The organism is Asanoa hainanensis (genome assembly GCF_900188485.1).
GTDB lineage: Bacteria > Actinomycetota > Actinomycetes > Mycobacteriales > Micromonosporaceae > Asanoa > Asanoa hainanensis.
The window spans coordinates 1-56,391 of the sequence record NZ_FZPH01000027.1; the positions used below are offsets into that span (position 1 = coordinate 1).

General features: G+C 72.0%; 53 protein-coding genes, 1 pseudogene and 1 riboswitch (1 of these 55 only partly in view). Of the genes and pseudogenes, 21 read left to right on the forward strand and 33 right to left on the reverse strand.

The annotated features are described in order from the left end of the window. Window positions 1-31 precede the first annotated feature (31 nt). The 4 genes from CHC05_RS42920 to CHC05_RS37820 all read right to left on the reverse strand — a co-directional run bounded on the left by CHC05_RS42920 (window position 32) and on the right by CHC05_RS37820 (window position 2,920). Window positions 32-211 carry an SDR family NAD(P)-dependent oxidoreductase gene (locus tag CHC05_RS42920; protein ID WP_089255466.1) on the reverse strand — a complete coding sequence of 60 codons (180 nt, stop codon included), beginning with the start codon at window positions 209-211 and terminating at the stop codon, window positions 32-34. An 84-nt stretch (window positions 212-295) separates the two neighbouring features. Further along, the gene (locus CHC05_RS37810; protein WP_089255467.1) at window positions 296-811 is read right to left on the reverse strand and encodes an HAD domain-containing protein; all 516 of its coding nucleotides are present in this window, start codon (window positions 809-811) and stop codon (window positions 296-298) included. After that, a complete protein-coding gene (locus CHC05_RS37815; protein ID WP_218824806.1) occupies window positions 804-1,442 on the reverse strand; it encodes a class I SAM-dependent DNA methyltransferase in 639 nt (212 codons plus the stop codon). Before CHC05_RS37815 ends, CHC05_RS37810 begins: the two co-directional genes overlap by 8 nt. Continuing rightward, window positions 1,439-2,920 carry an FAD-dependent monooxygenase gene (locus tag CHC05_RS37820; protein WP_089255468.1) on the reverse strand — a complete coding sequence of 494 codons (1,482 nt, stop codon included), beginning with the start codon at window positions 2,918-2,920 and terminating at the stop codon, window positions 1,439-1,441. Before CHC05_RS37820 ends, CHC05_RS37815 begins: the two co-directional genes overlap by 4 nt. A gap of 78 nt (window positions 2,921-2,998) precedes the next feature. Here CHC05_RS37820 and CHC05_RS37825 point away from each other — a divergent pair, with 78 nt between their 5' ends. From CHC05_RS37825 to CHC05_RS37835, 3 genes are all read left to right on the forward strand, one after another. After that, window positions 2,999-3,748: a TetR/AcrR family transcriptional regulator gene (locus CHC05_RS37825; RefSeq protein ID WP_089255469.1), complete on the forward strand. Its 750-nt coding sequence runs from the start codon at window positions 2,999-3,001 to the stop codon at window positions 3,746-3,748. 85 nt (window positions 3,749-3,833) lie between these two features. Then, on the forward strand, window positions 3,834-4,430 hold the full coding sequence (locus CHC05_RS37830; RefSeq protein WP_089255470.1) for an RNA polymerase sigma factor: 597 nt from the start codon (window positions 3,834-3,836) through the stop codon (window positions 4,428-4,430). After that, a complete protein-coding gene (locus tag CHC05_RS37835; protein WP_089255471.1) occupies window positions 4,427-5,413 on the forward strand; it encodes a CU044_5270 family protein in 987 nt (328 codons plus the stop codon). Before CHC05_RS37830 ends, CHC05_RS37835 begins: the two co-directional genes overlap by 4 nt. Window positions 5,414-6,233: 820 nt before the next feature. On the opposite strand, the gene CHC05_RS37840 is transcribed toward CHC05_RS37835, so the two are convergent. The 5 genes from CHC05_RS37840 to CHC05_RS37860 form a co-directional block, all read right to left on the reverse strand. Further along, on the reverse strand, window positions 6,234-6,704 hold the full coding sequence (locus CHC05_RS37840) for a PH domain-containing protein (protein ID WP_144022960.1): 471 nt from the start codon (window positions 6,702-6,704) through the stop codon (window positions 6,234-6,236). Between the two features lie 31 nt (window positions 6,705-6,735). Next, window positions 6,736-7,002, reverse strand: a complete 267-nt coding sequence (locus CHC05_RS37845; RefSeq protein WP_089255473.1) for a hypothetical protein — start codon at window positions 7,000-7,002, stop codon at window positions 6,736-6,738. Window positions 7,003-7,011: 9 nt separating this feature from the next. Continuing rightward, on the reverse strand, window positions 7,012-7,572 hold the full coding sequence (locus CHC05_RS37850) for a hypothetical protein (protein ID WP_089255474.1): 561 nt from the start codon (window positions 7,570-7,572) through the stop codon (window positions 7,012-7,014). Between the two features lie 195 nt (window positions 7,573-7,767). Further along, complete coding sequence (locus CHC05_RS37855; RefSeq protein ID WP_089255475.1) at window positions 7,768-8,535, reverse strand: hypothetical protein; 768 nt, start codon at window positions 8,533-8,535, stop codon at window positions 7,768-7,770. A gap of 86 nt (window positions 8,536-8,621) precedes the next feature. Next, window positions 8,622-10,937, reverse strand: a complete 2,316-nt coding sequence (locus CHC05_RS37860; protein ID WP_089255476.1) for a glycosyl hydrolase family 95 catalytic domain-containing protein — start codon at window positions 10,935-10,937, stop codon at window positions 8,622-8,624. A 54-nt stretch (window positions 10,938-10,991) separates the two neighbouring features. Between CHC05_RS37860 and CHC05_RS37865 the strand changes: the two genes are divergently transcribed. Next, on the forward strand, window positions 10,992-12,515 hold the full coding sequence (locus CHC05_RS37865) for a right-handed parallel beta-helix repeat-containing protein (RefSeq protein WP_089255477.1): 1,524 nt from the start codon (window positions 10,992-10,994) through the stop codon (window positions 12,513-12,515). Window positions 12,516-12,560: 45 nt separating this feature from the next. On the opposite strand, the gene CHC05_RS37870 is transcribed toward CHC05_RS37865, so the two are convergent. The 5 genes from CHC05_RS37870 to CHC05_RS37890 all read right to left on the reverse strand — a co-directional run bounded on the left by CHC05_RS37870 (window position 12,561) and on the right by CHC05_RS37890 (window position 19,888). Then, window positions 12,561-13,898 (reverse strand): ABC transporter substrate-binding protein, encoded by a 1,338-nt coding sequence (locus tag CHC05_RS37870; protein WP_089255478.1) that lies wholly within the window; start codon window positions 13,896-13,898, stop codon window positions 12,561-12,563. A gap of 53 nt (window positions 13,899-13,951) precedes the next feature. Continuing rightward, window positions 13,952-14,854, reverse strand: a complete 903-nt coding sequence (locus CHC05_RS37875; RefSeq protein ID WP_089255518.1) for a carbohydrate ABC transporter permease — start codon at window positions 14,852-14,854, stop codon at window positions 13,952-13,954. Window positions 14,855-14,871: 17 nt separating this feature from the next. Next, window positions 14,872-15,789: a carbohydrate ABC transporter permease gene (locus CHC05_RS37880; protein ID WP_089255479.1), complete on the reverse strand. Its 918-nt coding sequence runs from the start codon at window positions 15,787-15,789 to the stop codon at window positions 14,872-14,874. A 36-nt stretch (window positions 15,790-15,825) separates the two neighbouring features. Continuing rightward, window positions 15,826-18,507: a glycoside hydrolase family 38 N-terminal domain-containing protein gene (locus tag CHC05_RS37885; protein ID WP_089255480.1), complete on the reverse strand. Its 2,682-nt coding sequence runs from the start codon at window positions 18,505-18,507 to the stop codon at window positions 15,826-15,828. 139 nt (window positions 18,508-18,646) lie between these two features. After that, a complete protein-coding gene (locus CHC05_RS37890; protein WP_218824807.1) occupies window positions 18,647-19,888 on the reverse strand; it encodes an ROK family transcriptional regulator in 1,242 nt (413 codons plus the stop codon). An 86-nt stretch (window positions 19,889-19,974) separates the two neighbouring features. Here CHC05_RS37890 and CHC05_RS43220 point away from each other — a divergent pair, with 86 nt between their 5' ends. The 3 genes from CHC05_RS43220 (at window position 19,975) to CHC05_RS37905 (ending at window position 23,441) form a co-directional block, all read left to right on the forward strand. Continuing rightward, window positions 19,975-22,101 carry a BREX system ATP-binding domain-containing protein gene (locus CHC05_RS43220; protein ID WP_089255481.1) on the forward strand — a complete coding sequence of 709 codons (2,127 nt, stop codon included), beginning with the start codon at window positions 19,975-19,977 and terminating at the stop codon, window positions 22,099-22,101. A gap of 78 nt (window positions 22,102-22,179) precedes the next feature. Beyond that, window positions 22,180-22,917, forward strand: coding sequence for an alpha/beta fold hydrolase (locus CHC05_RS37900; protein ID WP_245871424.1), 738 nt, complete (start codon window positions 22,180-22,182; stop codon window positions 22,915-22,917). A 134-nt stretch (window positions 22,918-23,051) separates the two neighbouring features. Then, window positions 23,052-23,441: a DUF805 domain-containing protein gene (locus tag CHC05_RS37905; RefSeq protein ID WP_089255483.1), complete on the forward strand. Its 390-nt coding sequence runs from the start codon at window positions 23,052-23,054 to the stop codon at window positions 23,439-23,441. Window positions 23,442-23,492: 51 nt separating this feature from the next. Here the strand turns inward: CHC05_RS37905 and CHC05_RS37910 are convergent, their stop codons facing one another. The 6 genes from CHC05_RS37910 to CHC05_RS37935 form a co-directional block, all read right to left on the reverse strand. Beyond that, window positions 23,493-24,269 carry an SDR family NAD(P)-dependent oxidoreductase gene (locus CHC05_RS37910; protein ID WP_179266562.1) on the reverse strand — a complete coding sequence of 259 codons (777 nt, stop codon included), beginning with the start codon at window positions 24,267-24,269 and terminating at the stop codon, window positions 23,493-23,495. Next, window positions 24,266-24,778: an EXPERA domain-containing protein gene (locus CHC05_RS37915; RefSeq protein WP_089255485.1), complete on the reverse strand. Its 513-nt coding sequence runs from the start codon at window positions 24,776-24,778 to the stop codon at window positions 24,266-24,268. The genes CHC05_RS37910 and CHC05_RS37915 overlap by 4 nt, the downstream gene beginning before the upstream one ends. A gap of 45 nt (window positions 24,779-24,823) precedes the next feature. Then, window positions 24,824-25,828 (reverse strand): hypothetical protein, encoded by a 1,005-nt coding sequence (locus tag CHC05_RS37920; RefSeq protein ID WP_089255486.1) that lies wholly within the window; start codon window positions 25,826-25,828, stop codon window positions 24,824-24,826. A 90-nt stretch (window positions 25,829-25,918) separates the two neighbouring features. Further along, window positions 25,919-26,548: a YoaK family protein gene (locus CHC05_RS37925; RefSeq protein WP_089255487.1), complete on the reverse strand. Its 630-nt coding sequence runs from the start codon at window positions 26,546-26,548 to the stop codon at window positions 25,919-25,921. A gap of 366 nt (window positions 26,549-26,914) precedes the next feature. Beyond that, window positions 26,915-28,075 (reverse strand): DUF1996 domain-containing protein, encoded by a 1,161-nt coding sequence (locus CHC05_RS37930; protein WP_089255488.1) that lies wholly within the window; start codon window positions 28,073-28,075, stop codon window positions 26,915-26,917. 162 nt (window positions 28,076-28,237) lie between these two features. Further along, the gene (locus tag CHC05_RS37935; RefSeq protein WP_245871427.1) at window positions 28,238-29,659 is read right to left on the reverse strand and encodes an MDR family MFS transporter; all 1,422 of its coding nucleotides are present in this window, start codon (window positions 29,657-29,659) and stop codon (window positions 28,238-28,240) included. A gap of 132 nt (window positions 29,660-29,791) precedes the next feature. Here CHC05_RS37935 and CHC05_RS37940 point away from each other — a divergent pair. The 9 genes and pseudogenes from CHC05_RS37940 to thiD all read left to right on the forward strand — a co-directional run. After that, a pseudogene (locus CHC05_RS37940) lies at window positions 29,792-30,745 on the forward strand (glycoside hydrolase family 5 protein); the annotation flags it as partial. An 11-nt stretch (window positions 30,746-30,756) separates the two neighbouring features. Continuing rightward, on the forward strand, window positions 30,757-32,562 hold the full coding sequence (locus tag CHC05_RS37945) for a glycoside hydrolase family 15 protein (protein WP_089255490.1): 1,806 nt from the start codon (window positions 30,757-30,759) through the stop codon (window positions 32,560-32,562). 59 nt (window positions 32,563-32,621) lie between these two features. After that, a riboswitch (TPP riboswitch) is annotated at window positions 32,622-32,734 on the forward strand. Beyond that, window positions 32,727-34,043, forward strand: a complete 1,317-nt coding sequence (locus tag CHC05_RS37950) for a cytosine permease (protein WP_089255491.1) — start codon at window positions 32,727-32,729, stop codon at window positions 34,041-34,043. Its footprint overlaps the riboswitch before it by 8 nt. Beyond that, window positions 34,040-34,657 carry a thiamine phosphate synthase gene (thiE, locus tag CHC05_RS37955; RefSeq protein ID WP_089255492.1) on the forward strand — a complete coding sequence of 206 codons (618 nt, stop codon included), beginning with the start codon at window positions 34,040-34,042 and terminating at the stop codon, window positions 34,655-34,657. The genes CHC05_RS37950 and thiE overlap by 4 nt, the downstream gene beginning before the upstream one ends. 70 nt (window positions 34,658-34,727) lie before the next feature. After that, complete coding sequence (gene thiO, locus CHC05_RS37960) at window positions 34,728-35,822, forward strand: glycine oxidase ThiO (protein WP_089255493.1); 1,095 nt, start codon at window positions 34,728-34,730, stop codon at window positions 35,820-35,822. Next, window positions 35,819-36,016 (forward strand): sulfur carrier protein ThiS, encoded by a 198-nt coding sequence (gene thiS / locus CHC05_RS37965; RefSeq protein WP_089255494.1) that lies wholly within the window; start codon window positions 35,819-35,821, stop codon window positions 36,014-36,016. Before thiO ends, thiS begins: the two co-directional genes overlap by 4 nt. A 5-nt stretch (window positions 36,017-36,021) precedes the next feature. After that, window positions 36,022-36,795 (forward strand): thiazole synthase, encoded by a 774-nt coding sequence (locus CHC05_RS37970; RefSeq protein ID WP_089255521.1) that lies wholly within the window; start codon window positions 36,022-36,024, stop codon window positions 36,793-36,795. Next, on the forward strand, window positions 36,792-37,385 hold the full coding sequence (locus CHC05_RS37975; protein WP_089255495.1) for a thiamine phosphate synthase: 594 nt from the start codon (window positions 36,792-36,794) through the stop codon (window positions 37,383-37,385). The genes CHC05_RS37970 and CHC05_RS37975 overlap by 4 nt, the downstream gene beginning before the upstream one ends. Next, a complete protein-coding gene (gene thiD, locus CHC05_RS37980) occupies window positions 37,382-38,191 on the forward strand; it encodes a bifunctional hydroxymethylpyrimidine kinase/phosphomethylpyrimidine kinase (RefSeq protein WP_089255496.1) in 810 nt (269 codons plus the stop codon). Before CHC05_RS37975 ends, thiD begins: the two co-directional genes overlap by 4 nt. Here thiD and CHC05_RS37985 read toward each other — a convergent pair. After that, window positions 38,188-38,856 carry a COG4315 family predicted lipoprotein gene (locus tag CHC05_RS37985; RefSeq protein WP_089255497.1) on the reverse strand — a complete coding sequence of 223 codons (669 nt, stop codon included), beginning with the start codon at window positions 38,854-38,856 and terminating at the stop codon, window positions 38,188-38,190. The two genes, thiD and CHC05_RS37985, sit on opposite strands and share 4 nt — an antisense overlap. A 153-nt stretch (window positions 38,857-39,009) precedes the next feature. Between CHC05_RS37985 and CHC05_RS37990 the strand changes: the two genes are divergently transcribed. Both CHC05_RS37990 and CHC05_RS37995 read left to right on the forward strand, forming a co-directional pair. After that, the gene (locus CHC05_RS37990) at window positions 39,010-39,390 is read left to right on the forward strand and encodes a PPOX class F420-dependent oxidoreductase (protein ID WP_089255498.1); all 381 of its coding nucleotides are present in this window, start codon (window positions 39,010-39,012) and stop codon (window positions 39,388-39,390) included. Window positions 39,391-39,399: 9 nt separating this feature from the next. Further along, window positions 39,400-40,236 (forward strand): hypothetical protein, encoded by an 837-nt coding sequence (locus CHC05_RS37995; RefSeq protein ID WP_144022961.1) that lies wholly within the window; start codon window positions 39,400-39,402, stop codon window positions 40,234-40,236. Here CHC05_RS37995 and CHC05_RS38000 read toward each other — a convergent pair. Continuing rightward, window positions 40,233-42,449: an ATP-dependent Clp protease ATP-binding subunit gene (locus tag CHC05_RS38000; protein ID WP_089255500.1), complete on the reverse strand. Its 2,217-nt coding sequence runs from the start codon at window positions 42,447-42,449 to the stop codon at window positions 40,233-40,235. The genes CHC05_RS37995 and CHC05_RS38000 overlap by 4 nt on opposite strands. Before the next feature lie 181 nt (window positions 42,450-42,630). Between CHC05_RS38000 and CHC05_RS43560 the strand changes: the two genes are divergently transcribed. Together CHC05_RS43560 and CHC05_RS42215 are read left to right on the forward strand one after the other, a co-directional pair. After that, complete coding sequence (locus CHC05_RS43560; RefSeq protein WP_218824808.1) at window positions 42,631-43,074, forward strand: cupin domain-containing protein; 444 nt, start codon at window positions 42,631-42,633, stop codon at window positions 43,072-43,074. Further along, a complete protein-coding gene (locus CHC05_RS42215) occupies window positions 42,960-43,280 on the forward strand; it encodes a helix-turn-helix transcriptional regulator (protein WP_144022962.1) in 321 nt (106 codons plus the stop codon). The genes CHC05_RS43560 and CHC05_RS42215 overlap by 115 nt, the downstream gene beginning before the upstream one ends. Here the strand turns inward: CHC05_RS42215 and CHC05_RS38015 are convergent. Next, the gene (locus tag CHC05_RS38015; protein WP_218824810.1) at window positions 43,252-43,650 is read right to left on the reverse strand and encodes an SMI1/KNR4 family protein; all 399 of its coding nucleotides are present in this window, start codon (window positions 43,648-43,650) and stop codon (window positions 43,252-43,254) included. The genes CHC05_RS42215 and CHC05_RS38015 overlap by 29 nt on opposite strands. An 8-nt stretch (window positions 43,651-43,658) precedes the next feature. Here CHC05_RS38015 and CHC05_RS38020 point away from each other — a divergent pair, with 8 nt between their 5' ends. Next, the gene (locus tag CHC05_RS38020; RefSeq protein ID WP_089255502.1) at window positions 43,659-44,177 is read left to right on the forward strand and encodes a hypothetical protein; all 519 of its coding nucleotides are present in this window, start codon (window positions 43,659-43,661) and stop codon (window positions 44,175-44,177) included. 44 nt (window positions 44,178-44,221) lie between these two features. Here CHC05_RS38020 and CHC05_RS38025 read toward each other — a convergent pair whose 3' ends face one another. From CHC05_RS38025 to CHC05_RS42930, 10 genes are all read right to left on the reverse strand, one after another. Beyond that, window positions 44,222-45,517 carry an ABC transporter substrate-binding protein gene (locus CHC05_RS38025; protein WP_089255503.1) on the reverse strand — a complete coding sequence of 432 codons (1,296 nt, stop codon included), beginning with the start codon at window positions 45,515-45,517 and terminating at the stop codon, window positions 44,222-44,224. A gap of 39 nt (window positions 45,518-45,556) precedes the next feature. After that, the gene (locus tag CHC05_RS38030) at window positions 45,557-46,654 is read right to left on the reverse strand and encodes a branched-chain amino acid ABC transporter permease (protein WP_089255504.1); all 1,098 of its coding nucleotides are present in this window, start codon (window positions 46,652-46,654) and stop codon (window positions 45,557-45,559) included. Continuing rightward, window positions 46,651-47,529 (reverse strand): branched-chain amino acid ABC transporter permease, encoded by an 879-nt coding sequence (locus CHC05_RS38035; protein ID WP_089255505.1) that lies wholly within the window; start codon window positions 47,527-47,529, stop codon window positions 46,651-46,653. Before CHC05_RS38035 ends, CHC05_RS38030 begins: the two co-directional genes overlap by 4 nt. A 34-nt stretch (window positions 47,530-47,563) precedes the next feature. Then, window positions 47,564-48,280, reverse strand: coding sequence for an ABC transporter ATP-binding protein (locus tag CHC05_RS38040; RefSeq protein WP_089255506.1), 717 nt, complete (start codon window positions 48,278-48,280; stop codon window positions 47,564-47,566). Continuing rightward, the gene (locus CHC05_RS38045) at window positions 48,277-49,062 is read right to left on the reverse strand and encodes an ABC transporter ATP-binding protein (protein WP_089255507.1); all 786 of its coding nucleotides are present in this window, start codon (window positions 49,060-49,062) and stop codon (window positions 48,277-48,279) included. Before CHC05_RS38045 ends, CHC05_RS38040 begins: the two co-directional genes overlap by 4 nt. Window positions 49,063-49,482: 420 nt before the next feature. Beyond that, window positions 49,483-51,993 (reverse strand): ATP-binding protein, encoded by a 2,511-nt coding sequence (locus tag CHC05_RS38050; RefSeq protein WP_179266563.1) that lies wholly within the window; start codon window positions 51,991-51,993, stop codon window positions 49,483-49,485. A 38-nt stretch (window positions 51,994-52,031) separates the two neighbouring features. Further along, complete coding sequence (locus CHC05_RS38055) at window positions 52,032-54,104, reverse strand: xanthine dehydrogenase family protein molybdopterin-binding subunit (RefSeq protein ID WP_089255509.1); 2,073 nt, start codon at window positions 54,102-54,104, stop codon at window positions 52,032-52,034. After that, window positions 54,101-55,084, reverse strand: coding sequence for an FAD binding domain-containing protein (locus CHC05_RS38060; protein ID WP_089255510.1), 984 nt, complete (start codon window positions 55,082-55,084; stop codon window positions 54,101-54,103). Before CHC05_RS38060 ends, CHC05_RS38055 begins: the two co-directional genes overlap by 4 nt. Further along, window positions 55,081-55,599, reverse strand: a complete 519-nt coding sequence (locus CHC05_RS38065; protein WP_245871430.1) for a 2Fe-2S iron-sulfur cluster-binding protein — start codon at window positions 55,597-55,599, stop codon at window positions 55,081-55,083. The genes CHC05_RS38060 and CHC05_RS38065 overlap by 4 nt, the downstream gene beginning before the upstream one ends. A gap of 50 nt (window positions 55,600-55,649) precedes the next feature. Further along, a protein-coding gene (locus CHC05_RS42930) for an ABC transporter permease subunit (protein WP_245871431.1) crosses the window boundary here: on the reverse strand, window positions 55,650-56,391 show its 3' portion. It continues 191 nt past the right edge of the window; the window shows 742 of its 933 coding nt (coding positions 192-933); its start codon lies off the right edge, out of view; it ends in the stop codon at window positions 55,650-55,652.

Sequence of the window (56,391 nt, forward strand, 5' to 3'; positions counted from 1 at the left end):
GATTCCTCTCCCTGGCCTGCGCCTTGATCTGCTACCGCCGAGCCGTCCGCCTCAACCTACTGACCAGAAACAACCCCAAATGAGACGTGGTCTTACGGCGCCCGGTCAGATAGACGTACGCCCCTTCCTCGGCGAAGCGCAACGCACTGGCGAACCCGATGCCGTCGCTGGCACCCGTCACTACGGCGACCTTGCCGTCGAGCTGACCCATTCCCACTACTCCCCTGACTGTCTGCGGCGGCCCGTTGACCGCCTGCCAGGCCAGTGCATCTCGCGGGAACAGCACCAACAATGATCAGTTCGGCAAAGACCGATACCCCGGAGGTATCGACCGAGGCCCGACCCATGCGCCCACGGCGGCGAAATCCGCGTCGGTAAGGCCTTGGAGCGGGTCGACCCGGTGCAGCAGAGCCGGCGCCGGGTGGTGAGCCTCGACCCATCGGCGGTCGACCTCGGTGAGCTCGTCGTCGAGCCAGACGAACGGGCGTGCGCCCGCCCACCGGCTCAGGAACGCCGTCTTCCAATGTAGACCGTGCGGCGCCTCGTCGTCGTCCGGCCATTCGACGACGGGCAACGCCGGAAGCCCGAGCCGCGGCGCGACGACCTCGTTGGCGTCGGCCATCCAGGTCGTCGCCCAGACAAGCTGGCAGCCCAGGGCGAGCAGCCGCTCGCCGTCAGCGGGATCGAGCCGCTCCAGGAGCGGATTGCCAGTGGCCTCGTCTGCCGGGCGGCGGGCGTAGGCGGTCGGACGGGCTCTGAACGGAATCAGCGGCCCGTCCACGTCCAGAAAAACCAAGGGACGCTCATTCATTCCGGCCACGCTTGCGCGCGATGAGGTAGGCGGCCCGCTTCGGCGGCTGGACGTCGGCCGGCTCGTGGACTGTCGTCACGACGACGTGGAAGCCGAGGTCGGTCAGCATCGCCGCGATCGTTTCCGGGCGGCGGCGGTGGAACGTCAGGTCGATCTCGTGGCCCCACACCTCGGCGACGTGGTTTGTGTCGTCGCCGGCCTGGAACGCCAGCAGCAGCGGGGCATCCGGGGCCAGCACCCGGTGGAACTCGGCCAGCACGCCGGGCAGGTTCGCGTCCGGGACGTGGATGGTCGAGAAGAACGCGTTGACGCCCGACAGGCTGCTGTCCGGATGGTCCAGAGCGGTCATCGAGCCGACCTCGAAACGCAGTTCCGGATAGTTGGCCCGGGCCTGCTCGACCATGCCGGGCGACAGGTCGATGCCGAACACGTCCAGGCCGCGACCGTGTAGGAACTTCGTCACGTGGCCCGGACCGCATCCCACGTCGGCGACCCGCCCGGAGGCCAGGTCCGCGAACAGCGTCAGCATGCTCCGCTTGACCGGCTCTCCGGGCAGGTCGTTGGCGAACCGGGCCGAATAGCCCGCGGCGACGACGTCGTACGACGAACGTGTCGTGTCGAGGTAGGTCACGCCCGGAAAGCTAGCGAAGGCGACGCGGCGCCGTGCAGCGCGGTCCAGTACTCGGTGATCCGCTCCGCCGAGGTCGTCACCAGGCCCACGTAGCCGTCGGGGCGGACCAGCACCAGCGTGCCGTCCGTGACGTCGTAGTTGGCCCACGCATCCCCGTCGGTGTCGGCCACCGCGTACGCGTGCACCGTCCCACCGAAGCTCTCGTTGACCGCCGCGACCGTGCCCGCCTGCCCGGCGCCGAAGGCGAGCAGGGTCCAATGTGGTCCCCGGAACAACGGGAACAGCCGGCCCGCCGCGTCGGGTGCCCGGTCTCCGGCCTGGACCGCACCGGGCGTCGGCCGGTCGTCGGCGCTCAGCGGGCCGCCCCGGTAGTTCAGGGCGAAGCCCCGCAGCTCAGGGCCGCGCACGTGGGCGTCCTCGTCACCCCGGCGGTGCTTCTCCAGCAGGTTCTTGGCGATGTCCAGCGCCTTGCGGGCTGCGGCCATCCGCTCCGGCTCGAAGCTGTCGAGCAGCACGTCCCGACCGCCGGCCAGCGCGGCGGCGAGCTTCCACCCGAGGTTGTAGCCGTCCTGGATGCCCGTGTTCATGCCCTGGCCACCGGTCGGCGGGTGCACGTGCCCGGCGTCGCCGACGAGGAACACCCGGCCGTCCCGGAACCGCGTCGCCAGCCGCGTGTTCTCCCGCCACGTCGTGTGCCAGGTCACCTCGCGTACGACGATGTCCGACCGGCCCGACGCCTCCTGCACCGTCCGTTGTAGATAGTCGAGGACGGGCTCGTCCGCGTTCGACGGCGGGCGCGCGACCGCCACGAACAGGTCGGTGCCGGCCAGCGGCGTCAGGCCGACCCCGCCCTCGCCCACGCGCCAGATCCGGCCGTGGTCACGGCCGATGCCCTCGACCCGGACGTCGGCGAACAGCATCGTCGTGGAGTCGTCGGTCTCGCCCGGGAAGTCGATGCCCAGCGTCTTGCGGACCGTGCTGCGGCCACCGTCGGCACCGACCAGGTAGCGCACCCGCTCCTGCGCCGTGCGCCCGTCGGCGGCGGCCAGCACGGCGGTGACCCCGTCGTCGTCCTGGGTGAAGTCGACCAGCGCGGTCGACAGCTCGACGCGGACGCCGAGCTCGGCCAGCCGTTCGCGCAGGATCTCCTCGGTGCGGAACTGCGGCACGAACCAGGCGTTCGGGTATGGCACGTCGGAGGTCGGCTCCTCGGCCTCCGTCATCTTGCCCTCCCAGACGACCGTCTCGCCCTGGTAGGCCCGCATCAGGATGCCCAGGTCGCCGGCGGCCACGATGCGGTCGAGCACGCCCAGGTCCGCGAAGACCTCCATCGTCCGCGGCTGGATGCCGTCGGCGCGCGACCCGCCGAAGAACTCCGCCGCACGGTCGACGATCCGCACCTCGATCCCCCGCACCGCGAGCTCGCAGGCCAGCGTGAGGCCGGTCGGCCCGGCTCCGGCGATCAACACCTCGGTCATGACGCCCTCCCCGATTGTTCGTATCACGTACGAAGGCTTCGTACGTCGTACCAACAACGTTAGCGGTACGGTGTACGAATGGCAAGCGCGGATGACGACGCACTGATCTGGACCCGACCCGAGCCCGGCACCCGCCGGCCGAAGTTCACCCGCGAGCAGATCGCCTCGACCGCGCTGGCCATCGCCGACGCGGAGGGGTTCGCCGCCGTCTCGATGCGCCGCGTCGCCGGCGAGCTGGGCGCCGGCACGATGACGCTCTACTACTACGTGCGCACGAAGGACGAGCTCGTCGCTCTCATGGACAACGCGCTGATGGGCGAGGTGCTGATCCCCGAAGACGAGTTCCCGTCCCACTGGTACGACGCGCTGTCCGCGATCGCCCTGCGCACCTGGGACATCCTGACCCGCCACCCGTGGGCGCTGCACTCGCTGCAGAACGCACCGGTCGGGCCCAACAACCTGCGGCACTTCGAGCAGGCGCTCGCCAGCCTCGCCGGGACCGACCTCGACGCGCCCGACAAGTTCCTGCTGATCAACCTGGTCGACGACTTCGTACACGGCAATGCCCTGCGGTCGGCCGAAGTCCGGGAGGCAGGTGAGCCGGCGGCGGACGGGTCGCCGGTCGACGCGGCCCTCCGGTTCGGTCAGACCCAGATCGCCACCGGGAGGTTCCCGCACACCCAGGCGCTGTTCGGCGACGGCGACCCGCGCGAGGCCTGGGGTCGGGTCGTCGGCCCACTGTCCGAACGCGACCGGTTCCGGGTCGGCCTGTCCGCGCTGCTGCACGGCGCGGCCAGCCGGTGGAAGCTGGCCCTGCCCGACGCCTGATCTCCCTCCCGCGAACATTCCCGGGCGCATCGGCGAAGTAGGTGCGAGCCCCGCGCCGCGCGGGGCCCGGACAGAGGGAGGCCGCATGGGTGTGGGTGTCCACACCGACCTCGGACAGACCGACTCGGAGATCATCGGCCGGATGCACACGGATCCGGAGTCGTTCGGCACGATCTTCGACCGCTACTACCCCGCCATCCACGGGTACGTGAACCGCCGGCTGGGCCAGGACCTAGCCGACGACGTGGCCGCGGAGACCTTCCTGGTCGCGTTCGACCGCTGGCGACGCTTCGACACCGCGTACGAGAGTGCCCGGCCCTGGTTGTTCGGCATCGCGTCGAACCTGGTCGCCGGTCACCAGCGCACCGAGGCGCGGCGGTACCGCGCGCTGGCCCGGGCGGACCAGGTCGACGCGGTCGACGGCCCCGCCGAGCGGGTCGCCGTGCGGCTGGACGCGCAGGCCGTGCGTGGCCGGCTCGCCACGGCCCTGGAACAGATCACTCCGCCGGACCGGGAGGTGCTGCTGCTGATCGCCTGGGGAGACCTGACGAGCGAAGAGGTGGCGCACGCGCTGGAGATCCCCGCCGGCACGGTCCGGTCCCGGCTCCATCGTGCCCGCACAAAGGTAAGAGCGGCGCTGGGCGGCGTCGACCCCACAGCGACGAAAGAGGACCTGCGATGACGAACGAGATCACGGCCCTGCGGGAGAACTGGACCGAGGTCGAGCCGCCGTCGGCGGAGGCGACGGCCAAGGCCCGGGCGGCACTGCTGGCCCGGATCGCCGAGCCGGCGGCTCACGCCGAGCCGGCCAGGGCGCGGCACCGGCGCGGCCTGCCGGGATGGGCGTGGCGGGCCGGCCTGGCCACCTTCACCGCAGCCGCGGCGGTCGCGGTCGGAGCGGTGGTGCTCACCGACAACGCTGTGGTGCATCACGACGACCGGGCCTCCGCCCTGCGGACGGAGCACGCGGCCGACGGCATGGTGGCCCAGACCTTCGAGCTCGCCGCCGCGCACGCGGAGACCGAGCCGTTCACGCCGCCGCGCCCGGACCAGTGGACCTACGTCGAGCTGAAGATGGTGCGGGGCAAGATCGCGGTCGACAAGGGACAGGCGACCGACGAGACCACCAGGTCGTGGCGGCGCGCCGACGGCCTGCAGGCGGCGGAACTGCTCGACGGCAGGCTCCAGATCATGCCGGAAGCCACGGAGCTCCCGCAGATCATGCCGCCGCAGGACTATCCGACGCTGGCCGGGCTGCCCACCCGACCGCAGGCGGTGCTCGACTGGCTGCGGACCAGGCAGCCGGGTGACACCGGAGCCGTCTCGTACTCGCTGATCAGCGCCATGCTCCGCGACAACGTCCTGCCGCCCTCGGTCAAGGCGACCCTGCTGCGGGCGCTGGCCCTGATCCCGGGCGTCACCCAGTCGACGACCCCGGTCGACTTCGACGGCCGCCCGGCGATCGCGGTCGGCATGGTCCAGGACGGCTGGCGCCAGGAGGACATCCTGCTGGACCCGACCACCCACGAGTTCCTCGGCAGCCGCACCGCGGTGGTCAAGGACTACACCACGCCGGAAGGGGTCACCCTGAAGAAGGGTGACGTGGAGGTCGAGCTGGTCCGGCTCGCGGGCAAGATCGTGAACGCCCCGGGCGAGACCGACTAGCCAGCGGCAGCGGCGGTCGAGGTCCGCCCGTGACGGACCTCGACCACCCCAGACGCGTCATCCGCCCGGCGGTGACCTCGCCGCGGAGCCCACATGTTTTCGCACGTGACCACATGCGAAAACATGTGGGCACGTCGCACAACCCCCGACCCGCCGGATCGAACGCGGAGCGACACGCTCGATCGCGCTCGACGCGCCACGTCCCGGCGGACACCGCGTGGCACGCCGCCGAACCGGGCGGTGGTCGAAGGGATCACGCCCTCAGTGCTGTCCTGGCGATCGCGTCTGCCGACCTCGCAGGTGCCGAGATACCAGTGTCGTATTTCGATGATCCCGACCCACCGCCACGCCGATCACATCTGCCGACCTCGCAAGTGCCGGAATACCAGTGTCGTATTTCGATGGTCCCAACCCACCGCCAGGACGGTGGCTCGACGAGTAAGTCCGAGGTCGGGTCGGTGGCCGCGGCGAGCACGCCTGATCGCCTGCTTCGGCAGCGGAACTGCCGCTGGGCGCTTGCCGTAGCTGGACCGGCTCGGCGGGTTCCACGGCTGGCTGTGATCGGGTGTGCGAGGTCTGGGAAGTCGGGGGCGTGGCGGGTGATCGGGTGTGTCTGGTCTGGTCGACACGCCGTGCGTCGACCTGACCAGGCGCACCCGATCATGCGATCGAGGCGTCGAGATCTCGACAAGCCGCACACGATCATGACCCAGGTGGTTCCGGACAGCATCCGTGCCTGCTGCGGCCGTCCCGAGCCCCGCGAGGCAGTCATCGGGACCGTGCGACGCCCCCGTCGCGGACCGCGACGATAAGCAGGGGCCTAGCTCACCCCTCCCTTTTGGAGGGTGGCCAGTGCCGCGGTGAAGCGGTCGGACGGCAGGACGACCATGTCCGGTGTTCGAGGGCCACGGCGTTTGATCGCTGGCGAGAGGCGGCGGATCGAGGTCGGGAGGTCGCGTTGCGGATCCCGGGTGGTCACCCAGATCTGCCAGCCGTCGTGGTCGGTGGCCAAGCCCGCCCAGACTCGGTCAACGCGGCCCCACGGGACCAGGCGGGTCCGGAACAGCGAGCGGATCTTGATGCCGCCAGGCCCGACGAAAACGCCGGATAGCGCCGATCGCCAGACCAGGGCCTGCCAGAGCAGCAGGAGCGGCACCACGAGCGGCGCCGACTCTCGGGCCTTCTCCGCCACCAGGCCGCACAGCGGGAGCAGCCCGCCCGCCGAGAACGCCACGGCAACGGCGTAACGGGCGTTGTCTGAATCTCCTTCGGCCCGTACCCAGCTCGGCATAGCGCGGATCTTAGGCCGCGGCGGCAAGCGGTCAGGACTTTCCGTAGCCTGCCTGCGTCAGGATGCGGCGGAGCTGGACCACCGTCTGGGTATCGAGGTCCTTGGTCACCGGGATCTCGATGACCTCGTTGGCCGAGCCGATCGCAAGACGGATCTTGCCATCGTGCCGTTCGTCGACCGTGCCGATCTCCGCGAGCAGCGAGAGCACGTCGTGCCACTCGATGTTGTGGCTCACCGGGTGGTCGAGAATCTTCTGCAGTGTCCGGCGGTGGTGGCTGCTCAGGTGCGGTTGTCCCATTTGCCCACGCTAGCGCCGCCAGGCTTCGATCGCGGCCACGGCGCGGCGGGCGAAGTCGGCGACCACCTCGGGCTTGCTGCTCGAGCGCTCGTACTCGGCGTCCCACAGGATCGTCACCGTGTCACCGACGCGGATGACGACCGCCCGGTTGGTCTGCGAGCCGCCCACCGGGTTGCCGGGCAGGTCCGTCTGCGGCTGGATCACGTCGATGGTCAACGCCTCGCCACCCACTCCGCTCAGCGCCGCGGTGCGGGTCCGGAACGCGACACCGTCGCGGGTGTAGGACTCGCACGATGCCAGGTCCGAACGCAGTCGCCCCATGAACGCGGCAGCGCCGTCCCCGGAGTAGGTGCGGATCGTCTGGTACAGGACCCCGGCCGGGATGGTCCCCGGCTCGTCCCCAGGCAGCCCGTGCACCGACAGCACCGCGGCGCTGGCCGCGGTCTCGCCGCGGCTGGCGAACTCGCCGCCACACAGCCGCGGCACCGCCTCCTCGACCTCGACCCGCGTGCGGGTCTCGCCGTGGCTCAGGTGCTTGGGAAGTTCCAGAAATGCGCTGATCGGGATCACGGTCGGCGCTTGACCACCAGACGGCGACGGCCCGGGCGCGGAGGAAGCCGGAACCGTTGTCGGGGCGGAGGAGGACGAGCCAGGGCCGGCCCGGTCGCAACCGGTCACCGCCAGGGCGGCGACCAGTCCGACCATGGCCAGTCCAGGACCTCGATGGTTTCGCACGCCGAAACCCATACCCCGAGGCTTACCGCGCTAACGCCGCCAGGCGTGGATGGCGTCGACGGCGCGGCGGGCGAAGTCGGCGACGACCTCGGGCTTGCTGCTCGAGCGCTCGTACTCGGCGTCCCACAGCACCGTCACCGTGTCACCGATACGGATGACGACCGCGCGGTTGGTCTGCGTGCCGCCTACCGGGTTGCCGGGCAGGTCCGTTTGCGGCTGGCTGACGTCGATCGTCAACGCCTCGTCGCCTACGCCGGCCAGCGTCGCCGTGCGGATCCGGTACGGGACGCCCTCGTGGGTGAAGGACTGGCACGAGGCGAGCTCGGTCCGCAGGTGCCGCATGAACGTGGTCGAGCCGTTGCCGCGATAGGTGCGGATCGTCTGGTACAGGACCCCGTGCGGGATGCTTCCCGGCGGGTCACCGGCCAGCCCGTACACCGACATCACGGCGGCGCTGGCCGCTCGCACGCCGCCGCCGGTGAACTCACCGCCGCACAGCCGGGGCAGGGCCCGGTCGGCCTCGACCGGCACCCGGATCCTGCCGAAGCGCATCTCCTCGGGCAGCGCCAGGAAAGCGCTGACCGGGATTACGGTCGGCGCCCGGTCCGGGACCGGCGTGGCCGAGACCCGCGGCGGGGTCGGCCGAGCGGAGGTGGACGGGACCAGTGCCGGCGCCGTCATGGCACCGCCCCCGCCGGCACCGCCGGCGTCACTGCCGGCACCCGGCGCGCAGCCGGTTGCCGTGATGACGGCGACCAGGCCGACCGTGGCCAGTTGAAGACGTCGTTGGTTACGCACGATGAACCCCCGTGATGGTGTCCGCCCGGGCACATCGCCCGGACTTGATACCTGCTGACGGGCGGACCGGACCGTGGGTTGCGGGCTTACCGCGCGGTTGCACCATTCGCACGAACGACCAAAAGGTCGGATGCCAGGTCCACCGAACCACCGGCGTCCAGGTCAAGACGCACCGACGCATCCCGCCAGCGCACGGAGACAGTGGCGGCGCGGGTCGCCGACAGCCGGGCCGATACCAGGCATTGCCGCGCGTCCCATGACACGTCGACGACCACCCCGGGCCGCGCGACGAGACCGCGCAGCCGGCCCGCGGGCCAGTCCGGAGGCACGGCCGGCAGCAGGTCGATCACCCCCGCGTGGCTCTGCAGCGCGAACTCGGCCACGGCCGCGGTGAAGCCGAGGTTCCCGTCGATCTGGAAGGGCGGATGGGCGGAGAACCGGTTCGGGTAGAGGCCACCCTGCTCCCCCGTGGCACGCGCGCCGGCGGGGCGCAGCGCGAGGTCGATCAGGGCCGGCAGCCGTTCGGGCTGGCGGAGCCGGGCGCGCAGGGCCAGCTTCCACGCGAGCGACCAGCCGGTGGAGTCGTCGCCGCGGGCGTCGAGCGAGCGGGCCGCCGCAGCCGCCAGGCGCGGCGAGGTGTCGTCGCCGGGGAAGACCGCGTAGAGATGCGAGACGTGCCGATGGTGCGGTTCGGGAAGAGACCGATCGACGAGCCACTCTTGTACGCGGCCGTCCGCACCGACAGGAAGCGCTGGTAACCGGTCGAGCGCCGCCGCCGCGTCCGCCACGATCGACGAGCCGCCCAGCCCGAGCGACGCGGCCAACTCCACCACCGACGACAACAGCTCACGGGTCAGGGAAAGGTCGACAGTGGACGAGACGTCGACCGCGTGCCACGCGCCGTCGACCGTGAAGTGGTTCTCCGGCGAGGTCGACGGCGCCAGCCCCAAGCTCCCGTCCGGCAACTCGATTAGCCAGTCCAGCAGGAACTCGGCGGCCGAGGTCACGACCGGCCAGGCGACGTCGGCCGCGAACGCCCGGTCGGCGCCGAACCGCACGTGCTCGACAAGGTGTCGGCACAGCCACACGCCGGCCAGTGGCCAGAACGCCCACGACGGATCACCCTTCCGGCGCCCGGCCGGCGACGTATATGCCCACGCATCGGTGTTGTGGTGCGCACACCAGCCGCGGGCGTCGTAGAGGTGGCGCGCGGTCCGCTCCCCACTGAAACGCATCGCCGAAACGAGGTCGAACAGCGGCGATGCGCACTCCGCGAGTTGAACCGTCTCCGCCGCCCAGTAGTTCATCTGCGTGTTGATGTTGACGGTGTAGTTGGCGCTCCATGGTGGACGCATCGACGCGTTCCACAGCCCCTGCAAGGTCGCGGGCAGGCCACCGGGCCGCGACGAGCTGATCAGCAGGTACCGTCCGAAGTGGAACAGATAGGCGACGAGCGCGGTCCGCGACGAGCCCCCGACGAAGCTCAGCGTAGCCCGGTCATAAAGGGAACGATGCGCGCCCAGGTGGCGCGTGAACAACGGACCGGCACCGACCGCGAGCGCCGCGTCCGCGGCGGCGGAGGCCGCCGACAACGCCGTGTGCTCCGAGCCCGCCGGCGGCTGCCCGACCGCGGTGAACGTGGTCGCGGTGGTCACGACCAGCACCAACCGGCGTACCCCGGTGGCCCGCAGGACGCCGTCCCCAGGCACCGAGGTCCCGTCGTGCTCCCAGCGCGCCACCAGCGCACCCCGCACCGACGGAAACGCGTCGTCGTAGACCGGCGACGGCAGGTCCGGCTCGTGCGGCGGGGGCGCGTCGCGCGGCAGCCGCACGGTCGCCCAGCCCGCACCGCGCCCGAGCACGGACAACGGGCTGTCCAGCCGCACCGACAGGTCGACCGTCGCGTCGCCGTCGACCGAAAGCTCCAGCACGAAGGCCTGGTCCGGCGCGGAGACGTAGGACCGCCGGGTCACCCGCGACGATCCGACGGCGTAGGACACGATCACCGAGGCATCGCGCAGCCGCAACGAGCGCCGGCAGTCCGAGAGAGGCGCGGAGTGGGTGACGTCCAGCAGCAGGTCCCCGAACGGCAGGTAGCTCTGCGAGTAGTCGCTCTGCAGCTGCCGCACGAACGCGTCGGCCTCGCCGAACGAGCCGGCCAGCAGCGCCGCCCGGGCACCGGCGAGCGCCGCCCGGGCGTCCTCGGCGGAGATGGCCCGCTGGTCGGCCTCGCTGTCTACCCCGCCCGACCACGCGGTGCCGTCGTTGAGCGACACCCGCTCGTGCGCGGGATCGCCGAACACCATCGCGCCGAGGCGCCCGTTGCCCAGCGGAAAGGCCTCGAGCCAGTCGCCGGCCGGAGTGTCCAGGGTGTGCACGTGCGCGGGGTCGTCGGTGCTCATTCACACGCTCTCGATAGGGTGGGTTTGTAAGGACATACTAGGCAAGGGAGAAGCATGCGCGTCTTCGACGTCGTCGACCACGGCGCCGACCCGACCGGACGCCGGGACTCGGCCGAGGCGTTCGCCGAAACGTTCCGGGCCGCCTGTGCCGGCGAAGGGCCGTCCGAGGTGGTGATCCCACCAGGGTCCTACCACCTCTACCCGGAACGGGCCGAGCGCCGCGACCTCTACGTCTCCAACACGGTCGGCGCCGACGAGCGCTACCGCACGAAGACGATCGCGATGCTGGTCGAGGGCGCCCGCGACCTCACGGTCACCGGTAAAGACGCGCACCTGGTCCTGCACGGCCGCCAGACCGCTCTGGCCGTCATCGACTCGCGGAACGTGCGGTGGACCGGGTTCTCGGTCGACTACCACGCGCCGAGCCTGGTGGAGGCGCGCGTGGTCGCCGCGGGACCCAACTGGCGCCGGATCGCCGTGCCCGCCGACGTGACGTGGCGGATCGACGGCACCCACCTCCGCTGGGAGGGCGAGCGGGGCGCGGCCGGCCCGTACTGGACCGGCCAGGACGGCCTCGACTACACACAGGTCCACGACCCGCGCACCGGCCGCACGCGGCGGTGCGACAACCCGCTGTTCACCGGCATACGCGCGATCCGGGACGACCTGACCATCGAGTACGACCACCCGATCGACGACGACACCGGCCTCGTCTACCAGATGCGCCCGACCGTCCGGGACCACCCGGGGATGTTCGTCTGGGAGAGCGAAGGGGTCGTCCTCGACGACCTGGACATTCACTACCTGCACGGCTTCGGGATCCTGGGCCAGCTCAGCCGCGACCTCACCATCAGCGACGTCCGCTTCCTGGCCGACCCGGCGACCGGCCGGCACACCGCGAGCTACGCCGACTTCGTCAACCTGTCGAACGTCGGCGGCCAGGTGCGGATCGCCGACTGCGTCTTCGCCGTCGCCCACGACGACGCGGTCAACGTGCACGGCACCTACCTCGTGGTCAAGGAGCGGACCGACGACCGCACCGTCGTGCTGGAGTACCGCCACCCGGAGACCGCCGGCTTCCCCGCGTTCCACCCGGGCGACGAGATCGAGTTCGTCGAGCGCGCCAGCCGCGCGGCCGACACGGCGATCCAGGCCCGCGTCGAGCGGGTGGACGGCCCCAACGGCCGGGACGCCAGCCACGACCCGCGCACCATGACGGTCACGGTCGACCGCCCGCTCCCGCCCGATCTCGTCGAAGAGGAATGGGCCGCCGAGAACATCAGCTACTCCCCCGACGTCTCCATCACCGGCAACCTGATCACCGGCATTCCGACCCGCGGCGTCCTGCTCACCGCGCGCGGCCACTGCGTCATCGAGGGCAACACCTTCGACGACACCGGGATGGCGGGGATCCTCGTCTCGGGCGACGCCAACGACTGGTTCGAGTCGGGCCCGGTCCGCGACCTGACGATCCGCGACAACGAGTTCAGGCACCTGACCGCGCCGGCCGTCCTCGTGGAGCCCGCCGACAAGGTGCACAGCGGCATCGCGGTGGAAGACAACCGCTTCGTCGACTGAGGCTGAGACGGGCGGGGCGGCCGAAGCCGCCCCGCCCACAGTGAACTACTTGTAGAGCGCGTTGATCTGGTCGTTGACCCCGACGAAGCTGTCCGCCTGGGTCTGGCCGTTCAGGAACGCCTCCATGGCGGGCTTGAAGATCGCCATGGCGTCGGCCCAGTTCGGCACGACCGGCTCGATGCTGGTCTTCGGCTCCAGGAACGGCTGGATGTCGATCCCGTTGGTCTTGAAGGTCGCCTTCGCCTCCTCGATGGCGCTGGTGATGGCCGGCAGCACCACGCCCTCCTTGGCGACGATCGACTGGCAGTCCTTGCCACCCAGGAACACGAGCAGCTTCTTGGCCTCCGCCGGGTGCTTCGTGGTGGCGGTGACCGCGTCGCCGAGCGCGTTGGTCGTCGACTGGCGGCCGGCGGGACCGGTCGGCAGCGGCGCGATGGTGGTCTTGACGTCCTTCAGCTCGAAGTACGACTTGGCGCTCCACACGCCGTCCGTGGTCATCGCGTACTTGCCGGCGCCGTAGGACGCCTGCATGCCGATGCCGCTCGACGCGACCTTCAGCGACGGCATGAAGCCCTTGTCCGACAGGCCGCGGAACCACTTCATGGTGTCGGTGAACTTCGGGTCGTTGTAGTTGAAGACCGGCTTCGAGGTCGAGCCCGAGTAGTACGTCCAGCCGTTCGACAGCGCGTACTGCGCCCAGATCGACTCGCCCGAGCCGTCACCGGCGCCGTTGAGGCCCAGCCCGTACACCTCGACCTTGGTCTTGTCGAAGCCGGCCTCGTCGCCGCGCTTGCCGGCCTTGTCGACCGTCAGGTGCGCGATGAGCTGCTCGAAAGTCCCACCGTCGGTGGGGTTCCACGTCAGGTTGGCGAGGTCGGCCGCGGTCTTGCCGGCCTTCTCCAGCAGCCCCGCGTTGGCGTAGAGGCCGACCAGGCCGTTGTCCTTCGGCAGCCCGTAGCGCTTGCCGTCGGTGCCGACCCAGAGCTCGGGCAGCCCGGCCCGGTACGCGGACAGGTCGACCTGCTCGTCGTCGATCGGCAAGATCTGGTGCTTGTCGACGAACGTCGGGAAGTACGAGGCGTGGTTGGTGAACACGTCCGGAGCGGTGCCGCTGACCAGGCCGGTCGTGATGCTGCTCCAGTAGTCGTCCCAGCCGTACTGCTTCACCGTGACGCTGATGTTCGGGTTGGCGGCCGTGAACGCGTCCGCGCACTTCTGGTATCCCGGCTGCTGGTTGGCGTCCCAGAGCCAGTAGCTCAGGTCGACCTTGCCGCCGGAGCCGGAACCGGAGCCGGAGCCCGAGTCCGACGAGCCACAACCGGCGAGCACGCCGGCCGCGGTCAGTGCTGCCGCCGCGACGGCGGCACTCTTACGCCACTTCACCGTGGGTTGTTCCTTCCGTTTGTAGGGGGATGCCGGGGTCGACGGGGAACGCGTCACTTGACCCCGGAGAACTGGATCGAGTTGATGACTCGCTTGCCGAGCAGCGTGAAGAGGATGACGACCGGGAGGGCCGCGATGACGGTCGCCGCCATCAGCCCGGACCAGTCGGGTCCGCCGCCGTTCGGGGTCTGTGCCTTGAAGATGCCGAGCGCCACGGTCAGCACCCGGACGTTCTCGTCCTGGCCGACGAGCAGCGGCCAGAAGTAGTCGTTCCACGCGGCGACGTACGTCAGGATCGCCAGGGTGGTGATCGGCGCGGCGCTCATCGGGACGATGACCCGGAAGAACGTCCGCAGGTGCCCGGCGCCGTCGAGTCGCGCCGCCTCCTCGATCTCGGTGCTGATGTTGAGGAAGAACTGCCGCAGGAAGAACACCGCGAACGGCGACATCAGCAGGTTGGGCAGGACGATGCCCAGGAACGTGTTGAGCAGTCCCAGGTCCCGGATGAGGATGAAGTTCGGCAGCGTCGTGAAGATCGGCGGCACCATCAGCGCCGACAGGAAGATGGTGAAGACCACGTTGCGCCCGGGCCAGCGCAGGCGGGCGAAGGCGTACGCGGCCAGCGCGGAGAACAGCGTCTGCACCACCGTGGTCGAGATGGCGACGATGAACGAGTTGCGCAGGTAGCGCCAGAAGTCCACGGAGGCGGTCGAGCCGCCCTTCTCGAGCGCCTCGCTGACGCTCGACAGGCCGAGCACGCGGCGGTACGCGTCCAGCGTGCCCTCGGCCGGCAGCAGGCTGTTGGAGTGGCTCGGCAGCGCGCCGTTGGTGGAGAACGACGTCCGCAGCATCCAGTAGAACGGGAACAGGGTGATCAGGACGAAGACCCCGACGAGGACCCAGGCGAACGCCCGGCCCGGGTGGAATCGGCGGCGGGACACGGCGATGGTGGTCATGCGGTTCTCCGGCCGGCTCACGCGAGATCGGACTTGTTGGCGCGGGTCAGGCGCAGCTGGATCAGCGTGACCCCGAGGAGGATGGCGAACAGCACCAGCGCGATCGCCGAGGCGTAGCCGAAGTCGTACCTGTTGAAGGCCAGGTCGTAGATGTAGTAGTAGATGACCCGGGTCGCGTTGACCGGTCCGCCCTTGGTGGTGACGGCGATGGTGTCGAAGATCTGGAACGAGCCGATCAACGACACGATCAGGACCAGCGCGAGTACGGGCCGCAGCAGCGGAAGGCTGACCCGCCAGAACGCCTTGGCCTCCGAGGCGCCGTCGATCGCCGCGGCCTCGTACACGTCCTTGGGAATGGCCTGGAGCCCGGCGAACAGCAGCAGCGCCGTGTAGCCCATGCTCTTCCACACGTTGATGAACGCGACCGTGAGGATCGCCAGCGCCGGGTCGCCGAAGAACGACTGGCGGGGCAGGCCGACGAAGTCGAGCGCGTTGTTGACGATGCCGATCTGGTAGTCGAGCAGCCACTGCCAGAGCAGGGCCACGACGACACCGGAGACCATGTACGGCACGAGCAGGATGCCCCGGATGACCAGCGACTTGGCCAGCCGCTGCATGAGCACCGCCATCAGCAGCGCCACCGCGGTCTGCAGGCCGATGTTGACGACCACGTACTCGGCGGTCACCAGCAGGGCGTTCCAGAACACCTTGTCGTCGACGATCTGGGCGTAGTTGGCTCCGCCGACGAACTCTCCCGACGAGAACAGGTCGTAGTCGGTGAAGCTGAGCCAGACACCGCGGATCGCCGGGAAGAGGTAGAACACCACGAACCCGATCGCGGCGGGCGCGACGAACGCGATGGCGTACCACGTCTCACGCCGCCGCTCGCGGAACATCGGCCGGCGTAGGCGCCGGGCTGTGCTGGTTAGCGTCATTGCTGCCTCATGCGATGGGTGGACGGGGGCCGGGGTTCAGTGGGTGAGCCGGAGCGTGCGGATCTCCCAGGGCGCCAGCTCGAGCGTCAGCTCGCCGGCCGCCTCGGTGCGGTCCAACGGATCGCCGAGCAGGGTGGTCGTCTCGACCGCGCCGAACGGTCCGCCGAGCACGGCGCGGACCGGCTCGGGGGCCATCGCGACGATCCGGACCTCGGTGCCGCCGGCCACCGGCCGCACGGTCGAGACCGCGACGTCGGTGCCGGTGACCCGGATGCCGGAGTCGGACGACGGGAGCAGCGCGGCCGCGGTGCCGGCACCCCGCCGGACGGACGCGTCGTTGCGGAACAGCTCCGCCGCGCGCACCGCGCCCGCGGCCCGCCAGCCCCGCGCGGACGGCAGGATCGCCAGCCGGGCGACGACCTCGCGGCCGAGGGACTGCGCGCCCGGCGCCGGCAGGTGCAGCGCGGCCGGCTCGTCGCGCAGCGGGTGCAGGTTGACGCTGATCGCGCCGACCGCCCGCAGCAGTGTGACCGCGAGCTCGGTGCCGACGACCTCGTACTCCGCCGTGTGTTCGAGGAGCACCGTGGCCGCGCCGGCGGTGACGAACGACGAGGCGGGGAACGTCGGCAGCGGGAACTCGCCCCAGCCGCCCTCGCTCGTCAGCCCGCGCTCGGTGACGCTGAACTGGCCCTCGGCGGCGGACCCGGTGACCGGCGACGGTAGCGGGACGTGGAACCGCAGGCGGTGGTCGGCCGACGGGTTGACGAAGCTGGTGGTGACCCGGGCGAACGGCTCGCCGGCGTGCAGGTGGACCAGCGTCTCCACGGTGACCGGGCGGGTCGCGGGCGAGCGGTGGTCGACGTCGTCGGCGAGGGCGACCGGCCAGTCGTAGTCGCGCAGGACGCGGACGGCTCCCCGCACCGGACCAGCTTCGAGCACCTCGACGGTGACCCGGCTCGGTTTCTCGACCAGCAGGTCGTGCCGCGGCGGGCCGTAGTTGTAGCTGTCGCCACGGTCGCCGCCGTCGACGAGGCGGCCGACGCCCGCGAGGCGGGTGCCGTCCTCCCCCACCAGCTCCAGCGTGCCCTCGGCCTCGACGGTCACGGTGACGCGACCGTTGGCCAGGGTCTGCCCGTCGACCCGGACGCCGCCGTTCTGGCGCGCGGTCCCTGGCTCGATCCGGATCGCGGCCGACCCGGACGCCGGCGTCGGCACCGCCACGGCGACCGTGACGACCGGAGCGGCCAGCGTGCGCACCCGCCAGGGCCCACCGTGCTCCGGCTCGGCGGCGGCGACCGCCGACCGCAGCTCGAGCAGGTCGAACTCGGGCCGGGTGGGCACGTCGGCCAGGTGGAACTCGAGCAAGCCGGGCGCGAGGACGTAGTGGTCGATCAGCTTGCCGAACAGCTCCCGGCGGTGGATGCGGCGCAGCACCCGGTCGAGCTCGCCGGCCGGCACGGTCTCGTCGCCGAGCACGGTCGGCGCGGTGGCCACCGGCTGGGCGGGCAGCAGCATGCCGTCGCCGGTGCGCGCGGCGTAGCCGTCGGCGGCGAGCTCCGCGGCGACCTCGACCACGGCGGTCCGGTCGTACGGCAGCGGGTTGGCGACCAGGTAGGCGCCCGCGGGGACGGCGGCCGCGCGGCGGTCGAGAGCCGCGTCGCGCACCCCGCGGGCCGCGTGCTCGGCCTCGGCGAGCCGGGCGCCGACCTGGTCCGACGTCTCGTCGGTGCCGGAGCCGACGACCGAGTCGTGCGCCGACGACTCCACGATCTTGCGCCAGGCCAGCTCGAGGAACGGACCCTCACCGTCGCTGCCCCAGGTCGCCGCGAACCGCTCCGCGTGGTCGACCGTGCGCTCGGCGGTGGCCATGGCCCGCTTGAGCTCCGCGCGCACCGACAGCACGCCCGGCAGGATGTTGCCGCGGACGTGGCTGCGCAGCTCACCGCGGACCGTCTCGCGGACCTCGTCGCGGGCGTGCCCGGTGACGTACTCCTCGATGGTGGCGACCCGGATGCCGCGATCGGCCGCCCGCAGCCACTCACCGAGCCGCGGGTCGGGCGCGGCGTGGTCGGTGCCGACCATGGCGAGCACCGGGTCGTCGCCCCACCGGTCCGCGGTCATCCGGGTGTAGTCGTCGAGGGCCCGGCCGACGACCGCCGGCACCAGGATCACGTCGAGGCCGTTGTCGTAGCCGTCGAACAGGAACTCGGTGCGCACAGCCGAACCGTCCGGCGCCTCCCAGCGGAACGCGTGGCCGGCGACGCTGCCCGGTACGCCCCGCCACAGCGCGGCGTCGGTGATGCCGGCCCGGCGCAGGATCTGCGGCATCTGCGCGACGTGCCCGAACATGTCCGGCAGGTAGCCCAGCGGCATCGCCCGGCCCAGCGCCTGGGCGTCCGACCAGCCGAACTGGAGGTTCCGCACGATCGTCTCGCCGGAGCAGAGGAACTCGTCGAGCAGGATGTACCAGGGGCCGAGCGCGAGCCGGCCGCTCTCGGCGAGCGCGCGCACCTCTTCCGCCCGCTCCGGCCGGATCTCCAGGTAGTCGAGGATCGCCGCCGTCTGACCGTCCACGGTGAAGCGGAACTCGGGGTCGTTCTTCGCGGTCTCCAGGACCACGTCGAACGCATCCACGAGGCGGTGGCGGAAGACCTGGAACGGCTCGTACCACTCACGGTCCCAGTGGAAGTGCGGGACGAAGACGGCGTAGTTCTGCATCGAGGCCGATGCCCTTTCCTGGTGCGTCGCGAGGCGACCGGGGCTTGATCGGCAATTAGAACATCATGTTTTCAAAATCAGCGCAATAGGAAGATCACCCGCCGTTCAGGCAGGTCATGGCGGTGCGTTGGGATCTAGTTCAGCCCGCGGCGATCAGCAGCGTGGACGGGCGGGGGGAAAACGTGCTGTCGAACACCAGGCTCGCGGCACCTACCGCGGCGACGTCGACCGGGATCACGGACTCCGTGAAGCGCACCTCGTGCGGCGGCACCAGGGCCGGGTCCTCGCGCACCACGCTCGGCAACACATCGAGGACGATCGGCGCGACGCGCGACCAGAACGGGCCGCCGAAGATGACGCGGTCGATGTCGAGCAGGTTGACGATGACGACGACGGCGCGGGCGAGCTGGCGGGCCGCGTCGGCGATCACCGCGTACGCCCGCGGGTCGCCGGCCCCGGCCAGCGCGGCCAGCCGGGTGAAGGCCTCGTCGATCTGCGGGATCCCCTCGGCGCCGGGCGCCAGCTCGCCGTCGAGGATGCCCAGGCCCTGCGCCTTCTCGACGAGCGCGCGCGGCGTCACGCTGTAGCCGACACAGCCACGGCGGCCGCACACGCATTCCGGCCCGGACGGGTCGACCGTCATGTGGCCGGGGTCGCCGGCGTTCGAGCTGATCCCCCGCACGACCTCGCCCGCCACCGCGATGCCGGTGCCGAGGCCGGTGCCGTAGTACATGAACGCGAAATCGCGGCTGTCGGACGGCTCCGCGTACCAGAGCTCGGCCACCGCCGCGGCGGTCACGTCCTTCTCCAGCCGCACCGGCAGGCCGGTCGCGGCGCTCAGCGCCGTCCGCAGCGGAACCCGGTGCCAGTGCGGCAGCATCGGCGGGTTCAGCACGATGCCGTCCTCGATGTTGACCGGGCCCGGGGTGGCGATGCCGATGCCGAGCACCCGGGAGCGGTCGACGCCGGACGCCGTGATCAGGGCGTCGATCGAGCGGGCCATCTCGTCGATCACCGACTCGGGATCCTGCGCGGACGGCGTGCCGCTGCGGGTGTGGTCCCGCACCTCGCCCGCGAGGTCGACCAGCACGTAGGTCACGACGGCGGGGTCGATGTGCACGCCGATCGCGAAGCCGCCACCCGGGTTCAGGTGCAGGATGGCCGCCGGCTTGCCGGGCCCGTTGACGTGGGTGCCGCGCTCCTCGACCAGCCCGCTGGCCAGCAGCCGCCGGCACACGTTGGCGACGGTCATCGAGCTCAGGCCGGTGAAGGTGGCGAGCTTCGACCGGGTGCTGCCGTGCGGATGACGACGGATGGCGTCGAGGACGACGGTCTGGTTGTACTCGCCGACCGCGGGCAGGTTCGAGCCCGTGAACACCACCGCGTAATTAAGTCGGAAACGCGGCGCGGAAGCAAGCCGTGGCGCCACACACAGTGGTCCGGTCGCGCCTTATCTAGGCTGGTCAGGTGGATCTGGTCGGGCGTCGCCGGGAGCTGGCCACCGTCGAGCGGGCCCTCGACCGGGCCGCCCGCGGGCACGGCGAGCTGCTCGTCGTCACCGGTCCGGCCGGCGCCGGCAAGACCGCGCTGGCCGACGCCGCCGCGGAGCTCGCCCGCTCGCGCGGCCTGCGACTGGTCGTGGTCGACGACAGCGCCGCCCGCCTCGCCGGGCTCGCCCCGGAGCCCGGGACCGTCGTGGTCGCGACCAGCCGGGAGCCGCTCGGCGTCGGCACCGAGGTGCGGCTGGGCGGGCTGCCGGAGCCGGAGCTCGCCGAGCTGGTCGGCGACCTGCCGGCCGACGCGGTGCACGCGTTGTGGCTGGCCACGGGCGGTCTGCCCGGTCCGGCGCTGCGGCTCGCCGCGGAACTGGCCGGGTCGTCCGGCGACGCGGTCGTCCAGCTCGCGCTGGCGACCCCGTCGCGCGCCGAGTTCCTCGAACTGGACGCCGGGCTCGTCCGGCTGCTGGAGGAGGCCACGACGCGGCCGAGCCCGCCGGCCACCCGGGCGCGGGTGCTGGCCCGGCTCGCCCGCGAGCTGCTGGGCGACCCCGCGACGGTGGTACGCCGGCAGGAGCTGATCGCCGAGGCCGTGGCGCTCGCGCGGACCGCCGGCCCCGGCGTGCTCGCCGAGGTCCTCGACGCGCGGCTGCACGCGCTGTGGGATCCGGCCGCCGCCGCTGACCGGCTGGCCACCGCCACGGAGATCGTCACCCAGGCGCGGGCGGCCGGCGACGCCCGGCTCGAGCTGCGCGGCCTGTTCTGGACCTTCGTCGGCCGCGCCGAGCTGGGCGACCTGGCCGGCGCCGAGACCGCACTGATCGCGTACGCCCGCACCGGCGAGCTGGCCGGCGACAGCGAGGCGGCGGTCGTGGTGCTGGCCCGCCAGGCGATGCTCGCTACCATCCGCGGCCGCTTCGACACGGCCGACGACCTGGTGGCCCAGGTGGCCGAGCGAGGACGCCACGCCGGCGTGGCCGACACCGAACGCCTGGTCGCCACCCTGCGCGGCCCGCTCGACCAGCTCCGGGGCGAGGACCGGGAGGTCGACACGCTGCGCGCGCTGGCCCGCCGGCTGCCTGGGCACTTCTTCGAGGCGACGCTGGCCCGGGTGCTGATGGAGACCGGTCACCCGGCCGAGGCAGAACTCGAACTCGCCCGGACGCTGCCGGCCGTGCTCGCCGGCAGCGGTCCACGCTGGCTCGCCGCGGCGTCCGAGCTCGCGGCCGTCGCTGCCCGGTCGCAGGACGCGTCGGCGGCCCGGGCCTTGTACGACGCCCTCCTGCCGTACGCCGGACAGCTCGTGGTCTGGGGTGGTGCGAACACGATCAGCGGGCCGGTCGACGACTACCTGGGCCGGCTCGCGCGCCGGCTGGACCGACCGGCGGAAGCGACCGCCCACCTCGACCGCGCCGTCGACCTGGAGGAACGGGCCGGAACGCTGCCGTGGCTGGCCTACTCCCTCGCCGCCCGGGCCGGGGCCGGCGACCTCGCCCGGGCCCGGTCGATCGCTGAGCGGCTCGGCCTGCGCGGGTTGCTCGCCGACCTCGATCCAGCACCGGACGAATGGTCGCTGCTGCGCGACGGCGACGACTGGCTGCTGCACGCCGGGTCGGAGACGGCTCGGCTCCGCGACGGTCGGGGCGTGCACTACCTGCGCACGCTCCTCGCGGCACCCGGGCAGGAGCTCCCCGCGCTCGACCTCGTCGCCGGTGGCGCCGGCCTGCGGGTGACGCCGGAGCCGGTGCTCGACGACGCCGCGCGGGCCGCGTACCGGCGCCGGGTGAGCGTCCTGGACGAACAGCTCGCGGCCGCTGACCGGGCCGGCGACGCGGACCGGGCGGCGGCGGTCGAGGCCGAGCGCACCGCGCTGGTGGCCGAGCTGCGCCGGGCGACCGGGCTCGGCGGGCGCCCGCGAACCGTCTCCGACGAGGCGGAACGGGCGCGGGTCAACGCCACCCGCGCGGTGCGGACCACCGTCGAGCGGATCGCGGCGGCGGCCCCGCTCGCCGGCGCCCACCTACGCGCCTCCCTGCACACCGGCCGCCTCTTCCGCTACCAGCCGGCGCCCGGCGGGCCGGGCCGCTGGCAGCTGTGATCGCCACCACGAACAGGATGTCGCCCCCGGGGTTACGCCTCCCCAGACATGGAACTCTTGGATGAGCGTGCCCCTCTGGTGCTCCTGCACGGACTGAGCTTCGACCGGCGCCACTGGTCGCCGACGCTGGCGGAGCTGGAGCGGCTCGACCCGGGCCGGCGGGTGCTGGCCCTCGACCTGCCCGGGCACGGCGCGTCGGTCGCCCGGCACGGCTACGGGCTGGACGACGTGACGCGGACCATCCACGACGCGGTGCTCGACGCCGGGCTCGACGCGCCCGTGGTCGTCGGGCATTCGCTCGGTGGCGTGCTGGCGACGATGTACGCGGCCGCCTACCCCGCACGGGGTGTGGTCAATGTGGACCAACCGCTGCTGCCCGGCGGTTTCGCGGCGATGCTGCGCCAGGTCGAGCCGGTGCTGCGCGGCCCGGACTACGCGCAGGTGTGGCAGTCCTTGGTGGACCGGATGGGTGTCGAACTGCTGCCGCCGGACGCCCGGCGACTGGTCGAGTCGGCCGGGACACCACCGCGGGACTTGTTGCTGGGCTACTGGAACGAGCTGCTCACCCAGCCCGCGGAGCGACTCACCGACCGCCGGGCCAGCGACCTGGCCATCATCAGCGCGAGCGGCCTCCCGTACCGCTACGTGACCGGAGCGGAGCCGGATCCGGCGTACCGCGAGTGGCTCGCCGGCCTGGTGCCCGACCTGGATGTCACCGTGTTGTCAGGAAGCGGCCACTTTCCACACCTCGCGCGGCCACGCGAGATGGCCGCGATCCTAGCGGGGACAGGGGTTCCCGCGATGCCCCGCGACTGACCGGCCGACCGAAATGATCCGCCGAGCGGGCTGACCTGGTCTGACTGGTCGGCCATTGTTTCCGAGATGTCGAACTGCTTCGATCCGTTGGCACCGATCATGCAGGTTCACATTTTCTACACCGGAGACAGGTAATGTCCTTCACTGACTCGATCAAGGCTGTTCTCACCAACTACGTCGGTTTCTCCGGCCGCGCCCGCCGGTCGGAATACTGGTGGTTCGTGGTCTTCAGCATCCTCGTCAACGTCGTCGCCCGGGTCCTCGACAGCGTGCTGTTCGACACCAGCAACGGCATCATCGGTGGCCTGCTCGGCCTCGCGCTGTTCCTCCCGGGCCTCGCGGTCGCGGTGCGCCGCCTGCACGACACCGACCGCTCCGGCTGGTGGGTGCTGCTCGCGCTGATCCCGCTGATCGGCGCCATCGTCCTGATCGTGTTCATGGCCGGCGACAGCAAGCCCGGCACGAACCGCTTCGGTCCGAACCCGAAGGAGCAGGGCGCCGTCGCGCCTGGCTTCGCTTCCTGACATCGCGGATGGTGGCTGGCCCGTCCCGGCCAGCCACCGCACGCCGCGGAGTCAAGCGCTCAGGTCCCGGGAGGCCCGGGCGATGACCGCGATCGCGGCGCGGCGCGGCAGCAGCCGCGACATGAGCACCGACGAGACCCGCATGCCCAGCCCCGGCACCACCCGGGGCCCGCGGCCGAGCCCCCGCAACGCGGCCCGCACGACCTGGTCGGGCGTCCGCGTGCCGGGCGCCGGCCGCGCCTTCGCGCCCGCCAGGTTCGGCGTGGCGACCGCGCCGGCCATGCAGGTGACCACGTCGACGCCGGTGCCGCGCAGCTCGGCCCAGAGGCCTTCCCCGAGGATCGCGCCGAACGCCTTGGTCGCGGCGTAGACGCTGATGGGCGGCGAGCCCTGCATGCCGGCCAGCGACGACATGACCACGAGGCCACCCCGCCCGCGGGTCACCATGGGCGGCAGGAACCGGTGTGCCAACTCCAGCGGCATCCGGCAGTTGAGGTCGACGGCCCGGCGGGTGAGCTCCGGGTCCATCTCGACGAACCGGCCGATCGGCGAGTAGGCGGCGTTCGCGACGACCAGGCCGACGTCGAGACCCTCGGTCGCGGTGGCGACGGCGGCTAGCCCGTCCACTGTCGACAGATCGGCGCTGACCGTGACCGTGTTCGTCGGCAGGGTCGCGGCGAGGCCGGTCAGCGGCTCCGTCCGGCGAGCCGCGAGGACCAGGTTCAGACCGAGCTCCGCGAGCCGGTGCGCGAAGGCGGCACCGAGGCCCTCGGACGCCCCGGCGACCAGCGCCCACGGGCCGTACCGGTCGGCGAAGCCCGGCCTCACGCGGTCACCGGCTCGGGGCGGGTGAACGGGTTGTCCCGCCGCATCCGCCACATCATCAGGAACGGTGTCAGCAGCCAAGCGGCGTTGGCGGCCAGGACGATCGCGAAGTTGGGCGCCGGGGTGACGCCGTACCGCTCGTCCATCAGGATGATCAGGACGTTGGCCAGCATGGTGCCCGACCACACCAGCGCCGGCACCCGGATCCAGTTCCGGCCGCGGATGAACGCGTACAGGGCGAGAAAGTAGAACGGCCCGAAGAAGACCAGGTCGATCCAGATCGTCATCTGCCAGAACGGCGGTCGGGCCAGCAACAGCGGGTCGAAGTGCTCACCCCACCAGTGCACCAGGTCGATCGCCGGGCCGGGCGGCCACAGTGGATAGTCGAAGTTGGCCGGGTCGCGGACCACGATCTGCTCGAGGTCGACGATGTAGGTGATGACAGACGCGTTGACGGCGAAGAAGCCCACGAAGAACCAGTCGAACTTGCGCTCGCGCAGGGGCACGGTCATGGCTGAGATCCTGGCCCCTGCGCGGGGCCGTCAACAAGATCTGATTTACGCGGGAACGGTGGGCGGCTCAGGCGTGCCGGTCGGGTAGGAGGACCATGGGCTGTCCGGCGGGAGGATGCCGAGCTGCTGGGCGATGGTCATCGCGTTGGTCGGCTCGACGCGGGCGCGCAGGTCGGCGTACGCGGTCAGGGTCAGCGGAGCGAGCAGCACCGCCACCGCGCCGGAGATGACCGAGGTCAGCAGCGTCGACACGATCGAGCCCGCGATGATGCCGGCGTTGCCGTTCACCGAGACGCCCGTCGCGGCCTCGATCCCGCCGCCGATCAGCGCACCGACCACGCCGACGCCGAAGGTGATGCCGAGAATCGTGGCGATGCGGCCCGCAGCCGCCCCGAAGTCGCGGTGGAACAGCGTGAAGCAGCGGCTGATCGCGTTGGTCCGTTCGACCGCTACGACCACCGGCAGGACCGCGAAGACGGCCACCACGTAGAAGATCGGCAGGACGCAGAGGCAGACCGCGACCAGGTAGATCGGTATCGCGAGCAGTTGCCAGCCGATCAGCGGGAAGACCCGCCGGACGGCCATCCGCACCGCGTCACCCAACCGCGGCGGGACTCCGACGGCGATGCTGACCCCGATGTAGACGCTGGCGAGCGTCACCACGGTCGTCAGCAGGACCGCCAGCAGCGCCGCTCCGACGGTCAGCGACATCACCACGATGAACGGCGTCAGGTCGGGATTGCCACTCGCGTCGGTGGTGGTGAAGGAGTTCTCGAGGTCGTCGGACGCGAGCGCGATGAAGACCGCGACGGGTGCCTGCACCAGGAGCGCGAGGACCACGCCGACCACCTGGAGCCCCGCCAGGGGGCGCCAACCGGCCTTGGCGATCGCCACGCCGCGGTTCCACCAGCCGCTGTAGTCGGGGCTGATCAGCGGATCGGCGGGCTGCTGCGGCCCGAACTGGGGTGGCGGCAGATAGCCACCGGTCGGAACGCCGCCGGCAGCCGGGTCGCCCGGCTGCTGTCCAGGGTATGAAGGGTCCGGGTACATGTTTCGCCTCTGCGGGAGCTCGTGCGCTGTCGCCACGGTCGGCCACAGACGGGCATCAACATAATGCCCAGGTCCCCGCTCGCGCTGCCCCTAGCGGCGGTGGAAGGCCGCGATGGCGAGCAGGAGGAGACCGATCGCCAGCAGGGGTACGGACCAGCGGGCCGTCTGGAACAGGACGGCGGCCACGGCAGCACCCGACGCCAGCGCGGCCAGTTGGCCGAGGGCCGCCGCGCGCCGGCCGCGTTGACCCGCGACCAGGTCGTGCAGCGCGCCGGTCAACGTGCCGGTCAGGTAGGTCGTCGCCTCGTGCATGCGGTGGGCCACGACGCTCTGCGTGCCCATCGCGACGCCCGCCGTCGCCAGCAGCAACAACGAGGTGGTCGGGCCCGGCCGACCGTCGGTCGCGGCCCAGCCGGCGGTCAGGGCACCGAGCAGCGCGAGTTCGACGACCAGGTGGGCCGGCCACCGCCAGCGCGGGGTCGCCTGCGCCCACAGGACGCCGGCGCTGTAGCCGGCGACCGCGACCGCCGGCGTCGCGAACACGTGGTTGTCGGCCGTGCCGATGCCCAGGCCGGCGACGACGAGGTTGCCGGTGACGACGCTGGCGAAGGCGCCGCCGAGGCCGGCGAACGCGACGACGTCGACCGCACCGGCGCAGGCGGCAAGGGAGAGCGGGGTGACCCGGCGCCCGCCGCGCCGAGCCAACCCCGCCAGCACCACGGGATCACCGTACGCGACGAACTGGACTTTCGCGGCAGAACGGAATCAGCCCAGCCGACGGGGTGGACGGCGGGCCGAGGGGCGACGGCGGAGCGGGCGGCGCGGCAGGGTCCGGCGCCGGCGGCGCGGGTCCGGCGGTCGTGCGTTCACGGGCGGACTCTACGAGGCATTCGTCCACCGTGGCGGGTCCTTAACCCGAACCTAAGACCGGCTTGAGCCGCGCCAGCTCGGTGGTACGCGCGGCGCCGGGCCGGCCACCGCGGGGGTGGCCGGCCGGGCGGATGTCGTCGCCACGGTCAACGGGACGGCTACGGCCGTGGCGACGAGCACCCCCGACGGCCGCCAGTCGGCGTGTGGCGGCCGGGCTCAGAACTGGCCGTCGGATCCGCACTTGACGCCCTGGTTCACACAGTTGCGGACGCGCGCGGCGAGCGCCGCGGGCTCCCACGCGTTGAAGAAGTCGGCGTGCATCGAGTAGCCCGTGCCCGAGGCCAGCTTGATGCCGGTCATGTTGGTGTTCAGCGGGTAGCCGATGACGAACGACACCGACGGGATCGCGACCGGGAACTTGCCCGAGCACTTGCCGTCCCGGTCGGCCGGGCCGACGTGCGACTTGTGGTCGGGGCTGTCCAGGTGCTTGCCGTCCCAGCAGTCCGGGAAGGTGACCTGGCGGACCAGGTTCGCGGTCTTCGCGCAGACCGGCCACTCCCCGTCCGGCGTGCGGCCGGTCTCACCGCCGATGCCACCGCACCAGAAGTGGTTGCCCTGCTTGTCCGGGGTGTCCTTCTGGTTCTTGGCGTCACCGGTGATCATCCGGAAGCCCATCGGGAACGGCACCGTCTTGCTCGGGTCCTTCAGCCGCGATCCGTAGTAGACGGTGACGCCGCTGGGGTTCACCGCCTTGCCGTTCTGCAGCAGCGTCGGGATCCAGTACGCCGAGTGGTCCTGAGCCGGCGAGCAGGTGGTCTTCTTGTTGGCGAACAGCGACTGCGTGGTCGAGAACGCGTTCGTGCTCGTGTTGCCCATGAAGGTGTGGTTGTGCGAGGCGCCCTTCAGCCCGGGCGCGACGATCGGGTCGTCGTCGTTGCGGTGGCTCACCTTGCACGACGCGTTGAACTCCGGCACCGTCACCGGGTTGTTGGTGATCTTCCGCGGCTTCAGCGCGAAGAACGCCTTGACGTCGGCGGCCTGCTTGGCCGGGTCGACCGCGACCCAGCCGGGCCGGGCGGGCGGCGCCTGTTTCGCCGTCTCGGCGGTTGCCGGCGAAGCGGACGGTTTCGGCGTCGCCGTGGGCGCGCCGGCGGACGGCGTGGTCCCAGGAGTGGCAGCACCGAACTCCTCCGGGAGGGCTTCGGTGCCGACTTCGACGACCCCGCCGGCCGACGTCGGCTTCGGGTCGGCGGAACGCGCGTACGCGGTGGTGACCGCGACGCTCGCGGCGAGAGCCACGACGACCGGGACCGCGACGAGGTAGGTGGACCGGCGGCGCAGGAAGGGGCGGCGCGGTGCGGGAATCGGTTGGGACATCGGAGCCTCTCGGGCCGAACACAAGCTGGGCAGCCCGAACTGTAGGTACCGGCGATCGCCGCACGACCAGGCTTAAGCCGAAGATAAGGAGAGTTTGCAGGTCACTCGGGTAGCATCCGCGGCCGCCGCGACGAATAACAGAAAATCGTTGCGAGGTTTCGGTTATTCAGTGGGTGCGAGCACGTCGCCGCGCGGTAGCAGGACGGCCGCCAGGGCCACGACGACGGCCACCGCGAGCACACCGACGAAGACGTGGTGGACCGCGCCGACCAGCCTAGCCGGATCGCCGTGCGACCCGCGCAGCTTCGCGTTGGCCACCGCGCCGAACACCGCGGTGCCCAGCGAGCTCCCGACCGAGCGCAGGAACAGGTTGTTGGCCGTCACCACACCCCGGTCCTTCCAGCCGACGCTGGACTGGGAGGCGATCAGCGTCGGGCTGACCGTCAGGCCCATGCCGAAGCCGATCACCGCGCAGGTCAGGCCCACCTGCCACACGTTGCTGCCGCCGCCGAGCAGGAGCAGCAGCGCGCAGCCGGCCACGATGATGGTGACGCCGGTCAGCGCGCAGTTGCGGAACCCGAACCGGAGGTAGAGCCGGCCGGACTGGGAGGCGGCGATCGGCCAACCGAGCGTGAGCGCGGCCAGGGCGAGGCCGGCGACCAGCGGGCCGACGCCGATCACCTCCTGCGCGTACGTCGGGACGTAGGAGCTCAGCCCGAGCAGGATCGCGCCGGCACCCGCGGAGACCACCCCGCTGGCCACCAGCAACCGGCGGCGGAACACCCACAGCGGCAGCACCGGCTCGCTGGTCCGGCGCTCGACGAGCAGGAAGACGGCGAGCAGCAGCGCGCCGATGCCGAGGGTGGCCGCGCTGGCCGGCGACACCCAGGCCCAGGCCTGCCCGCCCTCCAGCACGCCGAGGATCAGCAGCGTCAGGCCGGCGGTGAGCAGCACGGCACCCCGGTAGTCGATCACCGGCCGGGCCGGCGTGCGCCGTTCGTGGTAGCTGCGCCAGATCATCCCGGCGGCCAGCAGGCACAGCGGGATGTTGACGAAGAAGATCCAGCGCCAGGACACGTACTCGCTGAAGACACCGCCCAGCGTCGGGCCCACCACCGACGAGATGCCCCACACGCTGGCCACGTACCCCTGGACCTTGGCCCGTTCCTCGACCGTGTAGAGGTCGCCGACGATGGTCACGGTCACCGGCGCGATACCACCGGCGCCCAGGCCCTGGATCGCCCGGAAGATGATCAGCATGGTCATGCTGGTGGCGAGGCCGCACAGCACCGAGCCGACGAAGAACGTGGCGATGCCGAACAGGATCACCGGCTTGCGCCCGAACAGGTCGGAGAGCTTGCCGTAGAGCGGCACCGTGACCGCCTGGGCCAGCAGGTAGACCGAGAACAGCCAGGGGAACTGGGTGAACCCGCCGATGTCGTCGACCACGGACGGCACGGCGGTGGCGATAATGGTCGAGTCGATGGCGACGAGCGCGGTGGAGAGCATCACCGCGGCGAGCACCGGGCCGCGCTCGGACCGGAAGCCGACGCCGGCGGTGGCTACAGAGGGGGTGGCGGGCACGTTGTCCCAGCTTCCACCCGGATGGGTGACAGCGCCAGGGTGTGCCCGGTCACTCCGGCAGCCGCGTGATCTCTTCACCTTATGCGGATCTGGTTACTGGCCGTCGTCACTTCACTCACCGTCGGTATAGGACCGGCAATGGCGGCTCCCGAGTCGACCCCCGTCGGCACCCACGGCGCGCTGCGGGTCTGCGGCACCAAGCTGTGCGACCGGGCCGGGAAGCCGGTCCAGCTCCGCGGGATGTCCACACACGGCATCCAGTGGTACGCCAACTGCGTCAACGGGCCCTCGCTGGACGTGCTGGCCCGGGACTGGCGCGCCGACCTGCTGCGGATCTCGATGTACGTGCAGGAGGACGGCTACGCCAGCGACCCGCGCAGGTTCACGGAGCTCGTCGACGACTACATCGACCTGGCCACGGCGCGCGGCCTGTACGTGATCGTCGACTGGCACATCCTCGACCCGGGCGACCCGATGGCCAACCTCGCCCGCGCGCGCACCTTCTTCGGCGAGATCGCCAGCCGCCATCGGGGTGCGTCGAACATCCTCTACGAGATCGCCAACGAGCCCAGCGGCGTCTCCTGGAGCCGGATCCGGTCGTACGCGGAGCAGGTGATCCCGGTGATCCGCGCGCAGGACCCCGACGCGGTCGTGCTGGTCGGCACCCGGGGTTGGTCGTCGCTGGGCATCTCGGAGGACGCCGACGAGCGCGAGGTGGTCGCGAACCCGGTGCGGGCGACCAACGTGATGTACACGTTCCACTTCTACGCGGCCTCGCACGGCCACACCTACCTGAACGCGCTGTCCCGCGCGGCCGACCAGCTGCCGATGTTCGTCACCGAGTTCGGCACCCAGAAATACACGGGCGACGGTGGCGACAACTTCACCCGGGCACAGTCCTATCTGGACCTGATGGCGGCCAAGAAGATCAGCTGGGCCAACTGGAACTGGAGTGACGACAAGCGCTCCGGCGCGGTGTTCAAGAAGGGCACCTGCAAGGCCGGTGCGTACGCGGACACCTCCCGGCTCAAGCCCGCCGGCACCTGGGTGCGGGACCGCCTGCGGAGTGGCCGCTCGGCGGCGTAACGTCGGCAAAGGTGGACGAAGAACGCTATCTACCCATCGGCGAGCATGGCCTCATCGGTAACTTGAGAACCGTGGCCCTCGTCGGCACTGACGGGACCATCGACTGGTGCTGCGTCCCCCGCTTCGACGCGCCCAGCATCTTCGCGTCGATCCTCGACCGCGACAAGGGTGGCTGCTTCATCCTGCGCGCCGAGGTGCCGTCGACCACGAAACAGTTCTACTTCCCCGACACCAACGTGTTGATCACCCGTTTCCTCTCCGACGACGGTGTCGCCGAGATCCAGGACTTCATGCCGATCCCGGCGGACGACAAGGAGAGCCAGCATTTCCAGGTGATCCGGCGGGTCATCTGCGTGCGCGGCGAACTGCCGTTCCGGGCCCACGTGGCGCCCCGCTTCGACTACGGCCTGCAGCCGCACACCGTGCGGCTGGACCGCCACGGCCGGGCGGTCTTCGAGTCGGCCTCCCTGAGCATCGGGCTCAACTCGACCGCACCGATCGAGCTCGTCGACGGTGACGTGCTCAGCTCGTTCCGGCTCAAGCAGGGCGAGTCCGTGGTGTTCTGCCTCGACCGGGCCGACGACGGGATGGCACCCTTCGGGACTGCGGAGGAGGCCGAGGAGGCGTTCACCCAGACGGTCGAGTACTGGCGGCGCTGGCTGTCCCAGTCGAGCTACCGCGGCCGGTGGCGGGAGGCGGTGCACCGCTCGGCGCTCACCCTGAAGCTGATGACGTACGCACCGACCGGCGCGATCGTCGCGGCTCCGACCACGAGCCTGCCCGAGCGGCTCGGCGGCGGCCGGAACTGGGACTACCGCTACGCGTGGGTGCGGGACGCCGCGTTCTGCACGTTCTCGCTGCTGCGGCTGGGCTTCACCGAGGAGGCCGACGCGTTCATGGGCTTCCTCGCCCAGCGGGTGATAGACAGCGGTCCGGACCCGGAGGGCCCGCTGCAGATCATGTACCGGGTGGACGGCAGCGAGTCGCTCTCCGAGCGCCAACTCGACCATTTCGAGGGGTACGAGGGATCGGCGCCGGTGCGGGTCGGCAACGACGCGGTCGGCCAGCTCCAACTGGACATCTACGGCGCCCTGGTGGACTCGATCTACCTCTACAACAAGTGGGGACAGCCGATCTCCAGCGGTGTCTGGGAGGGTGTCACGACGTTCGTCGAGTGGGTCTGCGAGAACTGGGACCAGCCCGACGAGGGCGTCTGGGAGGTGCGCGGCGGCCGGCGCAACTTCCTGTACTCACGCTTGATGTGCTGGGTCGCGATCGAGCGGGCGATCCGGGTCGCGCACCAGCGGGGCCTGCCCGCCGACCTCGTCCGCTGGGACAAGGCCCGGGACGCCATCTACTACCAGATCATGGACCGCTTCTGGGACCCGGAGCTGAAGGCCTTCGTCCAGCACCGGGACGGCCACGTCCTGGACGCCTCGGTGCTGATGATGCCGCTGACGAAGTTCATCGCGCCGACGGACCCGCGCTGGCTCTCCACGCTCGACCTCCTCGCCGACACCCTGGTGTCCGACTCGCTGGTCTACCGCTACGACCCGCACCTCGCCCCGGACGGGCTGGAAGGCGAAGAGGGCACGATGTCCATCTGCACCTTCTGGTACGCCGAGGCCCTGGCCCGGGCCGGCCGGGTCGACGAGGCCCGGCTCGTCTTCGAGAAGATGGTCACCTATGCCAACCACCTCGGCCTGTACGCGGAGCAACTGGGTCCGACGGGCGAGCACCTGGGCAACTTCCCGCAGGCCTTCACCCACCTGGCCCTGATCAGCGCCGCCTTCCAGATCGACCGCGCCCTCGGCTGACCCGGCACACCGTGATGTCGGTAACGATGGCGTTCGCGGCGGGTATGTCGTAGCCTGCCGTCAGTCACAACGGGAGCTCGGAGCACCGGGCTGAGAGGGCGGCTGCACGCGCCGCCGACCGTCGGAACCTGGCCCGGGTAATGCCGGCGTAGGGAGCTTCTCACGTGTCGACCACGTCCACGGCCGTCGCCGCCAGCGCGACCGAGCCCACCCGTACCCTCGGCTTCCGCGACACCGCGGGGCTCTTCGGCAGCCTCGGCGTCAGCCTGCTGCTGCCGGTCGCCGCCACCTTCGCCGTGCTGCCGGGCCGGCCGCTCGGCGTCACCATCCTGGCCATCGTGGTCGGGGCCGTCATCGGCTCCGTGCTGCTCGGGCTCGGCGCCGCCGCCGGTGCCCGGGAGGGCGCGCCCGGCATGGTGCTGCTGCGCGGGCTGCTCGGCCGGCACCTGTCGTACCTGCCGACGGTCTTCAACCTCGTCCAGTGCGTCGGCTGGGCGACCTTCGAGATCTTCATCATCGCGACCGCGGCGGCCAAGGTACTGGACGCGCCCAAGTGGCCGTTCGTGCTGGTGGCCGGCGTCGCCGCCACGCTGATGGCGCTGCGGCCGCTCGGCGCCGTCCGCTTGCTCGCCCGGTACGCCATCTGGGCCGCCCTGATCGCCGGCGTCTACCTGTTCGTCGAGGTGCTGCGGGCCGACCCGCAGCCGCTGACCGGCCCGGGCGTGCCCTTCTGGACCGCCGTCGACGTGGTCATCGCGATGCCGGTCTCCTGGTTCCCGCTCGTCGCCGACTACACCCGGCACACCCGCAGCGGCCGGGCCGCGTTCGCCGGTGCCACCGTCGGCTACGGCGCCGCCACGATCGCCTGCTTCACGCTCGGGGTGCTCGCCCTGGCCGCGTACGGTGCCGGCGGCCTGGACGTCGTCGACGCCCTGCTGGCCGTGCCGCTCGGCGCCGTCGCGCTGGCCGTGCTGGTGGTGGTCGAGGTCGACGAGGCGTTCGCCAACGTCTACTCGACCGCTGTCTCGGCCCGCAACATGGTCGAGCGGATCGACCGGCGGGTGCTGGCGATCGCGGTCGGCACGGTCGCCACGCTGCTGGCGCTGGCCGTCGAAATCGTCTCGTACGAGCCGTTCCTGTTCCTGATCGGCGCGGTCTTCGTGCCCCTGGTCGGCGTCTTCGCGATCGCCTACTTCGTGCTGCCGCGCGGCCGCTGGGACGTCTCGGCGACCGCACCGGCCCGACCCTGGCTGCTGCTCCCCTGGGCCGCCGGCTTCGTCGCCTACCAGCTCACCCTGCCGACCTTCTTCCCCGACCTCGGTCAGGGTTGGACGACGTGGTGGACGGCCAGACAGCACGACCTGGGCATCGACCCGGCCAACGGCTGGTCGGCCTCCCTGGTCAGCCTCGCCGTCGCGGCCGTCCTCACCGTGCTGGTGCTGCTGCCGGGCCGGCGCCGGCGGCTGGCGGTGGCGTCGTGATCGGCCGGCTGCACGTGGTCACCGACGCGGCCGGCGGGGCCGCGGCGCTGGACGCGGTGCGCGCCGCGCTGGCCGGTGGCACCCCGGTGGTCCAGGTCCGCACGAAGGTCGGCAGCGACCGCGAGCGCCTCGCCTTCGCCCGCGAGGTGGTGCTGCTGTGCCGGGCCGCCGGCGCGCAGTGCATCGTCAACGACCGGGTCGACCTGGCGCTGGCCGCTCGCGCGGACGGCACCCACGTCGGCGCCGACGACCTGCCGGTCGAGGTGGTCCGCCGGATCGCCGGGCCGACCCACCTGATCGGCGGGACCGCCCGCGACCCCGACCGCGCCGCCGCGCTGGTGGCCGCCGGCGCCGACTATCTCGGCGTCGGGCCCGCGTTCGCCACGTCCACGAAGGACGGTCTGCCCGACCCGATCGGACCGGCGGGTGTCGCGGCCGTCGCCGCCGCCGTGCGGGTTCCGGTCATCGCGATCGGCGGGGTGACCGCTTTACGTGTGGAGGCGCTGCGCGCGGCGGGCGCGCACGGCGTCGCGGTGGTGTCCGCCGTCTCGGCCGCGCCCGACCCGGCTGCCGCCGCTCGGGAGCTGCTCGTGGCGCTGGACGGCACCCCATGAGCGAGCGAAGCGAGCGCGGCCAGCTCAGTCGGCGACGGTCATGTCGGGCCGCCCGAAGGGTGGCACGCGCATGACCGTCCTGGTCGCCGGTGGTGGGCTGATCGGGCTCGCGGTCGCGTGGCGGGCCGCCCAGCGCGGGCTCGACGTCACCGTGGTCGACGAGGCGCCCGGCAGCGGGGCGTCGCGGGCCGCCGCCGGCATGCTGGCGCCGTTGACCGAGGCGGCGTACGGCGAGGAGGCGCTGCGGGCGCTGAGCCGCGAGTCGCTGGCCCGCTATCCGGCCTTCCTCGCCGAGCTCGGCGGCACCGTCGACCTGCGTACCGCCGGCACGCTCGAGGTCGGCTTCGACGCCGACGACATGGCCGCGCTCGACCGGCTGCACGCCTACTACCTCGAGTCCGACCTGCCCGTCGAGCGGCTGACCGGCAGCCAGGCCCGGCGCCGCGAGCCGGCGCTGAGCCCCCGCGTGCGCGGCGCCCTGCACGCGCCCAGCGACCACTCGGTCGAGCCGCGCTCGCTGCACGCCGCCCTGCTCACCGCCGCCGGCGCGGCCGGTGTCCACATCGTCCGGTCGCGGATCGCCGCGCTGGCGGTGGACGGCGGCCGGGCCACCGGGCTGCGCCTGGCCGACGGCACTGCGCTCACCGCCGACACCGTCGTGCTGGCGCTCGGCGCGTGGAGCGGCACCCTGCCCGGCGCTCCCCCGCTGCCCGTCCGCCCGGTCAAGGGCCAGATCCTGCGGCTGCGCGGCGACACTCTGCTCGACGGGACGGTCCGGGCGCTGGTCCGCGGCCAGCACGTCTACCTCGTGCCCTACGGCACCGACGGCGGTCTGGTCGTGGGCGCCACCAGCGAGGAGCTGGGCTTCGACCCGACCGTGACCGCGGGCGCCGTGCACACCCTGCTCCGCGACGCCATCGAGGTCGTGCCCGACGTCGCCGAGCTCGAGCTGGTCGAGACGCTGGCCCGCTGGCGCCCGGGCACGCCCGACAACGCGCCGCTGCTCGGCCCCTCGGCGCTGCCCGGCCTGGTGCTGGCGACCGGGCACCACCGCAACGGCGTACTGCTCACTCCGGCGACCGCGGACGCGATCGCCGAGCTGTTGGTCGAGGGGGCGCTGCCGCCGTTCGCGGCACCGTTCGCTCCGGACGGGAGGATGGGATGACCCTGACCGTCAATGGCGAGGCCGTCGAGGTGGCGTCGCCGGTCACGGTGGCCGATCTGGTCGCGGCGCGCACCGACCAGCGCCGCATCGCGGTGGCCCGCAACGGCGAGGTGGTGCCGCGCTCCGCGTGGGCGGCCACCGCGCTGACCGAGGGCGACGAGGTCGAGATCCTCGCCGCGGTGGCGGGCGGGTGACGGCCATGACCGACGACCCGTTCGTCCTCGCCGGGCAGACCCTGCCGTCCCGGCTCATCCTCGGCACCGGCGGCGTGCCCAGCCTCGACGTGCTGGCCCGCGCCATCACCGCGTCCGGCACCGCGCTGGTCACCGTCGCGCTGCGCCGGGTCGAGGCGTCCACCGGCGGCGCGCTGGCCGACGTGCTGGAGCGCTGCGGCGTGCGGCTGCTGCCGAACACGGCCGGCTGTTTCACCGCCCGGGAGGCCGTCCGCACCGCGAAGCTGGCCCGGGAGGCGTTCGAGACCGACTGGGTCAAGCTCGAGGTGATCGGCGACGAGCGCACCCTGCTGCCCGACCCGGTCGAGCTGCTCGACGCGGCCGAGCAGTTGGTGGCGGACGGCTTCCAGGTGCTGCCGTACACCAACGACGACCCGATCACCGCGCGCCGGCTGGCCGACGCCGGATGCGCCGCGGTGATGCCGCTGGGCTCGCCGATCGGCAGCGGCCTGGGCATCCGCAACCCGCACAACATCTCGCTGATCCGGGAGACCGTCGACGTGCCGGTGATCCTGGACGCCGGGCTGGGCACGGCGTCCGACGCGGCGCTGGCGATGGAGCTCGGCTGCGACGGGGTGCTGCTCGCCTCCGCGGTGACCCGGGCCCGCGACCCGGAGCGGATGGCCCTCGCGATGCGGCACGCGGTCGACGCGGGCCGGCTGGCGTTCGGCGCGGGGCGCATCGAGCGGCGCTGGCACGCCCAGGCGTCCACACAGGACGCCGGCCTGGCGGCGCTGTGACCCTGCCGCGGCTGCTGGTGCTGACCGACCGCACCCAGTGCGCCGGCCCGCTCCCGCACGCCGTGGCGGCCGCGATCGAGGCCGGCGCGCGGGCCGTGGTGCTGCGCGAGAAGGACCTGCCGGCCGCCGCACGCGCGGAGCTGGCAGCGGCGCTGAGCGCGCTGCTGACCCCGGTGGCCGGCACGCTCCTTGTCGCAGGCTCTGCATCCATATACGCATCAGCCGCCGGCGTCCACCTCGCGGCCGGCGATCCGTTCCCTTCGGTGCGGCCGCCGCTGGTCGGCCGTTCGTGCCACGACGCGCGGGAAGTGGCCGCGGCCGAGGGGTGCGACTACGTGACCGTCTCGCCCGTGTTCCCGACCCCGTCCAAGCCCGGCTACGGCCCGCCGCTGGGCCCGGCCGGCCTCGCGACGCTGACCCGCACCGGGCCGCCGGCGTTCGCCCTCGGCGGGGTCTGCCCGGCCGACGTGGCCGCCTGCCGCGCCGCCGGTGCGTACGGCGTCGCCGTGATGGGTGGTGTGATGCGCGACCCCCACTCCGTCGCTGAATACCTGAGCGCACTGCACAACACCGTGGAGGACCAACCGTGAACCCGCCCGTCGCGTTGACCATCGCCGGCTCCGACTCCGGCGGTGGCGCCGGCATCCAGGCCGACCTCAAGACCTTCGCGGCCCTGCGGGTGTTCGGCACCAGCGCCATCACCGCGCTCACCGCGCAGAACACGGTCGGCGTACGCGGCGTGCACGCGACACCGGCCGCCTTCGTGGTCGCCCAGATCGCGGCGGTCCTCGACGACCTGCCCGTGGCCGCGGTCAAGACCGGCATGCTGGCCACCGCGGCGACCGTCGAGGCCGTCTCGGCGCTCGCCGCCCAGGGCCGCCTGCCCAACCTGGTGGTCGACCCGGTGATGGTCTCCTCCAGCGGCGACCGGCTGCTGGAACCGGCCGCCGAGAACGCCTACCGCCACGGCCTGTTCCCGCACGCGGCCGTGGTCACGCCGAACCTGCGCGAGGCCGAGGTGCTGCTCGGCTCGCCGATCCGCAGCCGCGAGGACCAGCACGCCGCCGCCCGCGCGCTGGGCGACCTGGGCGCGGGCGCCGCGGTGGTCAAGGGTGGGCACCCGGCGGGCGACGCGACCGGCAGCGCGGTGGACGTGGTGTGGGACGGCAAGGAGACGTACGAGCTGAGCGCGCGGTGGGTGGACACCCCCAACACGCACGGCACCGGCTGCTCGTTCGCCGCCGCCACCGCCGCCTACCTGGCCCAGGGCGAGGATCTGCGGACGGCCCTCGGTGCGGCGAAGGAGTTCGTCACGCGCGCCGTGGCCGGCGGCGCCAACTGGCACCTGGGCGCCGGCCACGGCCCGCTGGACCATTTGGGCTGGACGAACTCCTAATACCCGTACTCGGTGCCGCCCTGCTCGGTCTCCTCCGTGGACTCCGTGGACTCCGCGCTCTCGGCGGGCTCCTCGGCGGCCGGCGGCTCGACGGCCTTCGGGGTGCCCTTGGGCAGGCAGCTCAGGTTCTTCTTGCCGTCCGGCTTCACGACGAACCAGACGTTGCCGACCTTCTGCCCCTTCCACTGGCCCGGCTTCTCGTCGCCGATGTAGCGGTAGACCGGCCAGCCACCGATGGTCAGCTGCTGGGTGCCGTCCTTGCGGGTGACCGTGCCGACCTTGCCGAGGGCCACGCCCGACAGCGTGGGCGAGCCGTCGGTGTACGCGGGCGGCCAGACCGCGGCGCACTTGCCCTCGCACGTGGACGCCGACGGGTCGGCCGAGTCGTTGTCGAAGCGGTACAGCACGAACCCGTCCTGGTCGGTGACGACCTGGCCCATCTTCGGGACGCTCTTGCCGTTGAGCTCCGTCGTGAGCGGCACGTCAGGCGTCTCGGGCGCCTTGGCCTCTTCGACGACCGGCGGCGGGGTGGGCGTCCCCGGCGCGGCGATCTGCACCTGGCCCGCCAGCTGCGCGCCACCGTCGGACGCGGGTGCGCAGGCGGTGAGCGCGGCCATGGCCGCCACGGCGCTGATGCCGAACAGGGTGCGGGTGAGCTGGGCCATCGGCCTCTCCTTCTCGACAGGTGCCGGGAAGTACGCAGGGTGGCCGCACCCGGATGAACACAGTGACGGTGCTGAATTTCACAGCGCTTTCGTTGATCCGTTGGCGCCGATGGCACGTACCCGTAAGAACCCGTGGGTGGCTAGGCTTCCGGGATGAGCGTCATCGACGAGATCGGTCGCAGCAAGCACGTGAGCCTGGTGACCTTCCGCAGGGACGGCACCGGCGTCGCGACGCCGGTCTGGCACGTCACCGAGGGCAACGAGCTGTTCGTGGTCTCCGAGGCGAAGGCGTGGAAGGTCAAGCGGGTCCGCAACACCGGCCGGGCCGAGGTCACGGTCTGCGACCTGCGTGGCCGGATCGCCCCCGGCGCGGCCTCGGCCAAGGGCGCCGCCCGGCTGCTGGACGAGGCCGGCACGGCCGTCGTACGCGAGAAGCTGGCCGCCAAATACGTCAGCTCGCGGCTCGGCAACTGGTTCGCACGGCTCCTGCACCTGCGCCGGCCCCCGCTGGTCGCGATCGCGGTCACCCTCTAGGCCACCGCCATGACCGACGATCGTTCCCGTAAGCGTCCCCGGTCGGGGCGGGCGCGCAAGCGCCTGGTGCGGGCCCACGCCGCGCACGCCGGGGTGGCCTACTCGGTCGCCGCCCGCCAGGTGGCCGCCGCCGGTCTGGCGGCCGGCGAGACCCTCGGCGACTTCGGCCGCACCGTCTACCCCGTGGCCGTGCGGGGCGACGGGCGCTGGTCGCTCGCCGGCCGGGCCGCGCGTCCGGTCGACGTCCGGCTGGCCGACGCCCACCGCGGCGCCGGGCTGCCCGGCGGCCGGGCCGGGCACCTGGTCGACCGCTTCCCGCCCGCCCGGGCCGCCCACGGCCCGCTCTACGCCGGCGACGGCCGGGCCGCGCTGCTCGCGCTGCTCTACCTCGTCGCGGCGCGGCCGGCGCCTGCTCTTGGGGAGCGGGCGCGGGCGGCCGCGACGGGCGAGGAGACCGCGGTCGACCTGGTCTGTGCCGACGCCGACCGCGCGGCCCGGCGGCTCCTCGACGGCGACTGGACGATCCTCTGGGACCGCATCGACGGCGCGCTGACCGCCGGCGCGTACCCCCGGCTCCGATCGGCCTTTCGCGCCTTCGGCGACGAGGCCGGCGCGCCCTGGACGGGCGCCCGGCAGGTCCTCGACGCGCTGCTGGTCGTGGCCGACGACGGGCACGCGCCCGGCACCCGGGTCCGCGCCGGGCTCGCCGCCGGCTCGGTGACCGGCCTGTGGTGGACCGGTTCCGGCCCGCCGGTCGGCTACGACGTCTGGCTCGACGGCGCCGCCGGGCCGCGACGGATGCGGCCCGGCGACATCGTCGTGCTGCCGCGGCAGGAGTCGCCCTAGCCCGCGACCGCCCGCTGTTCCTCGACCCGGTAGGCGAGCTCCGTGCCCACGAGGTCGACGACAACCGTCTGCCCGGGCCGCAGCTCGTCGAGCAGGATGCGCTCCGACAACGCGTCCTCGACGGCCGTCGTGATGGCCCGCCGCAACGGGCGCGCGCCGTACGCGGGATCGGATCCCGTCCGTACCAGGTGGCGCTTGGCCTCGTCCGTGACCACCAGCGTCATCTCCTGCGCGGCCAGCCGGCGCGCGACCCGGGCCAGCATGAGGTCGGCGATGCTGAGCAGGTCGGCCTCCGTCAGGTGGCGGAACACCACCGTCTCGTCGATCCTGTTGAGCAGCTCCGGCGGGAAGTGCCGGCGCAGCTCCTCCCGTACCCCGGCCCGCACCTGGTCATGACCATCCACGATGGAGTCTTTGAACCCCACCTGTGCTTTGCCGCTCCCCAGGTTCGTGGTCAGGATGACCACGGTGTTCCGGAAGTCGACCTTGCGGCCCTGGGCATCCGTGAGCGCGCCGTCCTCCAGGATCTGCAGCAGGGTGAGCAGGACGTCGGGGTGGGCCTTCTCCATCTCGTCGAAGAGCACGACCGAGAACGGGCGCCGCCGCACCCGCTCCGTCAGCTGACCGCCCTCGTCGTGACCGACGTAGCCGGGCGGGGCGCCGACCAGCCTGGCCACCGTGTGCCGGTCGTGGAACTCCGACATGTCGAGCTGGATCAGCGCGTCCGCGTCGCCGAACAGGAACTGGGCGAGCGCCCGGCACAGGTCGGTCTTGCCGACACCCGTCGGCCCCGCGAACACGAACGAACCGGCGGGGCGGCGCGGATCCTTCAGGCCTGCCCGGGTACGGCGTACCGCGCGCGCGACCGCACCGACCGCCTCGTCCTGGCCGACGACCCGCAGGTGCAACTCGGCCTCCATCCCGGTCAGGCGACGGGACTCGGCGTCGCTGCGCGGGCGCACCGGCACGCCCACCCAGTCGGCCAGCACCTCGGCGACGTCGTCCTCGTCCACCGTCGTGGCGCCGGCCAGGTGGGCCCGCACGCCGGCCTCGTCGATCAGGTCGATGGCCTTGTCGGGCAGGAACCGGTCGGCGACGTACCGGTCGGCCAGGGTCGCGGCGGCCACGAGGGCCGCGTCCGTGTACGCGACGCCGTGGTGTGCCTCGTAGTGCCGGCGCAGCCCGGTGAGGATCCGGGCGGCCTGGGCGACCGTCGGCTCCGCGAGCGCGACAGGCTGGAAACGTCGCTCCAGGGCGGGATCGCGGACGAGGATCCGCCGGTACTCGTCGGTGGTCGTCGCGCCGATCAGCCGCAGGTCCGCCCGGGCCAGCAGCGGCTTGAGGATCGAGGCGGCGTCGAGGGCGCCCTCGGCCGCACCGGCGCCGACCATGGTGTGGATCTCGTCGACGAACAGGATGACGTCGTCCCGGCCCTTCACTTCTCGGAGCACCTTGCGGAGGCGCTCCTCGAAGTCGCCCCGATAGCGCGAGCCGGCGACCAGGGCGCTGAGGTCGAGGGTGTAGAGCTGCCGGCCGCGCAGCCGTTGCGGCACCTCACCGGCCGCGATCCGCCGGGCCAGCCCTTCGACCGCGGCCGTCTTGCCCACGCCGGGCTCACCGAGCAGGACCGGGTTGTTCTTCGTGCGCCGGCAGAGCACCTGGATGACCCGCTGGAGCTCGCTGTCGCGCCCGACCACCGGGTCGAGCGCGCCGCGGTGCGCGGCCTCCGTGAGGTTGGTGCCGAACTGGTCGAGCACGGCGCTGCCTTTTGGTTCGGTCTTCTGGGCCAGCGCCTCGATCACCTGCCGCCGGACGGCCGCCGCGTCGGCGTCGAACCGTTCGAGCACCTGGGCGCCGACCCCGCCGCCGTCGCGGACCAACCCGAGCAGCAGGTGCTCAGGCCCGATGTGGGCGTGCCCGAGCTGCAGTGCCTCGCGCAGGGCGAGCTCGAGCACCCGCCGGGCCCGCGGCGTGAACGGGATGTGGCCGCCCGCCGCCTGCCCGCCGAGGCCCACCACCTCCTCGACCTGCTGGCGAGCGGTGACGAGGGAGAGCCCGAGCGCGTCGAGCGCCCGCGCGCCGACGTTCTCGCCCTCCTTGAGAATGCCGAGCAACAGGTGCTCGGTGCCGATCGACGCGTGGTTGAGCACCCGCGCCTCTTCCTGAGCCAGGATGACCACCCGGCGGGACCGGTCGGTGAACCGTTCGAACATGCCGCACGCCCTCGCGGGGCCCCACGCACCCCCATCCGGACGCGGCAGAGCCGCAAGGAACAAGGGCGCTGAGTCGAAGCCTCTTGGCCAGGTCGGCGGTCGGCGTGGGCGACCACACGGGCACGGGCAGGCGCACTGCCCACCTCTGACGCTAGCGCCCCGCGCCGTTGTCGCGCCCGCGATGATCGTTCGCCCTGAGCGAACCGGGCCCGGGGCCTCAGATGGCACCGCCGTTGGCGAAGACGGTTTGGCCGTTGACCCACCGGCCGGGGCCGGCCGCCTGGTCACGCTGCCCGGCGCCGGCTACGACGCGGCGCGGACCGTGCTGGTCGCGGGGCATGTGCGGATGAACCAGGTCGGCGACGACCTGCTCCTGGCCGCGCTGCCGCCGCTGTCGGTGATCCCGGGCGGCGCGCCAGCGATCGGGTGGCTGCTCGACCGGGTCGTCGGGGAGCTCACCACAGGCCGCCCGGGATCACCGACGAGCGGCTGGCACCCGCCGTGCGGTCGATGCACGCCGACCCGGGCCGCACCTGGCATCTCGACGACCTGGCCCGGTCGGCGACGATGTCGCGGACCGCGTTCGCGGCCCGCTTCACCTCCGTGGCCGGTGTGCCACCGCTGACCGACCTGCAGCACTGGCGCATCCGGCTGGCACAGCAGGCGCTGCGCGAGAGCGACACGAGCGTGGCCGCGCTCGCCGCCTCCCTCGGCTACACCTCGGAGAGCGCCTTCAGCACGGCCTTCAAACGGGCGCGCCGGCCTGGCCCCACGCGACTACCGGGCAGCGTCGCGCGCCGAGCTAACCTAATTCGGGGCGTAGGGCGCTGACGAAGGAGACGAAGTCGGGGGCCCAGCACCGTTCCCGGTCCTGGTCGACGTGGACCACGCGAGGCTCGCCGTCGGGGCCGCATTCGCGGTAGTCGAACGCGATCAGATCGTGTCCGCCGGACGGGCAGGTGCCGAAGTAGACGCCGATCGGCGGGTATTCCCATTCCCCCAGCCACAGCCGTTGGCCGGCGTCGCCGGCCAGTGAGTAGCGCTTCGTCCGCCCGATCCCCATGATGCCGTCGACGGAGACGTGGTCGTCGGCCCAGGTCGTCGGGCTCGGCGCCGGGCACCGGGTGTTGCGCGGAATCCCGCCGTTGTGCGACCGCATGAGCGTCACGTAGGACGCCGGCAGGGCGATGTGAATGATCAAATACGTCCATGACGGCGCTCTCGTGGCGTGACGGAGTTGGGGAACTGAGCCGGCTGGTGGCGGCGGAGGGTGGCGACCCCGACCGCATCCAGGACGTAGGCCTTGCCTGGCGTGCCTTCCGGGCTTTTCTCGCGGTTCCCTTGGACGGTCTCTTCGACCGGTGGGAGGGCGACGCGGAAGAGGCGGACACACTGGTCATCGAGTTCGGTGTCTCGGCGTGGCCGAACGATTCGCCGGGGCTGTTGCTGGCCCGACGGTTCGCCGTCCCCGCCGTCGAATGGCGCGACGGTGTGCCGGGCGAACCGTCGGACGAGGAAGATGCCGATCTCGACCTCGCGGACACCGTCCAGATCGAGTTGGAGCTGACCTTCCCGCACGGGACGACCGCGGATGCCGACGACTTCTGGACGGCCGCGCGCAGCGGTGAGTTCGCCGCGGCGGACCTCGCCGAGGCCGGCGAAATCGTGACCGGCCTTCAGCTCGGAACACCGATCTCCAGCCGGGTAGCCCTGGAGAGCTGCAACTAGAAGGGCCGCCACGGGAGTACCCGGGCGGCCCTTCGGGACGAGCGTCAGGCGGACGGGATGCCGTTGCCTGTCGGGGTGGCCGGGGCCTCGGTGTATTCCTGGACCGGGCCCGCGCCGTCGTCGGTCTGGACGACCGGGCCGAACGCTGCCTGCACGCCGGCGGTGACGCGGCCCATCTGCATACCGCCGATGCCCGAGTGGTCGGACGCGGAGTACCGGTACGGGCCGACCGCCGCGTTCTTGAAGCCGCCCGACTCGACCGCCGAGATCAGGCCCTCGCGGGTCAGGTCCTTGCCGGCCTTCAGCAGGGCCTGCACCGTGAGGTAGCCGACCGTCATGCCGAACATGATGTTGTTGTCGAAGGGTGCGTCTCCGTTGTACTCCTTGTTGACCTTCTGGTAGAGCTGCACCCACGGGTTGCTGGTGTCGGTCGAGACCGGCAGGTAGCCCGGCGCGACCAGGCCCTCCAGCAGCACCTTGCCCTCGCCGAGCAGGCCGGAAAGCGTCGTGTAGTCGGCGCCGACGCTCGAGGGCACCCACTGCGGCTTGAAGCCGCCCAGCTTGGCCGCCGTGCCGAGCGACAGCGCCGTGAACGCCGGGATGGTCGCGGAGATGACGACCTGGCAGCCGGCCGCCTTGAACGCCTGGATCTGGGGCGTGATGTTGGTGTTGCTGGTGACGTACTTCTGCTTCTCCTTGACGCCGTCGGCGCCGAGGACCTGCTCCACGCCGGCGAGGCTGTCGCGGCCGAAGTCGTCGTCCTGGCCCATGTGGCAGACGACCTGACCCGGGTACGTTTTCTTCACGAAGTCGGCAATGATCTTGCCCTCGACCGTGTAGTCCGGCTGGAAGCCGAAGGTCGTCGGGTACTTCTCGGGCTGGTTCCAGCTCCGGCTGCCCGAGGCCACGAACAGGTCCGGCACCTTCTGGGTCTTCAGGAAGTCGAGCACGCCCGTGTGGGTCGGCGTGCCGAGTCCATTGAGGATCGCGAAGACCTTGTCCTCCAGCACCAGCTTGCGCACCAGGGTCTGGGTGTTCGCCGGGTTGTAGCCGTCGTCCTCGACCAGGTACTTGATCTTCCGGCCGTTGACGCCGCCGTTGGCGTTGACGTACTCGAAGTACGCCTTGGTGGCCGGGGCGATCTTCGAGTAGCCGGCGGCGGCCGGGCCGGTCAGCGGCATGTGCGTGCCGAGGAGGATCTCGGTGTCGGTGACCCCCGGCACGCTCGCGGCGGTCCCGCCGCCACTGCTGCTGGGTGCCTCGTCGGAACACGCGGAGCTGGCCGCGACCAACGCGAGACATGCGGCGACCACGATGCCGCGACGTGCGATGCGAAGCATGGCTCTCCTGTTCGGATGGTGGACTGGGGATAGGGGACGTCAGAACCGACGGCGTACGGTGCGGCCAAGCGCCCGGAAGGCGTCCTGGATGCCGCCGGGGGCGACCAGCATCACGATGATCAACGTGAGGCCGAAGATCGCCAGCGGGAGATTGCCTTCCAACTTGTTCGCCAGCCCGGGGCTCAGCTCGAGTCCGCGGGTGACCTGGGTGGTGAGATAGGGCAGCAGGACCAGCAGCAGCGCACCCCAGGCGGCCCCGAACAGGCTGCCCAGGCCGCCGAGCACGATGGCCAGCAACAGGTTGAGCGACAGCGTCAGGCCGAAGACGCTGGGCGACACGCTCTGCGAGATGACCGCAAGCACCCCGCCGCCGAGCCCCGCGCAGCCCGCGCTCACCACGAACGCGAGCACCTGGGTGCGGGCGACGTGGATGCCGGCCAGCTTCGCCGCGACCTCGTCGTCGCGGACCGCCTTGAACGCCCGGCCGTACCGGCTGTGCACCAGGTTCGCGACGATCAGCAGGGACAGCATGGCCGCGCCGATCGCGATCCAGGCCTGCCACCGCTCCGGCGGGAAGTACGGGCCGAGGGCGGCGGGCGCCGGGTCCACGTACACGGACAAGCCCTGGTCGGCGTTGAACAGGCCGGCGAACCGGGTGGTGAACGCCGGCACGACCAGGGCGACCGCGAGCGTCACACCGGCCAGGTACGGGCCGCGGAGCCGGGCGGCGCACACGCCGATCAGTGCACCGGCCAGCGCCGCGACCAGCACGCCGAGGGCGAGCGAGACCGGCAGCGCCCAGGCGCCGAGCACGCCACGGTCGCTGAACTCGTTCTGGGCCAACGCCACCGTGTACGCGCCACAGGCCATCAGCGCGCCGTGCCCCAGCGACAACTGTCCATTGAGCCCGGTGAGCATCGTCAAACCCGCCGTCACGCACAGGTAGGCGGCGACGGTGGCGAGCTGGTAGTTGCGGAACGGGTCGATGCCGTAGCTGACGAAGTAGACCGCCACGGCGCCGACCGCGACCCAGAGCAGGTGGCGCAGCAGCGTCGAGCCACGGCGGGGACCCGTCGGGCGGGGAGTCACGAACCGGCTGATCGGCGACCGGGCCGGCCGCACCTTGGTCGTGCTCATACCGTCCTCGCCCGTACACCGGAGAAGATCCCGCCCGGCCGCAGCAGCAGCACCGCGAGCAGCACGGCGAGCACCGCGACGGGGGTCAACGCCGCACCCAGATAACCGCTGACGTACGACAGGATCAGCCCGACGATGATGCCGCCGACCACCGCGCCGACCGGGCTGTCGAGGCCGCCCACGATCGCCGCGGCGAACGAGGAGGCGAACACGATGTCCATCGCATGTGGATGGAGGCCGAGCTCGGTCGGCAGGATCAGCACGCCCGCCACGGCCCCGACGACCGCGGCGAGCGCCCAGCCGAGCGTGAGCATCCGGCCCACGTTGACGCCGAGCAGCCGGGACACCTCGGGCGCGAACGCCGCCGCCCGCATCCGCAGGCCGACGGCGGTGCGGGTGAACAGCAGCGCGAGCAGCACCACGATCGTGGCCACTGTGCCCCAGATGAACAGGTCGTACCGGCTCATCAGGGGCACCCCGCCGACCTCGATGGCCGAGGTGTCGAACGGCTGGTTCGCCGCGCGGAACTCGCCGCCGAAGATGATGCCGACGACGGCGGTCAGCAGCAGCACCAGGCCGAGCGCGACGATGACGTCGTTGAGCGGGTTGGCATGCCCGACGAACCGCATCAGGCCGCGTTCCACCAGGGCCCCGAGCAACAGACCACCGACCAGGGCGACGAGAAACCCGACGAGGTACGAGCCGACGGCGTCGGAGACCATATACGCGGCGTACGCGGTGACGACCGCCATCGCACCCTGCGCGAAGTTGACCACCCGCGCCGCCCGCCAGATCAGCACCAACGCGAGCGCGAAGGCGGCGTAGACGGCTCCCCGCGACAGCCCGTCGAAGGTGAGGAAGATAAAGCGTTCCAAACCGCGCTTCCTTTCAAGCTGTAGCTGGTGCCGGTCAGAAGCCGAGGTAGGCGTGCCGAAGCCCGTCGTCGGCGAGCAGTTCGTCCGCGCCGGCGGACATCACGATCCGGCCGAGCGACATCACGACGCCACGGTCCGCTATGGACAGTGCGCCCCGGACGTTCTGCTCCACCAGCAGCACGGTGAGCCCGGTGTCGTCGCGCAGGCGCTTGAGCAACGCCATGATCTGCGCGGTCACCTTCGGCGCCAGGCCGAGCGACGGCTCGTCGAGCAGCAGCAGGGTCGGCCGGGCGACCAGGGCCCGCCCGAGCGCGAGCATCTGCCGTTCGCCGCCGGAGAGCTGGTGTCCCAGGTGCGCTCGGCGGCGGGCCAACGGCTCGAACAGCTCGTACACCTCGGCGGTGGCCTTCTTGGCGTCGGCCTTGTCCTTGCGCCAGAGCCCGCCGAGCCGGAGGTTCTCGTCGACGGTGAGCTCGGCGACCACGCCCCGGCCCTCGGGCACGTGGGCGATCCCGCGGCGCACGAGCTGTTCGACCTTGACGGCCCGCAGGTCGGCACCCGAGAAGAGGATCCGCCCGCCCGTCGGCCGGACCAGGCCGGTGATCGTCCGCAGCAGGGTGGTCTTGCCCGCGCCGTTGGCGCCCAGGACCGCGGTGATCGTGCCGGCCGCGACGGTCAGGTTGACGTCCTGGAGCACGGGCACCACACCGTAGCCGGCGTTGAGGTTGTCCACTTCGAGGACCGCGGTCATGATCCCACCTCCGCGCCCAGGTAGGCCTCGGCCACCGCCGGGTTGTCCCGCACCTGGGCGGGAGTGCCGGCGGCGACCACGCGGCCGAAGTCGAGGACGACGATCTGGTCGCAGACCTTCATCACCAGGTCCATGTGGTGCTCGACGAGCATCACCGAGCAGTTCGAGCGGTTCGGCAGGTCGACGATCAGGGCCGCCAGCTCCTCGACGTCGTCGCCGCCGAGGCCGCCGGCCGGCTCGTCGAGCAGCAGCAGCCTCGGCCGGGCGACCAGCGCGCGGGCCAGGGCCACGCGCTTGCCGACCGCGTACGGGAGCGTGCCCGGCCAGGCCTGCGCGTGGTCGGCGATGCCGAGCCCGTCGAGGACGGTCATCGCCTCGTCGCGGAGCCGGCGCTCGTCGCGGTCGCTGCGCGGCAGCCCGAACAGCGCCGAGACGAGACCGGCCCGCGCGGTGTGGGTGGCGCCGGCCATCACGTTCTCCAGCACGGTGAGGCCGCGGAACAGCCCGACGCCCTGGAGCGTGCGGGCGATGCCCTTGCCGGCCAACTGGTGGGGCCGTGGCCGCAGCGGTCTCTGTTCGAAGAGCACGTCGCCGGTGTTCGGCTCGACGAACCCGCAGACCACGTTGAACAGGGTCGTCTTGCCGGCGCCGTTGGGCCCGATCACGCCCACGACGGTGCCGGTGGCGGCCGTCATCGACACGTCCTCCAACGCGACGAGACCACCGAAGCTGACGCCGATCCCCCGGAGCTCGAGGACGGTGCCGGTGTGTTGCGGCGTCATATTCACCTCAGGACGGAGATCAACGACTGCCGATCAGGTATTTACACTGGGAGTGTACTTTTCTCGCCGCGTCCGTCAATGCCCTCGTTGCCAGGTCGTGATCTCCCCAGGTCAAGGCACCCGTCCACCGCCGGGTCAGCCACGAATCCCTGGTGGACGGAAGGGGCGACGATGATCCGCACGACCGCGCTGGCGGCTCTCTACCGCGAGGTGCGTGACGCTGATCCGTCCGCCTAGGACCTGGAGTAGTCGATCCTGACCGGTCCGCGCCAGATCAGGTGCAGCGTAGGGATCTAGGAACCAGGATCTCGGAACTATTGATCCAGCCGCGCGCGCGATGCGGCCGAGCGGCAACGGCATCCCGTCCGCCTGACGTGCGTCACGAAGAGCCGCCCGGGCACTCCCCGGCTAGACGGCTGGTCATCTCCTGCCGCTGGTGCCCGCGGGTGAGCCCGGTAGGAGGTGTCGTGCGGCCGTGAGTGCACCGTCGACGGTGAGGTCGTGGCCTGCCTCGACGAGCGACGTGAACTCGTCGGCGTCGAGGATCGCACGGACCCGCTCGGTGGCTCGGCGTTCGAGCTCCGCCACCGATGGCCAGGGAGCGAGGCCGACAGTTCGGCGGGCGGCGACGGCGGCCCCGACCAGGCGTGCCGCCAGGCGACCATCACCTTCTTGGAGGGCAGTGGCGGCAAGCTCGAACACGCACCGGACCAGCCCGTCGAGGTGGCCGATGCCGTCGTAGGCGGACACCGCGGCGGCCAGATCGGCCCGTGCCGGGTGGTCCAGCAGGCGGCCGTCGATGGCCAGGTCGTAGTGGACCTCGGCGCGCAGGTTCTCGTCGTGTAGAGCATCGGCGATCCGCAGCGCCTCGTGGTGCCGCGCCTGCCCTTCGGACGGCTGGCCGTCGACGGTCAGGAGCAGGCCGTAGTGGGACAGGATGTAGCCGGACACGAGCGGGTCGTCGGCTCCCGCGGCGACCTCCAGCGACTCCTCGAAGGTCGCCCGGGCCTGCTCGTGGGCGCCCGGTGGCAGCACGATCGCCCGGGCCGAGAGCGCCAGCGCGATCCGCACCGGGGTCTCGACCCGCCTGGCGGCGGGCAGCATCTCGTCGAGGAGCCGACCCGCCCGCTCGAAGGCGCCGTCGTTGAGCAACCTGCTCGCCGTCAGCCACCGCATCGCGAGGCGGTCGCGCTCCGTGGCGAGCAGGCCATCCGGCAGTCCCTCGATCTGCCGCCACAGGTCCGAGCTCTGCCGCAGGTGCCCGCGGGCCAGCATCCACACCCAGACGTCGCCGAGCGCGCGCAGGAGCGGACCGGACGGCTGGCCGGTCCGGCCGATCCAGTCGAGCACGGCCTGGAGGTTGGCTTGTTCGCTGTCGAGCCGGCGCAGCAGCAGTTCCTGCGAGCCGAGCCTGTTGTCGGCCGCGTCGAGGACCGCCAGGACGTGCCGATGCAGGCGGGCCACGGTGTCGTCCGGCTCGTCCAGGCGGGCGGCGGCGAAGCGGCGGATCGGGTCGAGCAGCTGGAACCCGCGCCGGCCGTCCGGGCGCGGGGCCGGGCCGACCAGGCTGCTGTCCAGCAGGCGCGAGAGGCCGTGGACCACGTCGGCGGAGTCGCTGCCGCAGACCGCGACGACGTCGTCGACCGTGAACGGTGCGGCGAACACCGACAGCCGCGCCAGCAGGTCCTGTGCCGGGGGCGGCAGCAGGGCATAGCTCCAGGAGATCGTGCGGTCCAGGGTTTGCTGCCGGTCGGGCAGGTCCGCCAACGCCCCGGGCTGGCGCAGGCGCGCGTACAGGTCCGCGAGCAGCTGGTCGGGCGTGAGCACCCGCATCCAGGCCGCCGCCAGCTCGAGCGCCAGCGGCAGGCCACCCAGCCGGCGGCACAGCTCGGCCAGGGCGGACGCGTTCTCCTCGGTCAGGTCGAACCCACCCGGGCCGTCGCGGAGACGGTCGACGAGGAGCCGCATCGCGGGCGACCGGGCGAGGTCGGCGAGGTCGCCGTCAGCCGGTGGGACCTCCAGGGCGTCGACCCGGACCTCCCGTTCGCCGCGGAGTCGCAGCGCCACCCGGCTGGTGACCAGCACCCGCAGGCCCGGCGCCTGCCGCAGGAGATCGGTCACCATGGGCGCCGCCTCGAGCACCTGCTCGAAGTTGTCGAGGACCAGCAGGAGGCTCCGCCGCGACAGTGCCCGGTGCAGCGCGTCCAGCGGCCGCTCGTTGCCCTGGCCGACGACGCCGAGCGCGGCCGCTATCGCGTCGGGGACGAGCCGGGGGTCGGTCGTCCCGGACAGGTCGACGAACGAGGTGCCGTCGGACCAGCGCGACGCGGTGCGGTCCATGGCGGCCTGGGCCAGCCTCGTCTTCCCGATGCCGCCGGCGCCGGTAAGGACGATCAGCCGGCGGTCCGCCGTGACCAGCTCGTCGACGACCCGGTCGAGCTCCTCGTCGCGCCCCACGAGGGTGGAGACGGGCGTCGACGCGACGCGGCGTTCCCGGCGCGGCTCGTCGAACCGCTCCGCCAGCAGCGTCGAAAGGTCGGTCAGGACCAGCGCCCGGAGTTCGGCGGCGTCGGCGAAACGCTTGTAGGACACCTGGCCGTCGTCCCTGATCCGCCCCAGCATCCGGGTCAGGGCCGGGTCCCGGCCGGGTGCCGGGGAGCGCACGTAGAGCAGCCGTGGCAGGTCCGCCGCGAGGTTCAGCTCGTCCTCGAGGCCGGAGACGGCCATGCCCGGGCCGACCCAGCCGTAGCTGTCCGCGTAGACGCCGACGAAGATGTCCGACCGGGCCAGGTAGGCCCGGTACACCTCCTGTGCCGGGTGCGGCCGCGCCCCGGACTCGAACATGACCGGCGCCAGCATCAGCTGCTCGATCGCGGACCGGGCGGCGGCGCGCTCGGGCGCCAGTTCCGCGAGGGTGGACGAGACGAACACCCGCAACCGGTGGTCCGGCGTCCTGATCCGGCTTTCCACTAGCGGGCCCGGACCCGTTCGACGGTGATCGGCAGGTCGCGGACGCGTACGCCGGTCGCGTGGAAGACGGCGTTGGCCACCGCGGCCGCCGATCCGACGATGCCGAGCTCGCCGATTCCCTTGCCGCCCACGAGGGTCACGTCGTCGTCGGTGTGTTCCAGCGAGTGCGCCTCCAGGCCGCGGATGTCGGCGTTCGTGGCGATGTGGTACTGCGCCAGGTCGTGGTTCACGAACAGGCCCAGCCGCGGGTCGACGATCGTCTGCTCGCACAGGGCTATCGACAGGCCCATCACCATGCCGCCGAGCAGTTGCGAGTGGGTCGTGCGGGCGTTGAGGGCGTGGCCGTGCGCGAACACGCCGAGCAGCCGGTCCACCCGCACCTGGCCGGTGTCCGCGTCAACCCGGACCGCGCAGAAGTGCGCACCGTAGGAGTGCCGGGCGTGGTCCGGAGGTAGTTGGTCCGCCGCCGTGTCCGCGGTCACCTCGAGGCCGTCCACCGGCACCGCGCCGCCATGCTCGGCCAGCCGCCGGCCCAGCTCAAAACACGCCTTGCGCACCGCGCCACCCCAGGACGCGGTTCCGGCCGAACCGCCGGCCAGCGAGGACTGACCAAAGGCCGACCGTCCGATGTGCACAGAAACCCGAGACGGGGGTACGCCGAGCGCATCGGCCACCGCCTGCCACAGCGCGGTGCGGGCGCCGGTGCCGATGTCGACCGCCGCGACCGAGACGTCGAACGTGCCGTCCGGTGACGCCCGCGCCGTCGCCGTGCCGCCCTGCTGGTAGACCGGATACACCGCCGACGCCAACCCCGTGCCGAACAGCCAACGGCCCCGCCGGCGCACCGCCGGTGTCGGGTCGCGCGACGCCCAGCCGAACTTGTCGGCACCGGCCCGCAGGCAGTCGACCAGGTGCCGCCCGCCAAACGGCAGCCCGGTCGCCGGCTCGGTCGGCGGCTCGTTGCGCAGCCGCAGCGCGAGCGGGTCCATGCCCAGGGCGTACGCGAGCTCGTCCATCGCCGACTCCAGCGCGAACATCCCCGGTGTCTTGCCCGGTGCCCGCATCACCCGCGGCGTCGGCAGGTTCAGCCGGGCCAGCCGGTGCCGGATCCGCAGGTTGTCGCTCGCGTACATCGTGCGGGTCGCCGATCCGGTCTGTTCGACGAACTCGTGGATGACCGAGCTGTACTGCAGCGCGTCGTGGTCGATCGCCGTCAGGGTGCCGTCGCGGCGGGCTCCGAGGCGGATCCGGCTGCGGGTCGCGGTGCGGGCCGGTGCCATCGTGTACATCTGCTGCCGGGTCAGCATCAGCTTGCAGGGCCGGCCGGTGACGCGGGCGGCGACCGTGGCCACCACCGCGCCCGCCGTGGGCCAGACCTTGCTGCCGAACCCACCGCCGACGTGCTCGGTGACCACGTCGACCTGGTCAGCGGGGATGCCCCACAACATGCCGTAACCGGTCGCCGCCGCCCACGGACCCTGGTTGGAGTCGTGGACCAGCAGCCGTTCGCCGTCCCAGCGCGCGATGATCGCGACGGTCTCCATCGGGTTGTTGTGCTCGGGCGGCGTCGTGTAGATGTGGTCGACCGCCACGTCGGCGGCGGCCAGCGCGGCGTCGACGTCACCCTTGACCGACGTACCCGGGAAGCCGGCATTGGTGGTCTCGGGCTGTTCGAGGTCTGGGTCGTCGGGGTCGAGCACGGCCTTGTGCGGGTGCTCGACGTAACGCACCAGCAGCTGCTCGGCGCCTTCGCGGGCCGCCTCGAGCGTGGTGGCGACCACGGCGGCGACGACCTGACCGCGGTACGCGACGGTCGGCGACTGCAGCACGAGCTCGTCGGCGGTGACGGCCGGCCGCAGCCGGGGCGCGTTGGTGTGGTCGACGACCGCGACCACCTCCGGGTCGGCGAGCGCGGCGGTGGCGTCGACCTCGGTGACGGTGCCGCTGGCCACCGTCGCGCCGACCGGCCAGACATACAGACAATCCTCGATCGGATACTCGTACGCGTAGCGGGCCGCGCCCGTGACCTTGTCGCGGCCCTCCAGCCGGGGCAGCCCGCTGCCGGCGCTCATCGGCCGGCTCCGACGGGCCGCAGGTCCCGGAACACCGCCGCGACCAGGTCCACCGCGAGCTCGATCTTGAACGCGTTGTCCGGCAGCGGCCGGGCGTCGGCGAACGCCGCACGGGTCGCCGCCCTGACCTCGTCGTCGGTGGGGTCGGTGCCGGCCAACAACCGCTCGGTGGCCGTCAGGCGCCACGGTTTCGGGGCGACACCACCGAGGGCGAGCCGAACCTCGTCGGCGGTCAGCACGGCGGCGACGGAGACCGTCGCGAAGGCGAACGACCAGCGGTCACGGACCTTGCGGTACGTCGCGACCGCGCCGTCCGGCGGCGGCGGGAGTTGGACGCCGGTGATCAGGTCGCCGGGTTCGAGCACGGTCTCGATCCACGGGGTGTCGCCGGGCAGCCGGTACAGGTCGCCGATCGGCACCAGCACCTCGGTGCCGTCACGGCGGCGCACCTCCACCACCGCGTCGTACGCGGCCAGCGCGACCGCGAGGTCCGACGGATGGGTGGCCACGCAGTGGTCCGAGGTGCCGATCACGCCGAGGTCGCGGTGCGCGCCCGGGATCGCCGAGCAGCCACTGCCCGGGTCGCGCTTGTTGCACGGCACGGTGGTGTTCTGGAAGTACGGGCAGCGGGTGCGCTGCAACAGGTTGCCGGCGAGCGTGGCCTGGCCGCGGATCTGCGCGGAGGCGCCGGACAGCAGCGCCCTGATCAGCGCCGGGTAGCGGCGGCGCAGGACGTCGTCCCGCCCGACCCGGCCACCGCGGGCCGCACCGCCGATCAGCACCCCGCCGTCGGGGAGGTGCTCGATCCGGTCGTACGGCAGGCGACTGACGTCGACGACCAGGCCCGGTCGGAGCACACCGAGCTTCATCAGGTCGACCAGGTTCGTACCGCCGCCCAGGTAGACCGCGTCCGGCTCGCCGGCGACCAGGGTGGCCGCGTCGGCGGGGTCGCTGGCACGCGCGTACCGGAAGGCCCTCATCCGTCGGCCACCTCGCGGATCGCGGCGACGATCCCCGCGTACGCGCCGCACCGGCAGAGGTTGCCGCTCATCCGCTCGCGGATCTCGTCGTCGTCGAGCTCCGGCGCGGCCACCAGGTCGGCGCTGACCCAGCTCGGCAGCCCACCCGCGACCTCGGCGAGCATGCCGACCGCGGAGCAGATCTGCCCCGGGGTGCAGTAGCCGCACTGGAACCCGTCGTGGGCGATGAACGCCCGTTGCAACGGGTGGAGCTCGTCGCCGTCGGCCAGGCCCTCGACGGTGGTCACCGCGCGACCCTCGACGGCGACCGCGAGCAGCAGGCAGCTGTTGGCCCGCTCGCCGTCGACCAGCACCGTGCAAGCGCCGCACTGGCCGTGGTCGCAGCCCTTCTTGGTGCCGGTGAGGCGCAGGTGCTCGCGGAGGGCGTCGAGCAGGGTGGTCCGGTTGTCCAGGTTCACGACCCGGTCCACACCGTTGACGCGCAGCACGACCTCGCCGCGCAGCTGGTCGGTCAAGGCCGTCTCCCGCGTCGCGGTTGTCTTCCTTACCTTTTCGACCCTACGCGCTAGACAGCGTTGGCGAGCCTGCGCCGGACGGCCAGCGCGAGCCCGGCCGAGACCACCAGCAACAGTCCGGCTTCGGCCGCCTGGAACCAGACATAGCGGTCGAGTGGTTGGTATACCGCCCGCTGCCGAAGCCCGGTGCGGGCCAGGCATTCGGCGGTCGGGTAGGTGTTCGCCGGATCCGCACAGATCTCGCCGGCAGTCGCCGAGGTCACCTCCCGACCGTCGTTGTCTAGATAGGACACTCGATAGAGCCAACCAAGCTCGCTGGCCTCGGGCCACGGGTCGCGCACCATGTGCTCGGCCCCGGCCACCACGACCACCGGTGGGATCAGGTGTGGCCGCAGCGCGACCAGGCCCACGAAGCCGAGCACCAGCACGACCACGGTCACCGCCACCGTCGTCATAACGCGGCGCAGGACCGCCCCTAGCGCGGTGCCGACGAGGAGCGCGAAGACCCAGGTCGCGGCCGGCAGCGCGCCCGCCTGGCTGAACAGCACGTCGTTGCCGAACGGCCAGTCGCCGCTCACGACGCCGAAGCGTGGCGCGGCCCACCCGACAGCCGTGCCCACGGCCAGCCCGAACGCGGCGGCAGCGGCCACCACCAAACCCAGCTTGATGCCCAGCCAGCGGCGACGACTGACCGACTGCGTCAGCACCAGGCGGATGGTGCCCTGCTCGACCTCGCGGGCCAGCAACGGCGCACCCCAGAAGACACCGACCGCGAGCGGCAGCAGGTTGCCC

Excerpts from the sequence above, each read along its gene's own strand:
- CHC05_RS38020 (WP_089255502.1), top strand. The coding sequence starts at position 43,659 with ATGACGGCGCTCTCGTGGCGTGACGGAGTTGGGGAACTGAGCCGGCTG.
- CHC05_RS37865 (WP_089255477.1), top strand. The coding sequence starts at position 10,992 with ATGCGCGTCTTCGACGTCGTCGACCACGGCGCCGACCCGACCGGACGC.
- CHC05_RS42215 (WP_144022962.1), top strand. The coding sequence starts at position 42,960 with ATGCACGCCGACCCGGGCCGCACCTGGCATCTCGACGACCTGGCCCGG.
- CHC05_RS37810 (WP_089255467.1), bottom strand. The coding sequence starts at position 811 with ATGAATGAGCGTCCCTTGGTTTTTCTGGACGTGGACGGGCCGCTGATT.
- CHC05_RS38000 (WP_089255500.1), bottom strand. The coding sequence starts at position 42,449 with ATGTTCGAACGGTTCACCGACCGGTCCCGCCGGGTGGTCATCCTGGCT.
- CHC05_RS37840 (WP_144022960.1), bottom strand. The coding sequence starts at position 6,704 with ATGCCGAGCTGGGTACGGGCCGAAGGAGATTCAGACAACGCCCGTTAC.
- CHC05_RS37845 (WP_089255473.1), bottom strand. The coding sequence starts at position 7,002 with ATGGGACAACCGCACCTGAGCAGCCACCACCGCCGGACACTGCAGAAG.
- CHC05_RS37830 (WP_089255470.1), top strand. The coding sequence starts at position 3,834 with ATGGGTGTGGGTGTCCACACCGACCTCGGACAGACCGACTCGGAGATC.
- CHC05_RS37930 (WP_089255488.1), bottom strand. The coding sequence starts at position 28,075 with ATGTCCCAACCGATTCCCGCACCGCGCCGCCCCTTCCTGCGCCGCCGG.
- thiO (WP_089255493.1), top strand. The coding sequence starts at position 34,728 with ATGACCGTCCTGGTCGCCGGTGGTGGGCTGATCGGGCTCGCGGTCGCG.
- CHC05_RS37835 (WP_089255471.1), top strand. The coding sequence starts at position 4,427 with ATGACGAACGAGATCACGGCCCTGCGGGAGAACTGGACCGAGGTCGAG.
- CHC05_RS43560 (WP_218824808.1), top strand. The coding sequence starts at position 42,631 with ATGATCGTTCGCCCTGAGCGAACCGGGCCCGGGGCCTCAGATGGCACC.
- CHC05_RS37905 (WP_089255483.1), top strand. The coding sequence starts at position 23,052 with ATGTCCTTCACTGACTCGATCAAGGCTGTTCTCACCAACTACGTCGGT.
- CHC05_RS38040 (WP_089255506.1), bottom strand. The coding sequence starts at position 48,280 with ATGACCGCGGTCCTCGAAGTGGACAACCTCAACGCCGGCTACGGTGTG.
- CHC05_RS37860 (WP_089255476.1), bottom strand. The coding sequence starts at position 10,937 with ATGAGCACCGACGACCCCGCGCACGTGCACACCCTGGACACTCCGGCC.
- CHC05_RS37825 (WP_089255469.1), top strand. The coding sequence starts at position 2,999 with ATGGCAAGCGCGGATGACGACGCACTGATCTGGACCCGACCCGAGCCC.
- CHC05_RS37880 (WP_089255479.1), bottom strand. The coding sequence starts at position 15,789 with ATGACGCTAACCAGCACAGCCCGGCGCCTACGCCGGCCGATGTTCCGC.
- CHC05_RS38030 (WP_089255504.1), bottom strand. The coding sequence starts at position 46,654 with ATGAGCACGACCAAGGTGCGGCCGGCCCGGTCGCCGATCAGCCGGTTC.
- CHC05_RS38055 (WP_089255509.1), bottom strand. The coding sequence starts at position 54,104 with ATGAGCGCCGGCAGCGGGCTGCCCCGGCTGGAGGGCCGCGACAAGGTC.
- CHC05_RS38045 (WP_089255507.1), bottom strand. The coding sequence starts at position 49,062 with ATGACGCCGCAACACACCGGCACCGTCCTCGAGCTCCGGGGGATCGGC.
- CHC05_RS37885 (WP_089255480.1), bottom strand. The coding sequence starts at position 18,507 with ATGCAGAACTACGCCGTCTTCGTCCCGCACTTCCACTGGGACCGTGAG.
- CHC05_RS37995 (WP_144022961.1), top strand. The coding sequence starts at position 39,400 with ATGACCGACGATCGTTCCCGTAAGCGTCCCCGGTCGGGGCGGGCGCGC.
- CHC05_RS37820 (WP_089255468.1), bottom strand. The coding sequence starts at position 2,920 with ATGACCGAGGTGTTGATCGCCGGAGCCGGGCCGACCGGCCTCACGCTG.
- CHC05_RS37920 (WP_089255486.1), bottom strand. The coding sequence starts at position 25,828 with ATGTACCCGGACCCTTCATACCCTGGACAGCAGCCGGGCGACCCGGCT.
- CHC05_RS37970 (WP_089255521.1), top strand. The coding sequence starts at position 36,022 with ATGACCGACGACCCGTTCGTCCTCGCCGGGCAGACCCTGCCGTCCCGG.
- CHC05_RS37990 (WP_089255498.1), top strand. The coding sequence starts at position 39,010 with ATGAGCGTCATCGACGAGATCGGTCGCAGCAAGCACGTGAGCCTGGTG.
- thiS (WP_089255494.1), top strand. The coding sequence starts at position 35,819 with ATGACCCTGACCGTCAATGGCGAGGCCGTCGAGGTGGCGTCGCCGGTC.
- CHC05_RS37915 (WP_089255485.1), bottom strand. The coding sequence starts at position 24,778 with ATGACCGTGCCCCTGCGCGAGCGCAAGTTCGACTGGTTCTTCGTGGGC.
- CHC05_RS42920 (WP_089255466.1), bottom strand. The coding sequence starts at position 211 with ATGGGTCAGCTCGACGGCAAGGTCGCCGTAGTGACGGGTGCCAGCGAC.
- CHC05_RS37875 (WP_089255518.1), bottom strand. The coding sequence starts at position 14,854 with ATGACCACCATCGCCGTGTCCCGCCGCCGATTCCACCCGGGCCGGGCG.
- CHC05_RS37985 (WP_089255497.1), bottom strand. The coding sequence starts at position 38,856 with ATGGCCCAGCTCACCCGCACCCTGTTCGGCATCAGCGCCGTGGCGGCC.
- CHC05_RS38060 (WP_089255510.1), bottom strand. The coding sequence starts at position 55,084 with ATGAGGGCCTTCCGGTACGCGCGTGCCAGCGACCCCGCCGACGCGGCC.
- CHC05_RS38025 (WP_089255503.1), bottom strand. The coding sequence starts at position 45,517 with ATGCTTCGCATCGCACGTCGCGGCATCGTGGTCGCCGCATGTCTCGCG.